The sequence below is a fragment of the Streptomyces sp. A01 genome (genome assembly GCF_059026195.1).
This window is the reverse complement of sequence record NZ_JBWLKN010000016.1, coordinates 1-56,109: the sequence shown is the minus strand read 5'-3', so window position 1 is coordinate 56,109 and position 56,109 is coordinate 1. Positions and strand designations below refer to the sequence as shown.

49 protein-coding genes and 2 pseudogenes (1 of these 51 only partly in view) are annotated in these 56,109 nt (G+C 71.9%); 24 read left to right on the top strand and 27 right to left on the bottom strand.

Translation table 11 applies throughout. From position 1 onward, the window contains the following. The 4 genes from AC5P1B_RS22040 to AC5P1B_RS22025 form a co-directional block, all read right to left on the bottom strand. Positions 1-1,182 carry the 5' portion of an MFS transporter gene (locus tag AC5P1B_RS22040; protein WP_493889069.1) on the bottom strand. Its footprint begins 39 nt before the window's first position, so only the first 1,182 of its 1,221 coding nucleotides appear in the window; its start codon is at positions 1,180-1,182; its stop codon lies beyond the left edge, outside the window. Between the two features lie 342 nt (positions 1,183-1,524). After that, positions 1,525-2,547: an endonuclease/exonuclease/phosphatase family protein gene (locus AC5P1B_RS22035; RefSeq protein ID WP_493889068.1), complete on the bottom strand. Its 1,023-nt coding sequence runs from the start codon at positions 2,545-2,547 to the stop codon at positions 1,525-1,527. 360 nt (positions 2,548-2,907) lie between these two features. Then, the gene (locus AC5P1B_RS22030; protein ID WP_493889067.1) at positions 2,908-3,645 is read right to left on the bottom strand and encodes a TetR/AcrR family transcriptional regulator; all 738 of its coding nucleotides are present in this window, start codon (positions 3,643-3,645) and stop codon (positions 2,908-2,910) included. Continuing rightward, positions 3,645-5,270: an MFS transporter gene (locus AC5P1B_RS22025; RefSeq protein WP_493889066.1), complete on the bottom strand. Its 1,626-nt coding sequence runs from the start codon at positions 5,268-5,270 to the stop codon at positions 3,645-3,647. Before AC5P1B_RS22025 ends, AC5P1B_RS22030 begins: the two co-directional genes overlap by 1 nt. Positions 5,271-5,503: 233 nt before the next feature. Here AC5P1B_RS22025 and panB point away from each other — a divergent pair, with 233 nt between their 5' ends. The 3 genes from panB to AC5P1B_RS22010 all read left to right on the top strand — a co-directional run bounded on the left by panB (position 5,504) and on the right by AC5P1B_RS22010 (position 8,444). Next, positions 5,504-6,412, top strand: coding sequence for a 3-methyl-2-oxobutanoate hydroxymethyltransferase (gene panB, locus AC5P1B_RS22020; RefSeq protein WP_493889065.1), 909 nt, complete (start codon positions 5,504-5,506; stop codon positions 6,410-6,412). A gap of 134 nt (positions 6,413-6,546) precedes the next feature. Continuing rightward, a complete protein-coding gene (locus AC5P1B_RS22015) occupies positions 6,547-7,581 on the top strand; it encodes an ATP-binding cassette domain-containing protein (protein ID WP_493889064.1) in 1,035 nt (344 codons plus the stop codon). Then, positions 7,578-8,444, top strand: a complete 867-nt coding sequence (locus tag AC5P1B_RS22010; RefSeq protein WP_493889063.1) for an ABC transporter permease — start codon at positions 7,578-7,580, stop codon at positions 8,442-8,444. Before AC5P1B_RS22015 ends, AC5P1B_RS22010 begins: the two co-directional genes overlap by 4 nt. Positions 8,445-8,589: 145 nt before the next feature. Here AC5P1B_RS22010 and AC5P1B_RS22005 read toward each other — a convergent pair. Continuing rightward, positions 8,590-13,026, bottom strand: a pseudogene (locus AC5P1B_RS22005) (AfsR/SARP family transcriptional regulator). A gap of 26 nt (positions 13,027-13,052) precedes the next feature. Beyond that, the gene (locus tag AC5P1B_RS22000) at positions 13,053-13,487 is read right to left on the bottom strand and encodes a DUF6578 domain-containing protein (RefSeq protein WP_493889061.1); all 435 of its coding nucleotides are present in this window, start codon (positions 13,485-13,487) and stop codon (positions 13,053-13,055) included. Positions 13,488-13,629: 142 nt separating this feature from the next. Here AC5P1B_RS22000 and AC5P1B_RS21995 point away from each other — a divergent pair, with 142 nt between their 5' ends. Then, positions 13,630-14,436: a site-2 protease family protein gene (locus AC5P1B_RS21995; protein ID WP_493889060.1), complete on the top strand. Its 807-nt coding sequence runs from the start codon at positions 13,630-13,632 to the stop codon at positions 14,434-14,436. Here the strand turns inward: AC5P1B_RS21995 and AC5P1B_RS21990 are convergent. From AC5P1B_RS21990 to AC5P1B_RS21965, 6 genes are all read right to left on the bottom strand, one after another. After that, on the bottom strand, positions 14,423-14,644 hold the full coding sequence (locus AC5P1B_RS21990) for a hypothetical protein (protein WP_493889058.1): 222 nt from the start codon (positions 14,642-14,644) through the stop codon (positions 14,423-14,425). The two genes, AC5P1B_RS21995 and AC5P1B_RS21990, sit on opposite strands and share 14 nt — an antisense overlap. A gap of 140 nt (positions 14,645-14,784) precedes the next feature. After that, positions 14,785-15,525: an NADPH-dependent F420 reductase gene (gene npdG, locus AC5P1B_RS21985; protein ID WP_493889056.1), complete on the bottom strand. Its 741-nt coding sequence runs from the start codon at positions 15,523-15,525 to the stop codon at positions 14,785-14,787. Positions 15,526-15,582: 57 nt separating this feature from the next. Continuing rightward, complete coding sequence (locus AC5P1B_RS21980; RefSeq protein WP_493889055.1) at positions 15,583-16,431, bottom strand: carbohydrate ABC transporter permease; 849 nt, start codon at positions 16,429-16,431, stop codon at positions 15,583-15,585. After that, the gene (locus tag AC5P1B_RS21975) at positions 16,428-17,351 is read right to left on the bottom strand and encodes a carbohydrate ABC transporter permease (RefSeq protein ID WP_493889054.1); all 924 of its coding nucleotides are present in this window, start codon (positions 17,349-17,351) and stop codon (positions 16,428-16,430) included. The genes AC5P1B_RS21980 and AC5P1B_RS21975 overlap by 4 nt, the downstream gene beginning before the upstream one ends. Before the next feature lie 72 nt (positions 17,352-17,423). After that, entirely contained in the window at positions 17,424-18,773 is a 1,350-nt protein-coding gene (locus tag AC5P1B_RS21970; RefSeq protein ID WP_493889053.1) for an ABC transporter substrate-binding protein, read from the bottom strand. After that, on the bottom strand, positions 18,770-19,888 hold the full coding sequence (locus tag AC5P1B_RS21965; RefSeq protein ID WP_493889052.1) for a sialidase family protein: 1,119 nt from the start codon (positions 19,886-19,888) through the stop codon (positions 18,770-18,772). The genes AC5P1B_RS21970 and AC5P1B_RS21965 overlap by 4 nt, the downstream gene beginning before the upstream one ends. Positions 19,889-20,259: 371 nt before the next feature. On the opposite strand from AC5P1B_RS21965, the gene AC5P1B_RS21960 reads away from it, so the two are divergent. From AC5P1B_RS21960 to AC5P1B_RS21945, 4 genes are all read left to right on the top strand, one after another. Then, positions 20,260-20,454 carry a DUF5708 family protein gene (locus tag AC5P1B_RS21960; RefSeq protein WP_493889051.1) on the top strand — a complete coding sequence of 65 codons (195 nt, stop codon included), beginning with the start codon at positions 20,260-20,262 and terminating at the stop codon, positions 20,452-20,454. 176 nt (positions 20,455-20,630) lie between these two features. Next, positions 20,631-21,440 carry a hypothetical protein gene (locus AC5P1B_RS21955; protein ID WP_493889050.1) on the top strand — a complete coding sequence of 270 codons (810 nt, stop codon included), beginning with the start codon at positions 20,631-20,633 and terminating at the stop codon, positions 21,438-21,440. 73 nt (positions 21,441-21,513) lie between these two features. Then, positions 21,514-22,869 (top strand): MFS transporter, encoded by a 1,356-nt coding sequence (locus tag AC5P1B_RS21950; protein ID WP_493889049.1) that lies wholly within the window; start codon positions 21,514-21,516, stop codon positions 22,867-22,869. Between the two features lie 207 nt (positions 22,870-23,076). Then, positions 23,077-23,367, top strand: a complete 291-nt coding sequence (locus AC5P1B_RS21945; protein WP_493889048.1) for a hypothetical protein — start codon at positions 23,077-23,079, stop codon at positions 23,365-23,367. Positions 23,368-23,561: 194 nt separating this feature from the next. Here the strand turns inward: AC5P1B_RS21945 and AC5P1B_RS21940 are convergent, their stop codons facing one another. After that, the gene (locus AC5P1B_RS21940) at positions 23,562-23,804 is read right to left on the bottom strand and encodes a hypothetical protein (RefSeq protein ID WP_493889207.1); all 243 of its coding nucleotides are present in this window, start codon (positions 23,802-23,804) and stop codon (positions 23,562-23,564) included. 82 nt (positions 23,805-23,886) lie between these two features. Here AC5P1B_RS21940 and map point away from each other — a divergent pair, with 82 nt between their 5' ends. Together map and AC5P1B_RS21930 are read left to right on the top strand one after the other, a co-directional pair. Beyond that, the gene (map, locus tag AC5P1B_RS21935) at positions 23,887-24,744 is read left to right on the top strand and encodes a type I methionyl aminopeptidase (RefSeq protein WP_493889046.1); all 858 of its coding nucleotides are present in this window, start codon (positions 23,887-23,889) and stop codon (positions 24,742-24,744) included. Positions 24,745-25,020: 276 nt separating this feature from the next. Next, a complete protein-coding gene (locus AC5P1B_RS21930) occupies positions 25,021-25,704 on the top strand; it encodes a biliverdin-producing heme oxygenase (RefSeq protein ID WP_493889044.1) in 684 nt (227 codons plus the stop codon). Between the two features lie 167 nt (positions 25,705-25,871). Here AC5P1B_RS21930 and AC5P1B_RS21925 read toward each other — a convergent pair whose 3' ends face one another. The 3 genes from AC5P1B_RS21925 to AC5P1B_RS21915 all read right to left on the bottom strand — a co-directional run bounded on the left by AC5P1B_RS21925 (position 25,872) and on the right by AC5P1B_RS21915 (position 30,002). After that, complete coding sequence (locus AC5P1B_RS21925; protein WP_493889043.1) at positions 25,872-26,291, bottom strand: DUF6924 domain-containing protein; 420 nt, start codon at positions 26,289-26,291, stop codon at positions 25,872-25,874. Positions 26,292-26,631: 340 nt separating this feature from the next. After that, entirely contained in the window at positions 26,632-28,263 is a 1,632-nt protein-coding gene (locus AC5P1B_RS21920) for an HtaA domain-containing protein (RefSeq protein ID WP_493889042.1), read from the bottom strand. Between the two features lie 206 nt (positions 28,264-28,469). Then, the gene (locus tag AC5P1B_RS21915) at positions 28,470-30,002 is read right to left on the bottom strand and encodes an HtaA domain-containing protein (protein WP_493889040.1); all 1,533 of its coding nucleotides are present in this window, start codon (positions 30,000-30,002) and stop codon (positions 28,470-28,472) included. Positions 30,003-30,272: 270 nt separating this feature from the next. Between AC5P1B_RS21915 and AC5P1B_RS21910 the strand changes: the two genes are divergently transcribed. The 4 genes from AC5P1B_RS21910 (at position 30,273) to AC5P1B_RS21895 (ending at position 34,539) form a co-directional block, all read left to right on the top strand. Then, complete coding sequence (locus AC5P1B_RS21910; RefSeq protein WP_493889039.1) at positions 30,273-31,316, top strand: heme/hemin ABC transporter substrate-binding protein; 1,044 nt, start codon at positions 30,273-30,275, stop codon at positions 31,314-31,316. Then, positions 31,313-32,458 carry a FecCD family ABC transporter permease gene (locus tag AC5P1B_RS21905; RefSeq protein ID WP_493889037.1) on the top strand — a complete coding sequence of 382 codons (1,146 nt, stop codon included), beginning with the start codon at positions 31,313-31,315 and terminating at the stop codon, positions 32,456-32,458. The genes AC5P1B_RS21910 and AC5P1B_RS21905 overlap by 4 nt, the downstream gene beginning before the upstream one ends. Then, the gene (locus AC5P1B_RS21900) at positions 32,455-33,315 is read left to right on the top strand and encodes a heme ABC transporter ATP-binding protein (RefSeq protein ID WP_493889035.1); all 861 of its coding nucleotides are present in this window, start codon (positions 32,455-32,457) and stop codon (positions 33,313-33,315) included. The genes AC5P1B_RS21905 and AC5P1B_RS21900 overlap by 4 nt, the downstream gene beginning before the upstream one ends. Positions 33,316-33,564: 249 nt before the next feature. Beyond that, positions 33,565-34,539: an SCO2278 family lipoprotein gene (locus AC5P1B_RS21895; protein ID WP_493889033.1), complete on the top strand. Its 975-nt coding sequence runs from the start codon at positions 33,565-33,567 to the stop codon at positions 34,537-34,539. A gap of 86 nt (positions 34,540-34,625) precedes the next feature. Here AC5P1B_RS21895 and AC5P1B_RS21890 read toward each other — a convergent pair whose 3' ends face one another. Beyond that, entirely contained in the window at positions 34,626-35,348 is a 723-nt protein-coding gene (locus AC5P1B_RS21890; RefSeq protein WP_493889031.1) for a bifunctional DNA primase/polymerase, read from the bottom strand. A 152-nt stretch (positions 35,349-35,500) separates the two neighbouring features. Between AC5P1B_RS21890 and AC5P1B_RS21885 the strand changes: the two genes are divergently transcribed. Further along, positions 35,501-36,391 (top strand): glycerophosphodiester phosphodiesterase, encoded by an 891-nt coding sequence (locus tag AC5P1B_RS21885; protein ID WP_493889029.1) that lies wholly within the window; start codon positions 35,501-35,503, stop codon positions 36,389-36,391. On the opposite strand, the gene AC5P1B_RS21880 is transcribed toward AC5P1B_RS21885, so the two are convergent. Beyond that, the gene (locus tag AC5P1B_RS21880; protein WP_493889206.1) at positions 36,342-36,974 is read right to left on the bottom strand and encodes a TetR/AcrR family transcriptional regulator; all 633 of its coding nucleotides are present in this window, start codon (positions 36,972-36,974) and stop codon (positions 36,342-36,344) included. The genes AC5P1B_RS21885 and AC5P1B_RS21880 overlap by 50 nt on opposite strands. Positions 36,975-37,189: 215 nt before the next feature. On the opposite strand from AC5P1B_RS21880, the gene AC5P1B_RS21875 reads away from it, so the two are divergent. Continuing rightward, on the top strand, positions 37,190-37,378 hold the full coding sequence (locus AC5P1B_RS21875; protein WP_493889028.1) for a DUF6243 family protein: 189 nt from the start codon (positions 37,190-37,192) through the stop codon (positions 37,376-37,378). A gap of 147 nt (positions 37,379-37,525) precedes the next feature. Here the strand turns inward: AC5P1B_RS21875 and AC5P1B_RS21870 are convergent, their stop codons facing one another. Further along, positions 37,526-38,215, bottom strand: a complete 690-nt coding sequence (locus AC5P1B_RS21870; RefSeq protein ID WP_493889026.1) for a TetR/AcrR family transcriptional regulator — start codon at positions 38,213-38,215, stop codon at positions 37,526-37,528. Between the two features lie 142 nt (positions 38,216-38,357). On the opposite strand from AC5P1B_RS21870, the gene AC5P1B_RS21865 reads away from it, so the two are divergent. The 4 genes from AC5P1B_RS21865 (at position 38,358) to ddaH (ending at position 43,421) form a co-directional block, all read left to right on the top strand. Beyond that, positions 38,358-38,507 carry a hypothetical protein gene (locus tag AC5P1B_RS21865; protein WP_493889024.1) on the top strand — a complete coding sequence of 50 codons (150 nt, stop codon included), beginning with the start codon at positions 38,358-38,360 and terminating at the stop codon, positions 38,505-38,507. Positions 38,508-38,851: 344 nt separating this feature from the next. Beyond that, positions 38,852-40,690, top strand: a complete 1,839-nt coding sequence (locus AC5P1B_RS21860; protein ID WP_493889023.1) for an ABC transporter ATP-binding protein — start codon at positions 38,852-38,854, stop codon at positions 40,688-40,690. After that, entirely contained in the window at positions 40,687-42,405 is a 1,719-nt protein-coding gene (locus tag AC5P1B_RS21855; RefSeq protein ID WP_493889021.1) for an ABC transporter ATP-binding protein, read from the top strand. The genes AC5P1B_RS21860 and AC5P1B_RS21855 overlap by 4 nt, the downstream gene beginning before the upstream one ends. A gap of 191 nt (positions 42,406-42,596) precedes the next feature. Then, complete coding sequence (gene ddaH, locus AC5P1B_RS21850; RefSeq protein WP_493889020.1) at positions 42,597-43,421, top strand: dimethylargininase; 825 nt, start codon at positions 42,597-42,599, stop codon at positions 43,419-43,421. A 155-nt stretch (positions 43,422-43,576) separates the two neighbouring features. Here the strand turns inward: ddaH and AC5P1B_RS21845 are convergent, their stop codons facing one another. The 6 genes from AC5P1B_RS21845 to AC5P1B_RS21820 all read right to left on the bottom strand — a co-directional run bounded on the left by AC5P1B_RS21845 (position 43,577) and on the right by AC5P1B_RS21820 (position 50,029). Next, positions 43,577-43,999, bottom strand: coding sequence for a tautomerase family protein (locus AC5P1B_RS21845; protein ID WP_493889019.1), 423 nt, complete (start codon positions 43,997-43,999; stop codon positions 43,577-43,579). Positions 44,000-44,170: 171 nt separating this feature from the next. Continuing rightward, a complete protein-coding gene (locus AC5P1B_RS21840; protein ID WP_493889018.1) occupies positions 44,171-45,202 on the bottom strand; it encodes a small ribosomal subunit Rsm22 family protein in 1,032 nt (343 codons plus the stop codon). A 10-nt stretch (positions 45,203-45,212) separates the two neighbouring features. Then, on the bottom strand, positions 45,213-46,301 hold the full coding sequence (locus AC5P1B_RS21835; RefSeq protein ID WP_493889205.1) for a serine hydrolase domain-containing protein: 1,089 nt from the start codon (positions 46,299-46,301) through the stop codon (positions 45,213-45,215). A gap of 17 nt (positions 46,302-46,318) precedes the next feature. Next, positions 46,319-47,719 (bottom strand): Bcr/CflA family multidrug efflux MFS transporter, encoded by a 1,401-nt coding sequence (locus tag AC5P1B_RS21830; protein ID WP_493889017.1) that lies wholly within the window; start codon positions 47,717-47,719, stop codon positions 46,319-46,321. Positions 47,720-48,089: 370 nt separating this feature from the next. Then, positions 48,090-48,278 (bottom strand): DUF2795 domain-containing protein, encoded by a 189-nt coding sequence (locus AC5P1B_RS21825; RefSeq protein ID WP_493889016.1) that lies wholly within the window; start codon positions 48,276-48,278, stop codon positions 48,090-48,092. Between the two features lie 116 nt (positions 48,279-48,394). Continuing rightward, complete coding sequence (locus tag AC5P1B_RS21820) at positions 48,395-50,029, bottom strand: alkaline phosphatase D family protein (RefSeq protein ID WP_493889015.1); 1,635 nt, start codon at positions 50,027-50,029, stop codon at positions 48,395-48,397. A 391-nt stretch (positions 50,030-50,420) separates the two neighbouring features. On the opposite strand from AC5P1B_RS21820, the gene AC5P1B_RS21815 reads away from it, so the two are divergent. The 3 genes and pseudogenes from AC5P1B_RS21815 (at position 50,421) to AC5P1B_RS21805 (ending at position 54,220) form a co-directional block, all read left to right on the top strand. After that, a complete protein-coding gene (locus AC5P1B_RS21815; protein WP_493889014.1) occupies positions 50,421-51,257 on the top strand; it encodes an SDR family oxidoreductase in 837 nt (278 codons plus the stop codon). Between the two features lie 178 nt (positions 51,258-51,435). Continuing rightward, positions 51,436-52,197 carry an SDR family oxidoreductase gene (locus AC5P1B_RS21810; protein WP_493889013.1) on the top strand — a complete coding sequence of 254 codons (762 nt, stop codon included), beginning with the start codon at positions 51,436-51,438 and terminating at the stop codon, positions 52,195-52,197. An 813-nt stretch (positions 52,198-53,010) separates the two neighbouring features. Continuing rightward, positions 53,011-54,220: pseudogene (locus tag AC5P1B_RS21805) on the top strand (IS110 family RNA-guided transposase). 166 nt (positions 54,221-54,386) lie between these two features. On the opposite strand, the gene AC5P1B_RS21800 reads toward AC5P1B_RS21805, so the two are convergent. Next, a complete protein-coding gene (locus AC5P1B_RS21800; protein WP_493889204.1) occupies positions 54,387-54,710 on the bottom strand; it encodes a DUF6087 family protein in 324 nt (107 codons plus the stop codon). Positions 54,711-54,864: 154 nt separating this feature from the next. Further along, positions 54,865-55,518, bottom strand: a complete 654-nt coding sequence (locus tag AC5P1B_RS21795; RefSeq protein ID WP_493889012.1) for a 2'-5' RNA ligase family protein — start codon at positions 55,516-55,518, stop codon at positions 54,865-54,867. 281 nt (positions 55,519-55,799) lie between these two features. On the opposite strand from AC5P1B_RS21795, the gene AC5P1B_RS21790 reads away from it, so the two are divergent. Beyond that, positions 55,800-55,997, top strand: a complete 198-nt coding sequence (locus AC5P1B_RS21790; protein ID WP_493889011.1) for a hypothetical protein — start codon at positions 55,800-55,802, stop codon at positions 55,995-55,997. Positions 55,998-56,109: the final 112 nt, after the last annotated feature.

Here is a 56,109-nt window from a genome sequence, read left to right as displayed (position 1 = left end):
GGAGGCGACGACTCGGGACGGCGTGTCCCGCGTGTCCGGTCGGCGCCGGTCGAGCGCGCCCGCCGTCAGGGCGAGGGCCAGGCCGATCACGGCGAGCACCGCGCCCACCAGGGTGGGTGAGGTCCAGCCCCAGCCCGCCGCGATGGCCACGCCGCCGAGCCAGGCGCCGCCCGCGTTGGCGAGGTTGAAGGCGGAGTGGTTGGAGGCGGAGGCGAGGGTGGGGGCGTGCTTGGCCTTGTTCATGACGAGCATCTGGAGCGGGGTGGTCGTCATGAAGCCGACGGCGCCGAGCACCACGACCGTCACGAGGGCGGCCCACTTCACGTGCACGGTGTAGTCGAAGAGCAGCAGGACGACGGCCAGGGCGCCGAGCGCCCCGTAGAGGGTGGGCCGGAGCGCGCGGTCGGTCAGCGGCCCGGCGGCCAGCGCACCGAGGGTCATGCCGATGCCGAACAGGGCGAGGACGAGGGTGACCGACGTGTCCGAGAACCCGGTGACCTCGGTCATCATCGAGGCGAGGTAGCTGTAGACGGCGAAGACACCGGCGAAGCCGAAGACGGCGGTGAGCAGGCCGAGCAGGACCTGGCGGTCGCCCATGGCGCGGATCTCCTGGCGCAGGCCGCCGTGCTGTTCGCGCGGGAGCCGCGGCACGAGGGCGGCGAGCGCGGCCATCGCGACGATGCCGATGGCGGCGACCACGAGGAACGTGGCGCGCCAGCCGAGGTGCTGGCCGAGGAGGGTGGCGGCCGGGACGCCGACGATGTTGGCGACGGTGAGGCCGAGGAACATGGTGGCGACCGCGCGGGCCTGCCGTCCCTCGGTGACCAGCCGCGCGGCGACGACAGCGCCGACGCCGAAGAACGCCCCGTGCGGCAGCCCGGCGAGCACCCGGCCCGCGATCAGCAGGCCGAAGGTCGGGGCGAGCGCCGAGGCGAGGTTGCCGACCGTGAAAAGGCCCATGAGCAGGACGAGCATCCGCCTGCGCGGGATGCGGGAGCCGAGGGCGGTCAGCAGCGGGGCGCCGATGACGACGCCGATGGCGTAGGCGGAGACGAGATATCCGGCGGTGGGGACGGAAGTGTGCAGGTCATCGGCGACATTGGGCAGCAGGCCCATCATCACGAATTCTGTCGTTCCGATGCCGAAGGCCGAGATCGCCAGAGCGAGCAGGGCGAGGGGCATGGGGGACCTTTCCGGGCTGGGAGCGGGAGCGGAGAGGTTCTCCGGACGCACGGCATTGCATAAGTTCTCTTACGGAACAAAGTCTCGCACGGGCATTGTTCCGGCAGATGGACGGCACGCAAGAGACGTATGACACCTTCGCGCCGGGCCGCATTGCGGAGCGCCCCCAGCCGGGCCGCCGACCACCGTCGCCACGGAGTCCTCGTGGCAGCGCATCGCCGCCCGCCACCACCCCGAGGGCGCTGTCCCGCCGCGCCGCCCGCCACCGCTGTCCCGCCGCGCCGGACACCGCCTGCGGCCGCCCGCGGCGCGCTCGCACCGGTCTCGGGCGGCGGCGGGCGGTCACAGGTTGACTGAGGCCGCCACCGGGAGGTGGTCGCTGCCGGTGTCCGGCAGGGTCCACGCCGAGACCGGGTCCACGCCGCGCACCATGATCTGGTCGATGCGGGCCATCGGGAACGACGCGGGCCAGCTGAAGCCGAAGCCGTCGCCCGCCGCGCCCTGGGCGGAGCGGAGCTGGCTGGTCACCGGGGCCAGCGCACGGTCGTTCATCGTGCCGTTCAGGTCGCCGAGCAGCAGCACCCTGTCGAGCCGTTCGTCGGCGATGGCCTCCCCGAGCGCTTCGGCGCTGTCGTCGCGCTGGCCCGCGGTGAAGCCCGCGTTGAACTTCACGCGAACGGAGGGCAGGTGAGCGACGTAGACGGCGACATCACCCTTCGGCGCGGCGACGGTGGCCCGCAGGGCGCGGCTCCAGCCCATCTTGATGTCGACGGTCTCCGCGCCCGACAGCGGGTACTTGCTCCACAGCCCGACCGTGCCCTTGACCGCGTGATACGGGTAGGCCGACTTCAACTCCCGCTCGTACGTCGGCAGCGCGTCGCCCGTCAGCTCCTCCAGGGCCACGACCTGAGCGCCCGAGTCGGCGACGTCCTTCGCCGTCCCGGCGGGATCGGCGTTGTCCGCGTTGACGTTGTGGGTCACCACCGTCAGATCGCCGCCGGAGCCGGACTTGTCCGTCAGCAGACCACCGAACAGATTCAGCCATACGATCGCAGGCAAGAGCAGCGCGATCAGCGCCGTCGCCGACCGGCGTACCAGGGCGAGTACGAAGATCACCGGAATGCAGACCATGCCCACCCACGGCAGGAAGGTCTCCAGCAGACTGCCGAGGTTGCCCACGGTGTTGGGAAGCTGCGCGTGCAAGATCATCAGCAGCGCCACGAACACCGCGCATCCCGCGAGGACCAGCCCGCGGCGCCAGATGCCGCCGTCCCGCCAGCCGTTGACGAGGCGCTGAACCCGGGAGCCGGTCCGCCCGGGGTCGTCCCGGTCGTGGCCGGTCTCTTCCGTGTACGCCTGCGCCATGCGTCGTCCTCACTAGCTCCCGGCCCTGTCACCAACCATGACGATAGGTGATGATCAAGGCTTTTCCCGACGCTCCGGGCGAGCGTCTCAGACAGGAGGACGACTGATGGACGGGGCTGGGTTCCTGATCATGTGACGCGGGCGGCGGCTGTGACAGAACGGGCACAAACCGGCGTACAAGTGGCACGGCGGCTACGAACCGTCCATGGCCGAAAGACCCCTGCCCATTCCGCCCGCTGTCCGAGCGCGCCGCCGCGCGGGGCCCGTGGCCCACCGGACCCGCGTTCGCTCCTGCGACTCCTGTGACCCTGCGACTCCTGCGACTCCTGCGAGGGGGAGCCGGGGCGCCGCCCGGCCGCGTTACGCGCGGGGGCGCACTCCATCGAGCACCATGTCGACGATGCGTTCGGCGAGCCCTTCGGGCAGTTCCATCCACTCGTGGAGCAGCACCCGGGACAGCATGGGGCCGACGAACAGCTCGCTGATGAGGTCGATGTCCTCGTCCGCGCGGATCTCGCCCCGTGCGACACCGCGCCGCAGCACCGCGCGCATGGCGTCGCGCCGGGCCTCCACCACCGTCTCGTGGTATTCGTTCCAGAGTTCGGGGTGCGCCTTGACCTGGGCGAGGACGGTGCGCAGAAGCGCTGAGTGCCGCTTGGCCAGGCCGCGCCGCCGCAGGAACTCCAGCATCAGCACCAGGTCGTCGCGCACCGATTCACCGGCGGGCTCCGGGGTCTGCACGTCGAGCGCGCGCATGACGTCGAGCATCAGCGCGGGCTTGCCCGGCCAGCGCCGGTAGACGGTGGCCTTGCCGACGCCCGCCTCGCGGGCGATGCGCTCCATGGACAGCTCGCCGACCGTGGCGCCCTCCTCCAGCAGCCGCAGCACGGTCTCGATGATCGCGCTGTCCACGGCGGCGCTGCGCGGACGCCCGCGCCGCTCGCCCGAGGGGGGCGGCGCCGCCGCCGGGTGGGGACGACGCGCCGCCGAGGGCTTGCCGCCACCCGGCGCGGGCAGCTCGCCGTACGGCAGGGTCGCCGCCCCCGTGGGGGGCTTCTCCCTGTCGGATGCCTGGCCCGCGTCGGGTGGCGTGGACATCACCGGTGTGCCTCCTGCGTGGTCTTCTCGCGGTCCGTGTCACCGCGCGTCGCGGTCGGCTTGGCCACCGTCTTCCCCTTGCCGGGCAGGAAGAAGGCGACCACGGCCGCGCCGAGCAGCGCGACGCCCGCGGCGCTGATGGCGGTGACGTGCATGGCGTGGACGAACGCCTCGTGGGCAGGCCCGACGAGTGCCTTGCCGTGCGTGCCCATGCGTTCGGCCGCGCCGAGCGTGGCTTCGATGGACTCGCCCGCGGTGTGACGCTGGGCGTCGGACAAGCCCGGAACGGCCGCGAGTTCGTCGTCGATCCCGTTACGGTACGTGGTCGACAGCAGCGAGCCCAGCACGGCCACCCCGAGAGCGCCGCCGACCTGCCGGAAGGTGTTGTTGAGTGCCGATCCGGCGCCCGCCTTGTCGCGCGGCAGCGCCTGCATGATCGCCACGGTGACGGGCGGCATGATGTGCGCCATCCCGGCGCCCTGGAAGAAGAACAGCACCTCAAGCACCCAGATCGGGGTGTCGGCCCCCAGCAGCAGGAAGCCCGACAGCGTCACCGCCACCACGACCATGCCGCCGGCGCACACGACGCGGGCTCCGAAGCGGTCCACGACGAGGCGGGCACGCGGCGCGAAGATCAGTTGGGCGGCGGCCAGCGGCAGCAACAGCAGGCCGGACTGGAGCGGGGTGTAGCCGCGCACGCTCTGGGTGTAGAAGACGATGAAGAACGTGACACCCATCAGCGCGAAGAAGACCAGCGCGATGGCGGCGATGGCGGCCGAGAAGGCGGGTTCGCGGAAGTAGCTGACGTCCATGGACGGGTGGTCGCTGCGCTTCTCGTGCCAGACGAAGACCGCGAGCACGGCGAGGCCGCCACCGACCGTGGCCAGCACCTCGGGGTCGGTGAAGTCGGCGAGCTGGCCGCCCTTGATGATGCCGTAGACGAGCAGGACCAGGCCGATGACCGACAGCAGCACGCCGATCGGGTCGAGACGGTCCGGTGCGGGGTCACGGGAGTCGGGGATGAGCAGCACCATGGCGATCAGGCCGATGATGACGACGGGGACGTTGATGAGGAAGACCGAGCCCCACCAGAAGTGATCGAGCAGGATGCCGCCGGTGATGGGGCCGATGGCGATGGCGAGACCGACGGCGGCGACCCATATGCCGATCGCCTTGGGCTGCTCATCGCGCTCGAAGACGTTCATCAGGATGGCGAGGGTGGCGGGCATCACCAGCGCGCCGCCGAGTCCCATGACGGCCCGGTAGGTGATCAGTTCGCCGGGCGATCCGGCCATGGCGGCCAGCACCGAGCCGATGCCGAACACCACTGTGCCGGCGAGCAGGACCTTCTTGCGGCCGATCCGGTCGCCGAGGAGCCCGGCGCTGAACAGCAGTCCGGCGAAGACGAGGGTGTAGGAGTTGATCGCCCATTCCAGCTCGCTCTGGGTGGCGCCCAGGCCGGTGGGCTCCGGTGACGAGATGGTCTTCATGGCGACGTTGAGGATCGAGTTGTCGAGCACCACGATCAACACGCTCAGCATCAGGACGACGAGGATCGCCCACCGCCTGCGGTGGATCGCCTCGGGAACGGTGCGGGCCGTGGCCGCGTCGGGAGGGTTTGCCATGCCGATCACGCTAAGTCCTTTACGATACGAGACGGTCTCGTATTGGAAAGTTTTTACGAAGGCAAGGTCATCACCTGACCCGCGCGGCGCCGGGACCGCCCAGATCGTGGAGCGAGTGTGGGATGTACGACGCCCCGGCGGCCCTTCCGCATCCGGCGCGGGGCGTGCCAGCATGGGTGGTGGTCCAGGGACGCCGTAAGGGCGCCTTGAGATGACGAAATCGGAGCCATGTCATGACGACGCATGCCTCAAAACAGGCCACACAGACCGGCGAATCCGGGCAGTCGACGCACACCGGGAAGCAGTCCGACAGCAGCAAGGCGCTGTACGGAGGAAAGAGTTCCCGGCGGATCACTGTCCGTGACATCGCCGCCGCCAAGGAGCGCGGCGAGAAGTGGCCCATGCTCACCGCCTACGACGCGATGACCGCCTCCGTCTTCGACGAGTCGGGCATCCCCGTCATGCTCGTCGGCGACTCGATGGGCAACTGCCACCTCGGCTACGAGACCACCGTGCCCGTCACGATGGACGAGATCACCCTCCTCTCCGCCGCCGTGGTGCGCGGCACGAAGCGCGCCCTGATCGTCGGCGACCTGCCCTTCGGCTCGTACCAGGAAGGCCCGGTACAGGCCCTGCGCAGCGCCACCCGCCTGGTCAAGGAGGCGGGCGTGCACGCGGTGAAGCTGGAGGGCGGCGAACGGTCCGCCGACCAGATCGACCTGCTCGTACGGTCCGGCATCCCGGTCATGGCGCACATCGGCCTCACCCCGCAGTCGGTCAACGCCTTCGGCGGCTATCCGGTCCAGGGTCGCGGAGAGGAAGCCGCCCAGCAACTGCTGCGGGACGCCAAGGCCACCCAGGACGCGGGCGCCTTCGCCGTCGTACTCGAAGTGGTCCCGGCCGAGCTGGCCGCCGAGGTCACCCGCTCGCTGCACATCCCGACCGTCGGCATCGGCGCGGGCCCCGACTGCGACGCCCAGGTGCTGGTGTGGACCGACATGGCGGGGCTGACGCCCGGGCGGATGCCGCGCTTCGTCAAGCAGTACGCGCGGCTGCGCGAGACCCTCGGGGACGCGGCACGCGCCTTCGCCGAGGACGTGGTCGGCGGGGCGTACCCGGCGGAGGAGCACTCCTTCCACTGACCCGGCCGGGGCGGGCCCGCAGCCGCCCCGTGTAACACGTGAACGGTCCGCCGACAACACCGCGTCGGCGGGCCGTACCCGTTCTGTCGGTGGCTTGTCGGTCGATTGTCAGTGGTCTCTGAGACCGTTACGGCATGACGCGTTCGCAGAACTCACCACACCAAGCAAGTCCCGGCCGCGGCAACGCGGTCGAGGTTCGGGGGCTGGTCAAGCACTACGGCACGACCAAGGCTCTCGACGGAGTCGACCTCGATGTGAAAGAAGGCACCGTCCTCGGTGTCCTCGGACCCAACGGAGCGGGCAAGACCACGCTCGTCCGGGTCCTGTCCACGCTGATCCAGCCGGACGCGGGCAGCGCCCGGGTCGCGGGCTACGACGTCCTGCGCGAACCCCGGCAGCTGCGCCGCGCGATCGGCCTGACCGGCCAGTACGCCTCGGTGGACGAGAAGCTGTCCGGCTGGGAGAACCTCTACATGATCGGGCGGCTGCTCGACCTGTCGCGGTCGGCCGCGCGCCAGCGCGCGGACGGCATGCTGGAGCGGTTCTCGCTGACCGAGGCCGCCAAGCGCCCCGCCGCGCAGTACTCGGGCGGCATGCGCCGCCGCCTCGACCTCGCCGCGTCCATGATCGGCAGCCCGCAGGTGCTGTATCTGGACGAGCCGACCACAGGTCTCGACCCCCGCACCCGTAACGAGGTGTGGGCCGAGGTCCGCAGGATGGTCGCCGACGGGGCGACCGTGCTGCTCACCACGCAGTACATGGAGGAGGCCGAGCAGCTCGCCGACGAGCTGACGGTCATCGACCGCGGCAAGGTCATAGCCGGCGGCCAGGTCGCCGAGCTGAAGGCGAAGGTCGGCGGGCGCACGCTGCAGATCCGCCCGTCGGACCCCGGCGAGCTCCACCGGATGGTCGGCGCCGTGGCCCAGGCCGGTCTCGAAGGTGTCGCGGGCGCGACAGCCGACGTGACCGAGGGCCTGGTCAACGTGCCGATCGTCAGCGACGAGCAGCTGACGGCCCTGATCGGCCTGCTCAGCGAGCGTGGCTTCGCCATCTCCAGTATCGACACCCACCTGCCCAGCCTGGACGAGGTGTTCCTGGCCATCACCGGCCGCAAGACCTCCGACACCGAGCAGGGCGACGACAACCAGCTTGAGGAGGTCGCGGCATGAGCGCGGCAACCATCACCACCCCCGACCAGAAGCGGGACGACGTCCCCCGCCCGGTCGACAAGGTGGTCCCGTCCGAGGGGCGGATCGGCCTGCGGGCCAATCTGCGCCACATCGGCGCGCTCGTGCGGCGCAACGCACTCCAGATCAAGCAGGACCCGGAGTCGATGTTCGACGCCCTGCTGATGCCGATCATCTTCACCCTGCTGTTCGTGTACGTCTTCGGCGGCGCCGTCGGCGGCAGCCTCGGCGGCGACCGCGACGTCTACGTGAACTACGTCGTCCCCGGCCTGATGGCGATGGGCGGTCTGAACATCGCGATGTCGGTCGGCACCGGGGTCAACGACGACTTCAACAAGGGAGTGATGGACCGCTTCCGCACGATGCCGATAGCCCGCTCCTCGGTGCTGATCGCCAAGCTGATCGTGGAGACCGGCCGGATGCTGGTCTCGTCCCTCATCCTGCTGTCGGTGGCCTTCATCATCGGCTTCGACCTCAAGACCGGGCCGCTGGAGCTGATCGCGGCCGTGGGCCTGGCGCTGCTCTTCGGTGCCTCGCTCACCTGGATCTTCATGCTGCTGGGGCTGTCGATGAAGACCCCGCAGGCGGTGCAGGGGGTCGGCTTCCTCGCGATCATGCCGTTGCAGTTCGGTTCCTCGATCTTCGCCCCGACGATGACGATGCCGGGCTGGCTGCAGAGCTTCACCGATTACAACCCGCTGTCCAACCTCGCGGACGCCGCCCGTGCCCTGATGAACGGCGAAGGCGCGGTGGCGCATCCGGCGCTGATCACCCTGGCCTGGTCCGTGGGCATCACGGTGGTGACCGCGCCGCTGGCCGTCCGCAAGTTCCGTACGAAGACGTGACGCCATGGCACGGCCGGTCAGCACCCCGCGTTCCGCAGGCGACCACGACGGCCGTGCCCGGCGCGCCCCTCGCCAACGGCGCCCAGTGCCGGATGAGTCCGGGGCACGCGCGTTCAGTTCGCTTGAGTTCAGCGTCAGCGTCGCGTCAGACGAGAGCTGCGGCCTCCGCGAGGGAGAGGCCGCGGCCCTCGGCGTATTCCCGCTCGTAGACCGCCTCCGCCAGCACGCGGCGCGTGCTGCTCTCGGCCGCCTCGCGCACGGCTCGCTGGACCCGGGTGGGGAGCAAGGCGGGCGGCAGCAGCGCGTCATGCGCCCCGACCAGCCGCGCGGCGACGCGCGCGTTGTCCGTCCCGCCCAGGTCGGCCAGCGCTCGGGCGGCGGTCACGAGCTGGGCGACCGGCACCTGCGGTGCGACCATCCAGGCGACCGGGGACCGCGTCTTGCTGAGCGCGGAGTGCAGCCGGACCAGCGCGTCGGCGGGCCGGTCCTCCAGCGTGTCCAGCCAGCCGAGCAGCCCCTCCACCAGCCCCTCGAACAGCTCCAGCGTGCGCGTCGCGAACTCCGCCAGCTGCTCTTCGAGGTGGGCGCGCGCCTCGGCGTAACGGCCCTGCGAGCCGCACCAGACGGCGAGTTGCAGTCGCGCGTACGACGCCGCCTCGGCGCTCGCACGCCGCCCCTCATCGAGGATGCCGACGAGCACGCGCGCGGCCGCCTCCGCCTCCTCGGGCGTGCCCGCGGACTCCATCGTGACGCCCGCCAACCGGGCCTGGAGCAGCCACACCTGCGACACCGCGCCCAGCTGCTCCGCGTAGCCGATCGCCTCGCGGTAGTCCTCGGCCGCCGCCGCGTACTCGCCGCGCGCCTCCCGTGCCTCGCCCCGGCCGGACAGCGCCTCAGCGGCGCCCCACGCGTCGCCGAGCCGGGCGAAGATCTCCAGGCTCTCGCCGATGGCCTGATCCACCTCGTGGGAGTCACCGGTCCGGTCGGCGATCACCTTCGCGCGCATCTGCAGCGTGAAGGCCAGCTCCCACTCGTAGCCCATCTCCCTGCACGTGCTGACGGCGATCTCGACGACCTCTCTGAGCCGCTGGTACTCGCCGGTGACCAGCACCGCGTAGAACCACATGGCGCCCGGCAGCCGGCAGGTCTGCGGCATTCCCGGCCGGTAGGCGGCAACGATGCCGCGCAGCACCGCCTGCGTCTGCGGCCCTTGGATCTGCTGGAGATCACCCTCCAGGCTGGCCAACCCGAGCAGCCGCACACCGCGCCGTGCCTCGCCCAGCATGTCGGGCGGCATCGGCGGCGGCGTGTCGGTGGGCCGGGCGGAGAGCGGCGGAGCGGGCTCGACGGGCGGCAGAAAGGGGTTGGGGCCGAGGTCCGCCGCTGCCGCCGTCCAGGTGAGCAGGTCACCGCGGTGGTCCCGCAAGTGCCAGAACCAGCTCAGCGAGAGCACCAGGCACAGCGCTTCGTGTTCGTCCCCGGCGGCGACGGCGCGGCGCAGCGCGGTGCGCATATTCTCGTGCTCCAGCTCAAGCCGCCACAGCCAGTCGCCCTGCGCGGGGCCACGCAGCAACGGGTCGGCGGTGCGGGCCAGTTCACGGTAGGCGACGAGATGCCCGCGCTCCACGGCCTCCCGCTCCCCCGCCTCGTCCAGCCGCTCAGCGGCGTATTCGGCGACGGTCTCCAGCAGCCGGTAGCGCATTCCGTCGAGGGAGCCGGAGCCGGGCACGCGGGGCGCGTCCGCGAGAGCGGCCGCCGCCAGGGCTCCGCCGCCCGCCGCGTTCACACTGCCCGCGCCGTTCACACTGCCCGCGCCGGCGGCCGGCCCGAAGCCGGTGGCCGCGGCTGTCCCGGTGGCCGCGGCTGTCCCGGCGGCTTGCCAGGCCGTCGCGCCGACGGCTCCGCGCGTGCCGAAGGCGTTCCGCGTCCCGCCGGTGGGCGCCCCGTCGGTGCGCGGCGCGTACGCGGAGCGGTCCGGTCCTTGGCCCGAGCGGGCATCGCTGCCGCGGCCGCTGCCAGAGGCCGCCCCACTGCCGCTCGCGCTGGGCGTGACCGGAGCGGCGTTCCCCCGGTCCACGGGCCGCTGCGGGCCGGGGACGAAGCCCGCGGCGCACACGGCGCTCACGGCGACCTCGGTCGGCGCCGCGACGACCAGGGACTTGTCGACCAGCGAGCCGAGCAGCGCGGCGACATCACGGGGATCGACAGCGCCGCCCGGCGCATCGGCGCAGACCGCCTCGGCGGACGCCAGGTCGCAGCCGCCCGCGAAGACCGACAGGCGGCGCAGCACGGCCCGTTCCCGCTCGTCCAGCAGATCCCAGGACCAGTCCACGACGGCCCGCAGGGTCTGCTGCCGGGGCAGCACGGTCCGGCTGCCGGTGGTCAGCAGCCGGAAGCGGTCGTCAAGCCGGTCGGCCAGCTGCCGAGGGGAGAGGACCCGCAGGCGGGCGGCGGCGAGTTCGATGGCGAGTGGCAGGCCGTCGAGACGGCGGCAGATCTCGGCGCAGGCTTCCGGGTCCTCCGCCGTGCGGAACCCCGGCCTGGCCGAAGCTCCCCGGTCGGCGAACAGGCGCAGCGCGACCGGCTCCGGCAACGGCTCTACGGGGCGCACCAGTTCCCCGGGGACGGCGAGAGGCTCCCTGCTGGTGGCGAGGACGGTGACGCCGGGGCAGCGCGTCAGCAGCGACTCGGCGAGCCGGGCCGCCGCGTCGATGACGTGCTCGCAGTTGTCGAGGACGAGCAGCATGCGGCGCGGCCCGCAGTGCTCGGTGAGCCGGGCCATCGGGTCCAGGGCGGTGCGGTCGGCCGCCGCGCGCAGCCCCTCGGCCGCGGTGCCCCTGATGACCGTCTCGCGCGCGCCCAGCGTGGTGAGGACCGCTTCGGCGACGGTCTCCGGGTCGTCGACGGGCGCGAGTTCCGCGAGCCAGACGCCGTCAGGCCACGCCCCGGCCATGGCTGCGGCGGCGACCTGCGACAGCCGCGTCTTCCCCGAGCCGCCGGGGCCGAGCAGGGTGACCAGGCGGTGGGCGGAGAGGTCGGTGCGCAGTGTGTGCAGGTCGCGCTCGCGGCCGACGAAGCTGGTCAGCGGTGTCCGCAGGTTCCCGGACGAGTGAGCGGAGTCCGCGCTCCGCCCCTGGTTGGCGTCCGGCTGACGCGGAGAGCCCGGGGACGCACCGGTGCCGGACCCCGGGCCATCGCTCGTCGCCGAGCCCTCGCCGGGCGCCGGGCCCGCACCGGGCGCCAGCCCGGCACTGGACGCCAGCCCGGCACTGTACGCCGAGTTCTGTCCGGAGGTCAGGCTCTCACCAGAGACTGGGCGCTCACCGCTGGCCGGGGATGTGACAGCGGATGCTCCCGGCGCTGGGCCCTCGCCGGTAGCCGGTATCCCGGCGCGCGACAGGCCCCAGCCGGGCGCCGAGCCCCCACTGGGCGCCAGGTCCTGGCCCGGCGCCGAGCCCTCACCGGGCGCCAGAACCTCACCGAGGGCTGGGTCCTTGACAGGCGCCGGGCCCTCGCCGGACCCCACGCCGTCACTGGACGCCGGGCCCTCGCCGGGCGCCAGGGTCTCGCCGCGACTCAGGCCGTCACCGGAGGCCGGGCCCTCGCCGGAGGCCGGGGGCGCCGAAGCAGCCCGTCCCGGCGCCGGGCTCGCGCCGGTGGCGGGGTGCGTGGCCGGGGACCCGGCGGGGCCGTGGGCGCGCCGCCCGCCCGTCGGCACACCCAGGCCCGGGGAGCGGCCAAGGACCGGCGAGTGCCGCCTGTCCTGTGCCGTACGCGGAGCCGGGGCGCGGGGGTCCGCCGGGGGCTCGGGCGAGTCGGGGAGCGGGGCGGGGGTCAGCAGCTGGGCGTGCAGGGCGCGCAGTTCGGGGCCCGGGTCGACGCCGAGGCGTTCGGCGAGTTCGACGCGCAGCCGCTCGTAGCCGTCCAGTGCCTCCGCCGTGCGGCCGGTGTCCCGCAGCGCCCGGATGCGCAGCGCGTGCAGGGACTCGTCCAGCGGGTGGGCGCCGCACAGCTCGGTGAGCGCGGGGAGGGCCTGAGCCGCGCGGCCCAGGGCGAGGTCGGCCCTGGCCCGGTCGCGGCGCACGTCCAGCCGTCTGGCCTCGGCGCGCGCCGCCACGGCCGTACGGCTGGGGAGATCGGCCAGTGCGGGGCCCCGCCACAGGGCGAGGGCGCCATCGAGCAGGGCGGCCGCCTTGTCCGGATCGCCCGTGTCGAGGGCCCGCGCCCCGTCCCCGGCGAGGCGTTCGAAACGGTGCAGGTCGACGGACTCGGGGTCGGCCTCCAGCAGATAGCCGCCGGCGGCCGAGACGACCGCCGCGTGGCCTATCGCCCGCCGCAGCCGCCCTATCAGGGCCTGGAGCGCGCCGTTGGCATCCCTCGGGACGGTGACGCCGTCGCCCGCGACGGCCGGCCCTTCGTCCCATATGTCGGCGATCAGCGCGTCGACGGTGCGCGCGCGGCCGGGGCGCAGCGCGAGTGCGGCGAGCAGCGCGCGCAGGCGCGCGCCGCCGAGCGCGACGACAGTTCCGTCGTCGCGCTGTGCCTGCGTCGTGCCGAGGATGCTGTACCGCACAGCGCCCATTGTCGTTGACGGCCACCTGCGGTGATTCACGGGTCCTGCGTCTCCAGTTCGACGAGCACGCCGGTTTCGGAGCGCCGGTAGTCGCGGCCCGCGCGCGACGCGCGTGTGCCGTGGATCTCTTGCGCGAACCACTTCGGGCACTTCGGCACCTGCCGGGTCCACAGCTCCCCGGGCACCGGCTCGTACGTACGGGACCCCGGTCGGTCAGCCAGCCAGCCCCGGACCACCACGTGGATGGCCCGTACCCGCGCGGTGACCGTCCGCGCCGGTCCAGCCGCCATGCCGTGGTTCGACACGGACACCATGCGGCCGCCATCCGTGCTGAGGTCGGCCCAGTCGGCCAGTGCCGCCTCGGGCAGTTCGGCGAGGCCCCCGGACCACTCGACCTCGTCGCCGACGGAGAACGGGGTGCCGCAGCACTCCATCTCCCAGTCCGCGTAGAACACCGTCCGCGTCGCCATGCCCCCACTCTGCCTGGAACTGTTCGCCGCTCGCGCCCCGTTTTCCATGCGTGTGCCGTGCCTGGGCCGCCGCCGCGCCGCTAACGTCACCAGTGGAGCGAGCCGTCCTGCCTCGTCCTCGTACGTCTGGAGCCCTCTCGCGATGACCACCGCAGCCACCAGCCGTGACCGGCGGATCAGCCCCGTCTTCCTGGGGCTGGTCGTGATCATGGGCGGGTCCGGGTGGGCGGTGTGGGCGGACGCGGCGGGGAGCACGGGCTTCGCGGTGTTCCTGTTCGTCGTGTCCGGCTGGGTCGTCTCCTTGTGCCTGCACGAGTACGCGCACGCGCGTGCGGCGCTCCACAGCGGGGACCTGACGATCGGGGCGAAGGGCTATCTGACCCTCAACCCGCTGAAGTACACGCATGCGTTGCTGAGCGTCGTGCTGCCACTGCTGTTCGTGATCATGGGCGGGATCGGTCTGCCGGGCGGCGCGGTGTTCATCGAGCGGCACCGCATCCAGGGCCGCTGGAAGCACAGCCTGATCTCGGCGGCGGGCCCGCTGACGAACGTGCTGTTCGCCGTGGTGCTCACCGCGCCGTTCTGGCTCGGGCTGCTGGACGACGCGCCGCTGGCGTTCCGCTGCGCGCTGGCCTTCCTCGCCCTGCTCCAGGTGACCGCTGCGATCTTGAACTCGCTGCCCGTGCCGGGGCTCGACGGCTACGGGATGATCGAGCCGTGGCTGTCCCACGAGACGCGGCGCCAAGTGGAGCCGTTCGCGCCGTTCGGGCTGCTCGCCGTGTTCGGCCTGCTGTGGGTTCCCGAGGTCAACCACGTGTTCTTCGACGCGGTGGACGCGATCCTGCGGGCGCTCGACGTCTCCGAGTTCGAGACGCACTTCGGGCTTGAGTACTTCCGCTTCTGGCAGGGCGAGCCGGAGTTCCCCTTCGGCGTCGTCAGCTCTGGCTGAGCCCGCGCGCGGCGTCCCGCTCCAGCTTGGTCTTCCGGAAGGAGAACCAGGCCAGATTGCTGGTGAGCCCGGCGAGCATGATCCACACGACGCCGAGCCAGCTGCCGTTCGCGAAGGACACGACGGCCGCGGCGACGGCGAGGGCGCACACGACGAGCGCGAAGATGGCGAGTCGCCGGGCGGGGTCGGGCTTGGGCGAGGCGGACATGGGGGTCGGCTCCTGTTCAGCGGGTGTACGTCCCCGCCATTGTCCCCCACGTCCGGCCGCGCCCGGCAGCATCCCCGGGCATCCCCGGGCATCCCCCGGCAGCCGCGGCCCCGGGTTTATACGTCGGTGACCCGCGGCGTCTAGACGTCGGTGACCCGCAGCCCCGCGTGGGCCTTGTAGCGGCGGTTGACCGAGATCAGGTTGGCGACCAGCGACTCCACCTGGTGGGCGTTGCGCAGCCGCCCGGCGAAGACGCCGCGCATGCCGGGGATGCGCCCGGCGAGCGCCTGGACGAGATCGGTGTCGGCGCGCTGCTCGCCGAGTACGAGCACGTCGGTGTCGATCTCGTCGATCTCCAGGTCCTGGAGCAGCACGGCGGAGAGGTGGTGGAAGGCGGCGGTGACCCGCGATTCGGGCAGCAGGGCGGCGGCCTGCTCGGCGGCGCTGCCCTCCTCCGGCTTGAGCGCGTAGGCGCCCTTCTTGTCGAAGCCGAGCGGGTTGACGCAGTCGATGACGAGCTTGCCCGCCAGCTCCTCGCGCAGCGCTTCCAGCGTCTTGGCGTGGCCGTCCCACGGCACGGCGATGATCACGATGTCGCTGCGCCGCGCGCACTCGCTGTTGTCGGCGCCCTCGACGCCCAGGCCGAGCTCGTCGGCGGCGGTCCGCGCGCGTTCGGCGGCGCGCGAGCCGATGATCACGCGCTGGCCCGCCTTGGCCAGCCGGTAGGCGAGGCCGCGCCCCTGGTCGCCGGTGCCGCCGAGGACGCCGACCACCAGGCCGGACACGTCGGGCAGCTCCCACGGGTCCTTGGCAGGAGCCTTCGCCGCAGCCGGTGCCACGGCCGGTGTCGTGGCCTTGCTCGCATCGTCAGAAGTAGTCATGCGGCGATCCTGCCAGCCCTCACGTGGCCGCACTGTGCCGGGCGGCAGTGGCGCGGCTCACGCTTTGACGCTGCCTTCGGCGAGGCCGGTGCGCCAGTACCGCTGGAGTACGCCCATCAGGATCATCAGCGGGACGACGGACAGGAAGGCGCCGCCGACGGTGTACTGGTACAGCTCCGGCGCCCGGTCGGCGTACCCCTGCCAGCCGACCAGCCCCAGCTGGATCGGGTAGAGGTCGGAGTCGTTGAGCATCACCAGAGGCAGGAAGAAGTTATTCCAGATGTGGACGAACTGGAACAGGAACACGGTGACGAGGGCGGGGCTCATCAGCCGCAGCCCGAGCGTCCCGAAGACGCGTGCCTCGCTCGCCCCGTCGATGCGGGCGGCCTCCAGCAGGGAGTCGGGCACGGCGGCCGCCGCGTAGATCCGGCAGAGGTAGACGCCGAAGGGGCTGACGACGCTGGGGATCAGCACGGCCCAGTAGGTGTTGGACAGGCCGAGCTCGCTGAAGAGCAGATAGAGCGGCAGGGCCAGGGCCGTGCCCGGGATCAGCACCCCGGCGAGGATCACGTTGAAGATCGACTCCCGCCCCGGGAAGGGGAACTTGGCCAGCGCGTATCCGGCCGCCGCCGACAGCAGGGTCGCCAGCAGGGCGCCGACGCCCGCGTACAGCAGGCTGTTCAGCAGCCAGGTGACGTAGATGCCGTCGTCGTACGTGAGCACATCGCCCAGGTGGCCGATGGGGTCCGGGTCGGCGAACCAGAAGCCGAAGGTGCCGAAGAGGTCCCCGGTGTTCTTGGTCGCGGAGACGGCGAGCCAGTAGACGGGGACCAGGAAGTAGAGGGCGGCGACGCAGAGCAGGGAGAGGGTGATGACACGGTGCCGCAGCGGCGGTCGCTGGCTCACTTGCCGTCCCTCCCGTCCCGGGCGCCCCGGCCGACGAGTCTGAGGAATCCGAAGGACAGCACGCAGGCGACGAGCGCGAGGAGGACGGCCTCCGCGGCGGCGATGTGCTGGTTGTTGCTGGTGAACGCCTCGTTGTAGGCGTGCAGGTTGGGGGTGTAGCCGGAGTCGATGGAGGTGCCGAGGGGCCGCAGGACCATGGGTTCGGCGAACAGCTGGAGGGTGCCGATGATGCTGAAGACGGTGGTGAGCACGAGCGCGGGCCGGATCAGCGGCAGCTTCACGTGCCGCGCGACCTGCCAGGCGGTCGCCCCGTCGATCCGCGCGGCCTCGTACAGCTCCTCGGGGATCGCCTTGAGCTGGGCGATCAGCACGAGCATGTTGTAGCCGGTGAACTGCCAGGTGACGATGTTGGCGATGGACCACAGGACGGCGTCCCTGGACAGGAAGTCGATGTTCCAGCCGACGGAGTCGGCCATCTCCACCAGCGGGCTGATGCCGGGTACGTAGAGGAAGCCCCACAAGATGGAGGCGATGACGCCGGGAATGCCGTACGGCAGGAAGAACGCGGTCCTGAAGAAGCCGACCCAGCGGGCGGACGCCGCCTCAAGCAGCAGGGCGAGCGCCGTGGCGAACACGATCATCACCGGGATCTGCACGGCCCCGAACAGCAGCACGCGGCCGAAGCCCGCCAGGAAGCGGTCGTCCTCCAGCGCGTGTGTGTAGTTGGCGAAGCCCGCCCAGACCTCACGCGTCTCACCGCCGAGGCCGAGCGGCCCGGTCCGTTCGACCTTCAGCAGGCTCTCGTAGACGGCGTAGCCGATGGGCGCGATGAAGCAGAGCAGGAACAGCGCGAGGAACGGCAGCAGGAAGACGGCGGCCGCACGCGCGTTGCGTGCCTCGGTCCGGGTGTAGCGCTTCACGGTTCGGTGTGCTCCTCTCGCCTGGCGGGTCCGGCTGGGGTCGGTGGGCGGCCACCCGCCCGGCGGCCCGCGTCACCCGCTGGCGGAACCCGGGCCCGGCTCCGCCTTGAGCCCCTTGTCCTTGAGGTCGCTGATGGTCTGGCCCTGCACCTTCTTCAGCACCGAGCGGAAGGAGTCCCCGGAGGAGACGGCCTCCGTGAACGCGTCGCCGAGCCGCTGGTAGAGGGTGTCCACGGCGGGACCCCACTTCCAGCTGGTGTCCACGGCCTTGCCCGCCGCGCTGAACACCTCGCTGTAGTGCTGGCCGCCGAAGAACTCCTTGCGGCCCTCCAGGTCGGCCGTGGAGTAGCCGGTCTTCGCACTCGGGAAGCCATAGCCGCCCTTGATCAGGAGCTTTATGGCCTCGGGGTCGGAGTTGAGCCAGACCGCGAAGGCGAGGGCGTCCTTGGGGTACTTGGTGTCCCTGAACACGGCGGTGGTGGAACCGCCCCAGTTGGCGTGCGCGTTCTCGCCCTTCTTCCACTGCGGCAGCGGTGCGACCCGCCACTTGCCCGACGTCTTGGGCGCGTTGCCGACCAGCAGCGCGTCGCCCCAGCTCGCGCCGAGCCAGGCGGCCATGTCCCCGGTCTGGATGTCCTTGTACCAGGCGTTCTGCCGGTCCGGGATGGTCTTGATCAGCTTCTCGTCGACCAGCCTGCCCCAGTAGTCGGCGACCTTCAGCGACGGGCCGTCGTCGATGGCGACGGTCCAGGTGTCACCGCTGGTGCCGAACCAGCGCGCGCCCGCCTGCCAGGCCAGACCGGCGAAGCGGTTGCCGTTCGTCGTGGAGAACGTCTCGATCCAGGCGCCCTTCTTACGGATCACCTCGGCGGCCTCCGCGTACTCGTCCCAGGTCCGCGGCGTCTCGATGTCCCACTCGCCGAACAGGTCCTGCCGCAGGAACAGCCCCATCGGACCGGAGTCCTGCGGGACGGCGTACACCGACTTCCCGAAGACGGACTGCTGCCACTGCCAGCCGGTGAACTTGGTCTTGTACCGGTCGGCGTCGTACTTCGACAGGTCGGCGAGGCCGTTGTCCAGAAGGAAGCTGGGCACCACCGAGTACTCGATCTGGCCGAGGTCGGGGGCGTCGCCCGCCTTGATCGCGGCGTGCATCTTGGCGTACTGCGCGCCGTTGACGGCCGAGACCTTCTCCAGGTTGATCCGCACTTCGGGGTTCTCGCTGTTCCACAGCGCGACGGGCTTCTCGATGCCGGGCACCCAGGACCAGAAGTTCAGGGTGATCTTCTGGCCCTTCTCGCGCTCGTTGGCCTCGCCGCCGTCGTCGTCATCGTCGCTGCCGCAGCCCGCCAGGGCGAACCCGGCCGCCGCTGCGGCCGCCGTGCCCAAGAGGGTGCGTCGGTCGGGTCCGTACGGGGTCATGTCAGCTCCTCTACGGGAACGCGCCGGAAGGTGATGGTCGAGTAGGCGCTGAAGTCGCCGGTCTCGTAGAGCAGCCCGACGGTGTCGTCGTCCAGCCGGACGAGATCGGAGTACGCGGCGGGCAGCCCGTTCACGGTGTGCGCGAGGCGCCAGGTGACCCCGCCGTCGCGGCTGGCCCGGACCGTCATCAGGGCGCGGAAAGCCGGATCGGCGGGACCGGAGAAGAGCAGGGCCTCCCCGTCCCCTGACGCCCCGGCCTCCAGACACAGCACGCTGCACTCGACGACGGGCGTCACGAGACCGGCCTGCGGGCGGAAAGGCTTGACCAGGGAAGCGCCGCCATCGGCCGAGTAGGCGTCGGCACGGTTGCCGGGCGAGGTGGCGTCGTTGCGGGTGTTGAAGTAGATCCGGCCGTCGGGGAGTTCGGCGGCGGTCGTCTCGTTGACGTTGACGTAACCATTCGGGTTGTCGTCCACGTAGCCGATCCGCCAGGTCCGCCCGCCGTCGTCGCTGAGCAGGTCGTGGCCGCCGTTGTACGCGCCCTCGGTGCCGTTGTCGGACCCGGTCGGCGGCAGCGAGTGGTTGGCCGGGACCACGATCCGCCCGGCGTGCGGGCCGTGCCGCAGCTGGATCGCGTGCCCGGGGGTCGTGGCGTACCAGCGCCACTCAGGGCGCTTGGCGCTCTTGGTGATCTCACGCGGCGGGGACCAGGCCGCGCCGTCGTCGTCGCTGTGCTGCACCCACACCCGCCGTCCTTCGACGGCGGGAACCAGGCCGCGCCGGATGCGGTCCTCGGTGGCGGTGGCGGCGTTCCGTACGTGGACGAGGAGGACGCGGCCGCTGTCGGTGACCACGGGGGCCGGGTTGCCCGCCGTGCCGGAGCCGTTCTGCCCGACGACCCGCAGCGGCCCCCAGGTCCGCCCGCCGTCGGCCGAACGTCTGAGGACCAGGTCGATATCGCCCGCGTCGGAGGACGAGCCCACCCGCCCCTCGGCGAAGGCGAGCACCGTGCCGTTCTCGGTGACGACCACCGCCGGAATCCGGTAACTGGCGTATCCGCCGGTGCCCGCCCGGAAGGGAACGGACACCTCGTACGCCGCCATGCCACTTGCCATCAGACCCTCCCGATGCCCCATTGCAATCGAGCGCCAACGACAGGACGTAGGACGTCCCTTGTGTGCGGTGACCATAGGGATCACCTAACAGAGCGTCAAGACACGGCACATGAACAGTTGGCGACGCGGCCCCGGGGACTCCGTCGAACGATGCAGTCGGCAGGCCGCCGGTCTCCTGCCACGGGGCGAGGAATCGGGCCCGTGGCGCGCCTACCGTGAACAGTGCGACGGCCGAGACCCACTCCGGCCCCGGGCGCCTCGCCACCCCCTCACAACCCACGTGGGCGGCCGCGTGGCCAGAGCCCGGGACGGGTGGCTCACGGCGCCGACGCGACGGACGCGGCGCACCCCCCACGGAAAGGACGGTCGCAGTGGCGGCAGCCCGGAAGCAGTACCTCGAAGGAACCGCGACCGCAGTGGTCGGACTCGGCTTGTGGCTGTTCGCGGGGGACGTGGACATCTCCGTCTTCACGCTGACGAAGATCGGCTCGGTGATGATGTGCTTCGGTGCGGTGCAGATACTCTTCGGCACTTATCTGGTGGTGGCGGGGCGCCAGCGGCGGTGAGCGCGCCCGCGGGGCGGGCACCCCGGCCCGCCCAGGCGCGCCCACGCGCCCGCCCGGAGAAGCCCTCCCGAAGGGCGGCCAGGTGTGTACGGGCAGAGCCCGCCCTCGGAGCCCACTTGGGTGAGCCGCTCCGGACTCGCCCCCATCCGGCGCGGGGCCACGGCAGGATGCCGCCCATGGACGCCGTCAGGGTCGCGCTGCTCCGCGAAGTGCTCGCCGGAACCGAGTGGTCGCGGACCACCCGCAGCTTCGCGCAGTCGCTGCGCGCGTCGGTGACACCGCACGGCGGCGGACTGCTGCTGGTGGGGACGGAGGAGTACGAGCCCTGGCACCTGGCGGCGCACCTGGACGACGAGGCGGCCTGGTCGGCGCTGCCCGAGCTGTCCCCCACGCTGCTGCGCCACCGGCTGCCCGGCACGGCCGGGGACGGAGCGACCGGGCAGGGAGCGGCCGGGCACGGGGCGGCCGGGCACGGGGCGGACAGCGGCCCTCCCGGGGCGGCGGACGGGGCGCGGGCGCCCCGTCGGCCTCCGCCGCATCTGTCGGTGGGGCTCGGCAGGCTGGCGGCGGCGCGGCGCGGCGAGACGCTGCTGGTCGTCGCCCCCGGCCGGCCGGGGGAAGGGCTGCTGGAGCGGGTGCACGACGCGCGCCGTGGCGGGGTGGCGGTGTTCGCCCTCGACGGCGCCCCCGAGGGCACGAACACGGAGCTGCGCGCCCTCGCGCACGACATGCTCGCCGCGCCCCCAGGCGCCGGGGCGGCGGAGCCGGGCCGGGCTGTGAACCCGGCGGCGGACCAGGGGCTCGCCGTCCCCCCGCCCTCCGGCCTCGGTGCCGACCCGGGTCCGGGCCTCGATATCGTCCAGCATCTGGTCAGCGCGGCGGCCGGGGAGAACAGCGAGCCCGCGCGGCGCGGCCGCCGCACGTTCAGGGACCGACTGGCCAGGCTGGCCGAAGACCTCACGGCGCCACCGCCTCCACGCTGGTGACCGGGCGGAAGGCGACCGGGCCCGCACGATATTCGGTTGCTCCCCTCCGACGGGCGACCGACGATGACTTTTTGTGACCGACCGAGAACCCCCCGCTGCGGGAGAACCCGAGGCGCCCCACTCCCCCGGGGCCGCACCCGCGAAAGGGCGCGGTGCGCGGGCCTTCCTGCCCGACCTCTCCCCCTGGCACTCCTCACCCGACTTCCGGCGGCTGTGGGTCGCCGGGCTTGTGACCTCCTTCGGCAGCTTCCTGACGCTCGTGGCGCTGCCGCTGCAGATCAAGGAGCTGACAGGGTCGGCGTTCGCCGTCGGTGCGATCGGCGCGGTGGAACTGGTGCCGCTGATCGTGTTCGGGCTGTACGGCGGGGCCCTCGCCGACGCCGTGGACCGCCGCAAGCTGATCCTCCTGACGGAGCTCGGCCTGGGCGTGCTGGCCGCCCTGCTGCTGATCAACAGCATGCTGCCCGATCCCCTGCTGTGGCCGCTGTACGTGGTCGCCGCGCTGACCAGCGCGCTGACCGGGTTGCAGCGGCCCGCCATCGACGCGGTGGTGGCCCGCATCGTGCCGCACGACCAGCTCACGGCGGCCGCCGCGCTGAACTCGATGCGCTGGCAGCTGTCGGCCATCGCCGGCCCCTCGCTGGCGGGCGTCATCGTCGCGTACGCCGGGCTCCCCGTCGCCTACGGGCTCGACCTGCTGACCTTCGCCGCCTCCGTGCTGCTGGCGCTGGGGCTGACCCCGGCCCCGGCCGCCCATGACGCCGAGCGCCCTTCGCTGGCCGCCATCATGGAGGGCGCGCGCTACGCGTGGCGGCGCAAGGAGCTGCTGGGGACGTACGCGGTGGACATGGCCGCGATGTTCTTCGCCTTCCCGAACGCGATCTTCCCCTTCCTCGCCGACGACCTGGACGCGCCGTGGGCGCTGGGCCTGATGTACGCGGCGGGCTCGGTCGGGTCGATCGTCGTCAGCGCGACCAGCGGCTGGACATCGCGCGTCCACCGGCACGGCCGGATGGTGGTCCTCGGCGCGGCGCTGTGGGGGCTGGCGATGGCGGCGGCCGGGTGGCTGCCGAACATCTGGCTGGTACTGCTGTGCCTGGCGGTCGCCGGGGGCGCCGACATGGTCAGCGGGCTGTTCCGCTCCACGCTGTGGAACCAGACCATCCCCGACGAGCTGCGGGGACGGCTGGCGGGCATAGAGCTCCTGTCGTACGCGACGGGGCCGCAGCTGGGACAGGTACGGGCGGGAACGATGGCGGGGATGACCAGCGTCCGCGCCTCGGTGTGGTCGGGCGGCCTGGCCTGCGTCGCGTCGGTGGGGCTGCTGGCCATCGCGCTGCCCAAGCTCATGGCGTACGACGCCAGGACCGACGCCAACGCGCGTGACATGCGGGCCAGACGCGAGGCACGGGCGGGCCAGGCGAGCTGACCTCGCGGGGGACCTGAAGGTGACGGGCGGGCGGAGCCGCCGAGGCCGGAGGACGGCGGCACGGCCACTCGTCCGGGGACCGGCCATATGGGTCATATGGGTGACGCGTGCCCCCATCGGTCCATTCCCCGCAACCGCTCGCCGCCACGGGAGTTAGTCGCAGTGCCGACATCCGCGCGGCAATCCCCGTTGTGAAAGGTCAATCGCATGAACGCCAAGAAGGCCCTCGTCGGCTCGCTCCTGACAATCGCCGCCACCGGCTTGGCCGCCTCCCCCGCGGTCGCCGTGGACAACGGCGCGCCGGACTTCCACACGAACATCGCTCCCATCGATGACATCTGCCTGACCGCGCAGGACATCGACGTCATCGTCATCGTGGAGCTGCTGGACGAGGCCCGCACCAACCAGTGCAACGACGTCAAGGACCAGGCCGCACAGGTGGACAACTCGGAAGCTCCCTCGCTGCCCCTGGCAGTCGCCGGCACCAGTGACTCCTGATCACAGCCGTCGCGGTACCGGGCGTCCCTGACGCGGCAGCCCCGCCGGGGAGGGCCGGCGGTGCCCTCCCCGGCGGGGCTGCCACCGGGGAGCCGGGGCCCGGCCACCGCGCCCCGGTCCTCGGCCCACGCACAGCACGCGCCGGGGCCGCTCACGTCCGGCGCGCACCGGCTCTGCCCGGTGCGCGCCGGGCGCTACGCCTCGTCCCCGGCGCTGCCGGACGGGGCGCCGCCGGTGTCCTTCCAGCGCGCGTCCTCGCGCCATTCCCGGTTCCGCTCAGCCGCCCGCTCCATCGCGTGCCCGGCCTCCTCGCGGGAGGCGTAAGGCCCCATGCGGTCGGCCGCGCGGCACTCGGGCCCTTCCTCCACCCGCTGGTGCTGGAGGCAGTAGAACCACTCACCGGGCTTGCCCGTCGTACGCCTCTTGAACAGCGCCATCCCGGCCTCTCCTGTCGTCGCTGACGTGTGCTGGCTCACTTGCCGCCATCGTGCCCGATGTGTCGTGGATACACTCGCTGGCATGTCTGGCCAGTCACTTCTTGTCCCGGGGCAGCTCTCCCCCGCCCGCAACGTCCCCGCTTCCATCCCGCGGCCCGAGTATGTCGGCAAGGACGCTCCGACGCCGTACACGGGGCCGGAGGTCCAGGACGCCGACACGATCGAGCGCATGCGGATCGCCGGGCGCGTCGCCGCGCAGGCCATGGAGGAAGCGGCGCGGCACATCGCCCCCGGCGTGACGACCGACGAACTCGACCGGGTCGCCCACGAGTTCATGTGCGACCACGGCGCCTACCCCTCGACGCTCGGCTACCGGCGCTACCCCAAGTCGCTGTGCTCCTCGGTCAACGAGGTGATCTGCCACGGCATCCCCGACTCGACCGTGCTCCGCGACGGCGACATCGTCAACCTCGACGTCACCGCGTTCATCGGCGGCGTACACGGCGACAACAACGCCACCTACCTGTGCGGCGAGGTGGACGAGGAGTCCCGGCTGCTGGTGGAGCGCACCCGCGAGTCGCTGAACCGCGCCATCAAGGCGGTCAAGCCCGGCCGTCAGATCAACATCATCGGCAGGGTCATCGAGTCGTACGCGAAGCGGTTCGGCTACGGGGTCGTCCGCGACTTCACCGGGCACGGCATCAGCACGGCGTTCCACTCGGGCCTGATCGTCCCGCACTACGACAGCCCGCACCACACGACCGAGATCAAGACGGGCATGACGTTCACGATCGAGCCGATGCTGACGCTGGGGACCTACGAGTACGACATGTGGGAGGACGGCTGGACCGTCGTCACCAAGGACCGCAAGCGCACGGCGCAGTTCGAGCACACGCTCGTGGTGACCGACACCGGGGCGGAGATCCTCACCCTGCCGTAGCCCGTGTCCGGCGGATCACGCTGAGTCCCTTACCGCCGCACCCGCCGCACCCCTTTTCCTGCCGAACACCCACCCAGCACCACCCAGCGCTGCCCGGTGCCGCTGAAAGTCGCCGGGTACGGGCCGTCGCGGTAAGGTTTTACCGACAGTACGTCGGGAACTAATTGACTTAGGTAAGCCTAAGTAGACAGAATTGAGGGGCAGTGGCGCCGACCTCGGGCGCCGCCTCCGCTCGTCCCTGCCCGTTCCCGTCCCCTCGGTCCCCGGAGGTCCGCCTTGGACGCCGCATCCGCCCCCGTCCCGTTCTCCACGCTGATCCGCACCGCCTCCCACGCGCAGCACGTGGAGGCCGAGACCTCAGCCTTCATGAGCGCGATGCTGGGCGGAAAGCTCGGTGTCGGCGCCTATCAGCGCTACACCGAACAGCTGTGGTTCGTCTACCGGAGCCTGGAGGCCGCCTCCGAGCGGCTCACCGGGGACCCGGTCGCCGGCCCCTTCATCCAGCCCGAGCTGGCCCGCACCGCCGAGCTGGAGCGCGACCTGGCCCACCTGGGCGGCCCGTCCTGGCGCACCGGCCTGGAGCCGCTGCCCGCCACGGCGGCGTACGCGGCGCGCGTCGAGGAGTGCGCACGGGACTGGCCCGCCGGTTTCGTCGCCCACCACTACACCCGCTACCTCGGCGACCTCTCCGGCGGTCAGATCATCCGCGACACGGCGGAGAAGACGTGGGGCTTCGCGCGCAAGGGCGACGGCGTCCGGTTCTACGTGTTCACCGGCATCGGCAACCCCGCCACGTTCAAGCGGGAGTACCGCGCGCTGCTCGACGCCCTGCCGGTGGACGACCTGGAGAAGCAGCGCGTGGTCGACGAGTGCAAGCAGGCGTTCGCGCTGAACACGGCCGTGTTCCAGGAACTCGGCGAGCACTTCGGCACCGACCACAGGGGTCCACTGAGCGCCTGAGCCGCTGGTCCGCGCCCCGGGGGCCACTGAGCCGCCTCCGGGGCGGAGGGAGCCCCTGTCCGTGTGACGCGGACTGCGGGTGCGTCATAGCTGATCGCGCAGTTCCGCGCGCCCCTGACGGGGCACACCTCTTTCGCTGTGCCAAGGCCGCTTCCCCCGGACGCCCGCTAGGCGCTTCGAAAGCCCCGGAAGACGCCGTCGGCCGAGGCGGAGTCGGCGAACTCGAAGAAGTCCATGTTGGCGATCGAGAGGTTGCACTCCAGGTCGCAGAGCATGGTCGCGATGATGCGCGTCTCGCGACCGCGATCGTGCCACAGGTCGATGGCGAGCAGCGGCATCTCCGCCGAGGCCATGGCGGTCTTGTCGACCACGACGAGCAGCGAGTGATCGTGCCCCTCGGGCAGCAGGTCCAGGATCTGCGCGGGCGTCAGACCGTCATAGGCCGAGTCGTCGATGAACTCCAGGTCGGGTATGTAGTCTTCACCGCCGCCTGAGGAGATCGCCGCGCGGACCGCCTCCCAGGCCTCTTGCTGGGAGTAGTCGGTGCGCACCAGGAACGGAGCGGCGGCATCCGGCAGTTTGTTCATCGACGAGCCTTTCCTCACAGCGACAGTCGCGCCCTTGTCCGGACCGTGTGGCCGCCAAGCCGCACGGTCCCACTGGCGACTTCACCGTAGACGCCACCTCTGACAACGGCCCGCAGACGGGGTGGAAAAGCGCCCGCGCCCACCGGTGGACGGACCGGTGAACGCGGGCGCGGCGTGGGGGTGGTGCGGCAACGCCCTTGCGACGGACGGGCGTTGGTCTCGCGCCGGAACCAGAGGTGGAACCGGAACCGGAACCGGAACGGAGCTGGAGCCCGGACCGGAGCGCGCGGAGCGGTCAGGACCGGGCGCGCTCCGGCCGGAGTCGTGCGGGGCGCCTGCCCTACGCGCCGGACACGCCGGTCACACCGGCCGCGCGGCGGCGTACGGCGTACGTGGCGGCGGCACCTCCGACGACGAGCGCGCCCGCCGCGCCCAGCAGGGCGCCGACGGGGGTGCCGGAACCCGTGGCGGCCAGCGAGCCGCCGCCGGTCGTGTCGCCCCCGGTGACCCCGCCGCTGCCGCCGTACGCGCTGGAGTCGCTGTCCGTGCCCGCTCCCGCCTCCGGTCCTGAACCGGTGGAACCGGAACCCGAACCGGAGGGCAGTATCGCGTTCTTGTCGAGCGATACGGCCAGGGTGACCGGGTCGAGCGCGTCACCCGGCTCGTAGAAGCCGCCGAACGCCTTCGCGCCGCCCTTGGTCAGCTTGGCGGGGACGGCCTTGAGCGAGACCACCTTGTTCTTCGCGGTGAGCGCGCCCGCGGACAGCTTCAGGTCGGCGACGGCCTGATCGCCCGTCGTGGTGACCTTGCCGCTGTCCTTGTCCTTGGAGGAGACGTCAGCGACCAGCGTGCCCGCGGTGCCCTTCGCCTTCACCTTGAGGTCGCTGAACTTCAGGTCGAGCTTGCCCTGGTGGCCGGTGAACCGGACCGCTCCGGCGAACTTCGCGTCGAGGGACTTCTGGGCGCCGTCGTAGGAGCCCGTGCCCCGGGGGAAGCGATAGGCGTCGGCGCGCTGCGTGGCACCACCGGAGAGCGTGACCTTGCCGTTCGCGATCGGGCCGGTGACGTACTTCCGGAACTTCGCCTTCACGCCCCAGTCGAGGGTGCCGGTGACGATCCCGCCCTTCCCGGCGGGCGGCGTTGAGGGCTTGGCGGTCGGCTTGGCCGTCGGCTTGGTGGTGGGCTTGGCAGTCGGCTTGTCTGTCGGCTTGCCGGTGGGCTTGCTCGTGGGCTTGGTGGTCGGCTTGCCCGTGGGGTCGGTCGGAGGCGGGGTGGTCGGGTCGGGCTTGACCGGGCCGCCCGGCGTCACGGCCAGGGTGGCCGGGTCGAGCGCCTGGCCCTCCTCGTACATGCCGCTGAACGCCTTCGATCCGTCGGCCGTCAGCTTCGTGGGGATGTCGGCGAAGGTCATCGCGCCGCCCTCGCCCCTGCCCGGCTCGATGCCGGTCAGGTCGAGGGTGGCGAGGGCGACATCGTCGCGGTCGGTGACCTTGCCGGTGTCCTTGTCCTTCGCCGAGACGTCGGCGGTGATGGAGCCCTTGGTCTTCTCGGTACTGACCTTCAGGTCGCTCAGCTTGAGGTCGAGTGCCCCGTGGTGGCCGGTGAAGCGCACGCTGCCCTTGAAGGCGGTGGCTACGGCGTGGGTGCCGGTGTCGTAGCTGCCCTTGCCGTCGGTGAACGTGAACGGGCCGTTGCCGGGCGCCTGCTTGGCCCCGTCGGCGACGGTGATCTCACCACCGGCTATCGGCCCCTTGACGTACTTGCGGAACCCCTCCTTCACGCCCCAGTCGAGGGTGCCGTTCTTCAGCTCCAGCTTCGGCGGCGGCCCGTCCGCCCTCGCCGCGCCATCGGTGGCGGCGGTGGCGGGCAGGCTCAGCGCGGCGGCGCTGAACGCGGCGGCGGTGGCGATGGCGGCGACGCGGGCGACGGTGGTACGCCGCGCTCTGCGGGGCACGGACGGGGTGACGGACATCGGCAGGACTCTCCTTGCTGGTCGACGCGTTGAGGCTCACCACTGGTGGCGCGGTCAGACTCGACGCTTGGCGTGCGGTGCGGTGCGGTGCGGCTGGCGTAGTGCGGCGTGGGTGGCGGAGTGCGGTGTGGGTGCGCGGCGTTCCGCGCCTGGCGGCCCTTGCCCGCCGCTGTACGGCGCGGGCTCGGTGGCGTGCGGGGGGGCGGTCAGTCGTCGGGAGACGCCTCGCCGGGCGCCGTCCCGCCTGAGGCGGCGCCCGGGGTCGAGGCGGTGGCGGTGCCGGTGCGGCGCTTCCGGAGGGCGAGGAAGACGGCGGCGCCCGCCACGAGCACTCCAACCCCGGCGGCCATCCACGGCATCGCCGACGAGGAGCTGGTGGAATCGCCGGAGTCATCGGACCGGGCGGAGTCAGCGGCATCGGCGGCAGGCGCGGCGGAACGCCCGTCCCCCGCCTTCGCGTTCGGCTCGCTGCCCAGGTCGGGCAGCGGCGGCAGCGCGGCCTGTTCGTCTACGGCGACGGCGAGCGAGACCGGGTCCATGGCGGTCCCCGCCCGATACATCCCGTTGAACGCCGTGGCGCCTTCCTTCGTCAGCTTCGTCGGCGCCTCCGGCACGGAGACCAGACCCTTCTTGGGGCGCGGGTCCTTCAGCCCCTTCGCCGCGAAGGTGGCGAGTGGCACCTCCCTGCTGGTGGTCTTCCCGGTCGTCACGTCCGCCGAGAGGGTGCCCTTGCCGTCGGCGACCCGGACGGAGACGCCGCTCAGCGCGAGGTCGAGATCCTTGCCGGTGAAGCGCGTCTGCCCGGCGAAGGTCGCCTCAAGGCGGCCCGTGCGCTGGTCGTAGCCGCCCTTGCCGCGCGGGAAGCGGAAGAGCGCGCCACCGTCCTCGGCGCCATCGGAGAGCTTCCAGCGGCCGTCCGCGATGGGCCCGGTGACGTACTCCCGGAAGGTGCGGCGCACGCCCCAGTCGACGGCGGCGTCCTCGATCGCCCCGTTGGACTTCGTCCGCCGCTTCTCCGCGTCCTCTCCGCGACCGCCGTCCTCGCCGTCCTGCCGCGAGCCCGAGCCCGGCTCGTTCTTCTCTCCGCTGTTCTCGCCGCTGTTCTCGCCGCCGCGCTTGATGTCGGCGGACAGGCTCACCGGGTCCAGGGCGGTCCCGGCCGTGTAGTAGCCGGCGAACGCCTGGGCGCCGCGTTCGGTGAGCTTCGCGGGGACGGAGTCGAGGACGACGGCGGTGCCGCCGCCCCGCATGTTCACCCGGGACAGGTCGAGGGAGGCGAGCGGTACCTGGCTGGTCGTGGTGACCTTTCCGCTTCCCTTGGCCTTGCTGACCATGTCGGCGTAGAGGGTGCCGCTGCCGCCGCCCGGCGTGCGGACGGTCAACCGGCTCAAGGTGAGGTCGAGTTCGTACGCGCCGTTCGTCTTGCGGTGGCCGGCGAAGCGCACCCCGCCGGAGAACGCGGCGCTGAACGCGCCGCTGCCCGGATCGTAGGAGCCCTGCGCGGAGTGGAAGCGGAACTGGCTCTCCCCCACCGTCGCCGCACCGCCGCGCAGGCTCCAACCGCCCTGGGCGATCGGCCCGGTCACATAGCTCTGAAAGGAGGACTTGACGCCCCAGTCGAGCCGCCCGCCGGAGACCGTACGGTCCGCCGCGTGCGCGACGGTGCCGGGCGACAGCGCCGCGAGCAGCCCGGCGAGCAGCGCGAGCGCGCAGGCACGGGTTGGTCTGACTGGCAGCATCGGTGCCCCTCCCGGTACATAGCAATGAAGGTAAGGCTAACCTAAGCTATAGCTCGGTCGGGCGGAACCCCGGGCCGACAGGGCGACCCGGCGCCACAGCGGCCGGCCGCCGGGACAGCGGAACAGCGGAACAGCCAAGCCCCGGGGCTCCAAGGCCCTGAAGCAGCACGGCTCCAGAGCAGCAGGACAGCACGACATCAGGACAGCAGGACAGCAGGACAGCAGGACAGCAGGACTCCGGAACGGCAAGGACGGCAGAGAGGCAAGCACGTGCATCAACGGCAGTCGGCGGGTGCGCCGACAGGCGTCCCGCGCTATGTCGGCGTTCTCATCGCCGTGTTCGCCCTGGCGGCCGGGCTCACCGGGTGCGGCGGCACGGCGGCCGGTGGCAGCACCGGCGACGGCGCGGCGAAGAAGCACAGCGCGGGCGAGCGGCTGGAGCCGCTGGCCGCGAAGCCCACACCGCGTCTTCCGGCCACCGTCCGGTCCGCCGACGGACACCGGGTGACCGTGCGCAGCACCGACCGGATCGTGCCGCTGACCGGCTCGCTGTCCGAGACCGTGTTCACGCTCGGCCTGGGCGACAAGGTCGTGGGCCGGGACATCACCGCCAACTTCGCGCAGGCGAAGGGGCTTCCCGTGGTGACGCGCGCCCACGACGTCTCGGCCGAGAACGTGCTGTCCCTCAAGCCCACCGTCGTCCTGGCCGACACCACCACCGGTCCTTCGGAGGCCATTGGCCAGATACGGGACGCGGGCGTTCCGCTCATCGTGCTCGAACCGGCCAAGCAGCTCTCCGACGTCGCCACCCGCATCGACGCCGTCGCCGCCGCGCTCGGCGTCAGCAAGGCCGGGGACCAGCTGCGCGAGCGCACGGAGCGGCGGATCGACGCCGTACGGTCCGGCATCAAGCCGTCGCCGGACGGCAAGCGGCCGCGTGTCGCCTTCCTCTATCTGCGCGGCTCGGCCTCCGTCTATCTGCTGGGCGGACGCGATTCGGGGGCCGGTTCGCTGCTCGAAGCGGCGGGCGCCGTCGACGCGGGCGAGGAGTCGGGGCTGAACAAGGACTTCACGCCGATCACCAGCGAGGCCCTGGCGAAGGCCGCACCCGACGCGCTTCTCGTGATGACGAAGGGACTTGACTCGGTCGGCGGCGTGGACGGGCTGCTCAAGCTGCCGGGCGTCGCCGAGACCCCGGCCGGGATGGACCGCCGCGTGGTCTCCATCGAGGACGGCACCCTGCTCAACTACGGCCCCCGCACCGACGAGGTGCTGCGCTCGCTGGTGGACCAGCTGTACAAGGATGACCAGTGACGGTGTCCACCCGGCCGGGAAGTGGCGCCCCACAGACCCCGGGGCCCGCGCGGAAGTCCGCGCTCCCCGAGTCCCCCGGGCCCGTTCCCGCTCTCCCCGCGTCCGGGGCCCGGCGGCGCGGCCGCGCGTCGGCGCTGACCGCCGGGCTCGCCGTCGCGCTGCTCGCGCTGGCCCTGTTGTCCGCCGCCACCGGCGCGTACGGGATTCCCGTGAGCGATGTGGTCGCTTCGGCCCTGCACCGGGTGGGCCTGGGCGGCTCCCCCCTCGACCGGGTCGGCGAGAGCGTGCTCTGGAACGTCCGGCTGCCGCGCGTCGTCCTCGGCCTGCTCGTCGGTGCCTCGCTCGGCTGCGCGGGTGCGCTGATGCAGGGCGGGTTCGGCAATCCGCTCGCCGAGCCAGGGGTGATCGGCATCTCGGCGGGCGCCGCGGTCGGCGCCGTCGGCTCGATCGCGCTGGGCCTGACCTTCCTCGGCGAGTGGACGGTCACCGGGTGCGCCTTCGTCGCCGGACTGCTGACCGTGCTGCTCGTCTACGGACTGTCGCGGTCGGACGGCCGTACGGAGGTGGTCACGCTCATCCTCACCGGCATCGCGGTCAACGCGTTCGCCGGGGCGCTCATCGGCCTGTCCGTCTTCTACGCCGACAACGCGCAGATCACCGAGATCACCTTCTGGCAACTCGGCTCGCTGGCCCAGGCGACCTGGCCGAAGGTCCTCGCCGTACTGCCCTGCGCGGCGGCGGGCCTGCTCGCCGCTCCGCTGTGCGCCCGGAAACTGGACCTGCTCGCACTCGGCGAGCGCCCGGCCCGGCACCTGGGGGTCGATGTGGAGCGGCTGCGGGTGCGGGTGGTGCTGCTCGTCGCGCTGCTGACGGCGGCGGCGGTCGCCGTCGCGGGCATCATCACCTTCGTCGGGCTGCTCGTGCCGCACCTGCTGCGCATGGCGGCCGGGCCCGGACACCGCTTCCTGGTGCCCGGCAGCGCGCTCGGCGGCGCGGTGGTGGTGGTCGCCGCCGACCTGGCGGCCCGCACGTTGGCGCAGCCCGCCGAACTCCCGCTGGGCGTACTGACCGCGCTCTTCGGCAGCCCGTTCTTCTTCTGGCTGCTGCGCGGGACCCGTCGCGGGCAAGGGGGCTGGGCATGAGGGCGCGCGCGTTCGCCGGTCTGCTCACCGGTCGCCCCCGGCAGGTTCCCGCGCCGCCCGCGCGAGGCGGCCTTGTTGCCGAGACCCGGCAGTTGGGCGTCACCCTCGCCGCGCGAGCGGTGCTGACCGAGGTGGATCTCACCGTCACGGCGGGCGAGGTGCTCGCTCTGGTGGGCCCGAACGGAGCGGGCAAGTCCACGCTGCTGGCCGCGCTCGCCGCCGACCTGCCCGCCCGGTCCGGCACCGTACGGATCGACGGCCGCCCCGTCGCCGAATGGTCGGCCGCCGAACTCGCGCTGCGCCGCGCCGTGCTGCCGCAGTCCGCGTCGCTGTCCTTCCCCTTCACCGTGGAAGAGGTGGTGCGGATGGGCCGCGCCCCGTGGGCGGGCACCCGCGCCGAGGACGAGGATGACCCGGCGGTCGCCTCGGCCATGGCGGCGACCGAGGTCACCGACTTCGCCGACCGGCCCTTCGGCGCGCTGTCCGGCGGTGAGCGCGCGCGGGTGGCGCTCGCCAGGGTGCTCGCCCAGCGCGCGCCCCTGCTGCTGCTCGACGAGCCGACCGCGGCGCTGGACCTGCGCCACCAGGAGCTGGTGCTGCGGGTGTGCCGGGAACGGGCGGCCGCCGGGGACGCGGTGGTCGTCGTGCTGCACGACCTGGGCCTGGCGGCGGCGTACGCGGACCGTGTGGCCGTTCTCCAGGGGGGCCGGATCGCGGCCGAGGGGCCGCCGCCGGTGGTCCTCGACGCGGAGCTGCTGTCCCGCGTCTACCAGCAGCCCGTGGAGGTGCTGGCCCATCCGCGTACGGGTGAGCCCCTGGTGCTGCCGCGCCGCGAGCCACGGGATGCCGCCCCTTGACGACACGTCGCCTACGCCCGTCCCTGACGGGAGGCGAGCGACCCGGACCGGCCACCCGGGCACCGGTCTCGGGCACCGGTCCCGGCCACCGCTCGCGATCACGCAGGCGCCCGCGCGCGTGCCGGTCGCGGCAGCCGTACCGGTCACGGACCGCCGTGCGGCCGCCGTACCCGGTCCCCACGCGGCCGGTGTTCCCCGCCCCGTATAAGGTTGCGCCGTCCGAGGCGACCCCGAAGGAGCAGGAGCCCCATGACACGCAGGTTGCCCCGCCGGGAGTTGACCGCTCTGGCAGCCGCGGCGCTGCTGACGCTGACGGGGTGCATGACCGTGCACGGCGAGCGGGAGGTCATCCCGTCGGTGAGCGAGGACGAGGCCCCGAAGGTACTCAAGCGGTTCACCGACACGTACAACAAGGCGTACCGTGCGGCCGATCCGGAGATCATCCGTCAGGTGGAGACCGGCCCGCTGCGGGAGATCGGCGAGGCCGACCTGACGGCGGAGCAGGCCGCGCACCCGGACGGCAACCCGGGGGCGTCCGCGCTGGAGCTGAAGGACGCGCGGTACACCATCCCGAAACAGGCCGGCTGGCCGAAGTTCTTCCTCGCCGACGCGGGCAGCAACCGCGGCCCCGGCCGCTGGCTGCTGCTGTTCACGCGGGACGGGGCGGAAGCACCGTGGAAGGCCGCGTATCTGTCGCTCCTCAGCGACGACGAGGTGCCCGACTTCAAGCTGGACAAGGACGGTTACGCGCAGCCGGTGCCGGTCGGCGCCGACTCGGGCCTCGCGGTGCGTCCTGACGCGCTCAGCTCCGCGTACGCCAGTTACCTGATGTCCGGCGAGGGCGACAGGTTCGCCGACGGGTCGGCGACCTCCGGGCTGAGGGACGCGCGCAAGAAGCACCTGCGCACCCCGAAGTACTGGACGGAGTACATCGACACGGCGGCGCGGGGCGCGGAGTTCGCTCCAGCGGGACTGCGCACCAAGGACGGCGGCGGCATGGTCTTCTTCGCCTCGCATCACCGGCAGAAGCAGACGATGGCCAAGGGCTTCAAGCCCGCGCCCGACGACCGGGTCAAGGCGGTGATGACGGGCGACGCCCGCAAGTCGATCACGCTGACCAGGGTGTACGAGTCGGTGGTGCGGGTGCCGGTCAAGGACGCGGCCGATCAGCAGGCGGTCTTTCTCAACCGGCTTGAGGGGCTGACGGCGGCCAAGGGAGAGTAGTTCGCCACTCCCACCGGCCCCCGGTTTCCCCGTTCCCCCCTGTTCCCGGTGTACCGCCCGTCGCCTGCGCGGCGGGCGGCCCCCCTTCAGCGTCCGCTCGGCCAGGCCGCGGTCTCGTGCTCCGGGTCGCCCGCGAACAGCGCACAGGCGTCGGTCAGCGTCTCCAGCAGGCTCAGCGGGTCGGGCAGCGGCCGCTCCGGGCCGAGCAACCATGCGACGTGGCCGTCGCCGGGCACCCGCGCCGGAGGCATCAGCACATAGCTGCCCCGGCAGTGCCAGCGCAGTCCGGGATGCTCATCCATCGTCTCGGGGTGGCAGTCCAACTCGCAGGGCCACCACTCGTCCTCGTCCTCGGGAGTGCCCCGGGTCGCGGTGAAGAACAGCATCCGGTCCGGGCTACAGGTCGCGACGGGGCCGACCTCGACGCCCGCGGCGCCCAGCCGCTCCAGGGCGTGCCGCCCCGCGGCGGCGGGGACGTCGAGCACGTCGTGGTCCATGCCGGTCGCGGTGATGAAGTTGGCCTGCGGCTGACCGCGCAGCCACTGGGTGATCTGCTCGGGATCGACGGTCGCCTGCGTCTGCCAGGCGAAGGAGACGGGGTGCCTGGCGGGAGTCGGACAGCCGACGCGCTCACACGAACATCGATAGCCGGAGGGATACGCCGCCGGCGCCAGGGGGAAGCCCGCGGCCGCCGCCGCCAGGAGCAGATCCTCGCGACCGCCACCCGCGCCCGCGCCCGTGTCTCTCTCCTCGCCCGAACCGTTCCTCGGTCGGCGCAGCCACTGGGAGAACCTGCCCTTGCGTTCCATCTATCCCCTCGCTTCACCGCTGGTCTGCGATCAATGCTGCCACCATCCTGCGCCCGAGGTGACCGCACTCCGGACTCGGGGCCGCGGAGACTCTCCCCTTGCCGGGTGATAACACCGGGCATATCCGGAAACTTCCCTCTAGCGTTCTCCTTATGATCACTCGGTATGTTGTGACGTCGGTCATCGCGCTGGTTCTGGCCGCCCCCGCGGCCGCCCCGGCCCTCGCACACTCGCACATCGCGAGCCCCGCGGACGCGCGCGCGGACTCGCATACCGGCTTACGCGCACAGGGGCGTCCCCGGCCGCCGACCGTGGACACGCTGCCGGAGATCACCTATACCGCGCACCGGGGCGGCGGCATGAGCAGCCCCGAGAACAGCATGTCCGCGCTGACCGCGGCCTTCCAGAGCGGTATCACGCAGGTCCTGGACTTCGACACCAGGATGCTGCGGGACGGCACGCTCGTCGTCATGCACGACGCGACGCTGGACCGCACGACGACCACGAAGGGCCCCGTGCGCGCGCTCAGTGCCCGGCAGTGGCGCGAGGTGCTGCTGCGGCCGCGCCCCGGCCACCCGGGCGGGCGGCATCTGGAGCGGCCGCCGACGGTGCGCGAGGTGCTCGACCGGTTCGGCGACCGCTCCGTCCTGATGATGGAGGCCAAGGACCCGCGCATGCTGCCGGGACTGGCCCGCCTGATCCACGCCCGCGGCCTGGCGGACTCGGTCTTCGTCAACACCAACCGGCCCGCCGTGGCCCGCAAGGCACACCGGATGGGGCTGCTGGCGCAGCTGTGGCGGTCGGCGGAGCAGTTGCGGCACGACCGGCCGGAGCGCTGGCGCGGCTTCGTGTCACTGCTCGACGTCGATCACAAGGCGCGCGCCAGGGATCTGCGCAGGGCCGTCCGGTCCGGCATCCCGCGCGTGTGGGCGCACACCGTGAACACGCCCGCCGCCCGTGACCGGGTGCTGCGCCTGGGCTGCGACGGCGTCATCACGGACGCTCCGTGGCTCCTGACGGTGACCCCGGCTCAGCGGGGCTGATGCCGCGCAGCACCTGGTCCACGATCGCGTCGGCGTAGTCGTGGGTCATCGGCAGCGTGCGCAGGGTCCAGCGGTGGAAGAGGGGGCCCACGATCATCTCGACGGCGACCCGCAGGTCCGCGTCCTCGGCGACGTCCCCGGCCCGCTGGGCGGCGCGCAGCCGCTCCGTCCACGCGGCGAGCTGCGGTTCGAGCACTCGGGCGTTCAGCTCGGCGCCGAGCGCGGGGTCGCTCTGGCTCTCGGCGACCAGGGCCCGGGTGGCGGGGTCGTACCGAGTGCTGCTCATCTCGTCGATGGTGGCGCGCAGCACGACCTTGAGGTCGGCGGGGAGGTCGCCGGTGTCGGGGAGGGTGATCTCCGGAGCGTCGTCGCTCTGGTCGAGGAAGGAGTCGAAGAGGACCGCGGCCTTCGAGGGCCACCAGCGGTAGATGGTCTGCTTGCCGACGCCCGCGCGGGCGGCGATGGCCTCGATGGTCACCTTGGCGAAGCCGACCTCCCCGACGAGGTCGAGGGCGGCGTCGAGGATCGCGCGGCGGGAGCGCTCGCTGCGGCGGCTTGAGTCGGGAGCTGTCTTACGCGTCATTCTCTCTGTCATGGCTCGCAATCTACCAAGTGGGCGAGGCGAGACGTTTCGTCTTGACAAGACGAGACGTCTCGCTCAAAGTGGACGGCAGATCGAGACGAACCGTCTCGACTCCGCCCCGCACGCACGAAGCGCGTATGAAGCACGCACGAAGCCGTACGGGGCGACCCACCACCACGGCTTCGCCTGAAGTCACCACGAAGGAGATGAAGCCCATGAGCAAGGGCCGTTCCGGAAGCATGCTCGGCGTCGGCGGCACCCGCTCCAACGTCTCCCGCTCCGCCATGCGCGGCGGCAGCGGCGGACGGGGCGCGGGCGGCGCCACCGACCCGCTCGCCCAGAAGCGGGAACTGCTGCGCAAACTCAAGGAGGGCCGGTCCCCCGGCACACGATCCGAGGCGTGACCCGTGCCCGGCCGCCCGGTCCGTGCGGCGCGCGGGGGACCGCGCCGCACGGACCGGGCGGCATAGCGGACGACGGGGGCGGGGGTACGCGAGTACGGGGGAAGGACACGCCGGGCAGCCCGGCCCGACTCGGCCCGGCGCTCGTGCTCAGCCGACGCCACGGGAAGCCGCCGACGCGGCTTGGGCGAGCAGCCCGTCGACGAACACGCGGAGCCCCTCGGGGTAGATGTCCCGTGCGGCCAGCGCGGCCCATCGGACGCCGATGGCGGCCAGGTGGGGTACCTGGGACGGGTCCAGGTCGTCGCGGTAGGCGAAGGGCCGGCCTTCGTCCCGTCGGCGGGCGGAGTGGGCGCGGACGAGGACCTCGCCGACGGTGTAGTACCAGATGCTGCGGAACACATCGACGCTCTGCTCGGGTGTGCATCCGTAGTCGTCGGCGCCCGCCACGATGGCTTCGACCATCCACATCGCCGATTCGTCGAGGAGGCCGACGAAACCGTCGGCCGAGAGGACTTCCGCGGCCCAGGGCCAGGCCGCGAGGGCGTCGCGCATGGCGGTGGCGGCCACGACGACGCGCTCCCGCGGGTCACTGGGCAGCCGGGGGCGCTCGACCTGGCCGACGTGGTGATTGAGCACGAGGATCAGCAGGTCGTCCTTGTTCCGGATGTGGTGGTACAGGGTCGTCGCCCCGATGCCGAGCTCAGCGGCCAGCCGACGGATGGTCAGCTTCTCCCAGCCGTCCCGCTCGATGAGCCGGCGGGCCGCCACCAGGATCTGCGCACGGGAGGTCAGGGGCGGCCGGCCGGTGCGGCCGTGCGGTGCGGGCGCTCGGGACATCGCCCCATCATGCCGCCCCGCCGCCCCCGCCACGAAATGAGTGCGGGTTCAGCCTTTCGTGTTCACATCGGCCCGCCCCCGACTTTCGGGACATGTTCGAAAAGTACGTGACGGCGGCTTGCCCCGATGCTACTTTCGGAACATGTTCGCAAAGTTAGCAGGCGGCGTCGGCCGCAAGCGGGTCCTGCCGCTCGGGCTCGGCCTGTTCACCAACCGCTGGGTCGCCGACGCGAACGCCTTCAACCTCCTGCCGGTGCGGCCACTCTCCACGACGGATACGCGCTCGGGCTGACCCTCAGCGCCGCGCTCCTGGTCGCCGCGGTCCTCGTTCGCCCTCACCGTCCTGCGTCGGACCAGTCCGCCATCACGGGACCAGCGGACCGAAGACCGTGAGCTGCTGCCCGCCGGGACCGACCAGGCGCCAGCTCGCCGAACTCGCCGCAGCCCCGTGCCGTGGCGTGCCCTGGCCTGGCCTGGCCTGGCCTGGCCTGGCCGAACGAGGCCACAGCGGGCCCCGCACCGGCGGCGACGAGCGGTCACCTGCCGACCGACGCAGTCGGTGGCCGACCCGGAAAACACGGCCATCGGCTCGACCACGGGCCTGGTCGCTACGAGATCGACGAAGACGGGAGGACGATGACCATCACCGACCTTGCCCAGGCGAGGGAGCAGTCCACGCCACCACCGGATGCCGATCCCGTGGCGGGACAGAACATCGCGGGGCTGCTGCGCCCTTATGCCTGGAGTTTCGCCGCCGTTGTGTTCCTCCAGGTCATCGGCGCTGTCGCGGGTCTGGCGCCGCTGTTGGCGGTCGTCGAACTGGGCCGTGCTCTGCTGTCGCCCGGCACCATCGATCGCGATCATGTCTGGATCGTCGTGATCGCGGGTGCGGCCGGCTTGTTCGTCCGGCTGCTGTTCACGGCCGCGTCGTCCGGAATCGGGCACATTGTCGACGGTCAGGTGCAACTGGCGTTTCGCCGGCAACTGGCCGCGCGGCTGGGGCGCGTACCGATCGGCTGGTTCTCCCGGCGCCGGACCGGCGAGCTGGCGAAGGTGGTCGGGGAGGACGTGAGTGCCGTGCACCCGTTCATCGCCCACACCCCCGGCGAGCTCGTCTCCGCATTCGTGGTACCGCTGGTGTCGCTGATCTACCTGTTCACCATCGACTGGCGGCTCACACTGATCACGCTGGTACCGGTGGTGCTGGCAGTGGCGCTGGTTCCCCTGATGATGACCCCGACCCGGCTGCGCGAGCAGGAGGAGTTCGACGGGGCCATGGGGCGGATTTCGAGTTCCGTGGTCGAGTTCGTGCAGGGGATCTCGGTGGTCAAGGCGTTCGGCGGGTCCGGGCGCGCCCACCGCGAATTCCTCGAAGCCACTGACGCCTTCGTCGGCACCTTTCACCGGTGGGTGCACGGCATCTCCCGGGTCGCCGCGGGGATGCAGCTCGTGCTCGCGCCGCCGTTCGTGCTGCTGGTCGTGCTGATCGGTGGTGCGTCGCTGATCACGAACGGCGACATGGCCCCGGCCGACCTGCTGCCCTTCCTGCTGCTCGGCCTCGGCCTGACCGCTCCGGTGGCGGCCCTCGGCCACGGCTTCGACGAAACGCAGGCCGCGAGGCGCGCGGTCGGCCGGATACGGGACGTCCTTGAGGTGCGGTCACTACCGGAGCCCGCGCACCCGGTCGCGCCACAGGGGCACCGGGTGGAACTGCGTGACGTCCGATTCGGTTACGAAGCCGACCGCGAGGTGCTGCGCGGGATCGACCTGGTGCTGGAGCCGGGGACGGTCACCGCGCTCGTGGGGCCGTCGGGAAGCGGAAAGTCCACGCTGGTCCAGCTGTTGCCGCGGTTCTTCGACCCGACCCACGGCTCGGTCATGCTTGGCGGTGTCGATCTGCGCGAGCTCGGCAGCCGGGAGCTCTACCAGAGGGTCTCCTTCGTCTTCCAGGACGTCTCCCTGCTGCGCGCGTCGATCGCGGACAATATCGCGCTGGCGGTGCCCCATGCCGACCTCGACGACGTGGTGCGCGCCGCCCGGCTGGCGAATATTCATGATCGGATTCTTGAGCTGCCCCGTGGATACGAGTCCGTGATCGGTGAGGACGCCGGACTGTCGGGTGGCGAGGAACAGCGGATCTCCTTGGCACGCGCACTGCTCGCCGACACACCCGTTCTCGTGCTCGACGAGGCGACCGCCTTCGCCGACCCGCAGACCGAACAGGCGGTGCGCCAGGCCCTGGCGACGCTGGAGGGTGACCGGACCACTCTGGTCATCGCCCATCGTCTGGAGACGATCGCCGACGCCGACACCGTCGTGATGCTGGACAACGGGACGATCGTCGAGCGCGGCAAGCCCGCCGAGCTGCTGGCGCGAAACGGAGAGTTCGCCGCGTTCTGGCGGTCCCACCGATCGGCGGCCGCCGATGAGACCGCAGCCCACGGTGGCGTACCCCGAGGAGATGAGCCCCGGTGATCCGTATGCTGCTGCGCGTGCTGGGACGCGAGTACACCCAGCCGCTGCGACGCACCGTAGCCCTGATGACGACGACCGCGGTGGCCGAGGGGCTGTCCTACGCACTGCTGGTTCCCACGCTGCGGGCACTGCTCGGGAGCACGCCCGAAGACGCCTGGCCCTGGCTGATCGCGTTCGCGACCGCGGTCGCGGTCTACTCGGTGCTGCGCTACGTCAGCGATCTGTCCGGTTTCCACGTCGGGACCGCGCTGTTGCGCGGCATGTACCACCGTCTCGGCGACCATCTGGCCCGACTGCCCATCGGCTGGTACGACGCGGGCCGCCTTGGGGAGATGTCCGTCCTGGCCAGTCGCGGCGTCCTGCAGGCGATGAGTGTGATCGCGCATCTGCTGGCTCCGTTCATCTCCGCCTGTGTGACTCCCCTGACGATCGTTGTCGTGATGCTTGCCTTCAACTGGCAGCTGGGTTCGGCCGCGCTCGTCGCCGTACCGATCGTGGCGGCGATCCAGATCTGGACGGGACGCTCGACGGCCGCGGACGACGCGGAGCGCGCCGAACGCGACCACGAGGCCACCGGGCGGGTCATCGAATATCTCCAGGCCCAACCGGTGCTGCGCGCCGGCGGCCGGACGGTCGAACGCTTCCGGCTGCTCGACAACTCGCTGCGGGAAGTCCAGCACGCGTCGCGCCGTTCCACGCTGTCGGCGCTGCCCGGCGCGGTGGGCTTGTCGCTCACGGTGCAGGCGATGTTCACCGGGTTGCTGGTCCTGGGCGCCCACCTCGCACTCGGCGGGAACATCGGCGCGGCAGAGGTTCTGACGATCCTGGTGCTCGCCGCCCGCTGCGCCGATCCGCTGCTGTCGCTGTCGGACATCGGCGGCAAACTCCGCGGCGCGCGTTCCGTGCTGGCGCGACTCGACACGGTGTTGCGCACCGAGCCGCTGCCGGAGCCCGCCGAACCGGTCCAGCCGGCAGGTCACTCGCTGGAGTTCGAGTCCGTCACCTTCCGGCATGGGGGACGCGCGGTGTTCGACGACGCGTCGTTGTCCGTGCCAGAGGGGCAGCGGCTCGCCGTCGTCGGACCGTCGGGTGCGGGCAAGAGCACCTTGCTGCGGTTGCTCGCGCGGTTCCACGACGTGGACGCGGGCGCGGTGCGCGTGGGAGGTGTGGACGTGCGCGCGATCAGCACCGAGGTGTTGATGGCGCGGATCGCCATCGTCTTCCAGGACGTCTATCTCTTCGACGGCACGATCGAGGAGAACGTACGCCTCGGCCGTCCGGACGCCGACGAGGCCGAGGTCCAGGCGGCGGCCGCCGCAGCGCGGCTGGACGAGGTGATCGAGCGGCTGCCCGGCGGATGGGCGACGCATGTCGGCGAGGGCGGCGCACTGCTGTCAGGGGGCGAGCGTCAGCGTGTCTCGATCGCGCGAGCGCTGCTGAAGAACGCGCCCATCGTGCTGCTGGACGAGGTGACCTCCGCACTGGACCCGGTGAACGAGGCGGCCGTCCACGAGGGCGTCGAGCGCCTGATGGCGGGCCGGACGGTGGTGATGGTCGCGCATCGGATGAGGACCGTCCAGCGCGCCGACCGTGTCGTCTTCCTGGACGGCGGCCGGATCGTGGAGGAAGGCAGCCACGACGAGCTGCTGCGCCGCGGTGGCCGCTACGCCGGCTTCTGGAACATCTCCCTGACACCGGCAGCGAGGGAGGAATGAGCAGAAACGCCGGTCGATCCCTCGTCGCGGGAGAGCAGCGCCGACGCCCCAGGCACGGCCCCCGCCGTACGGGGCCGGTCCGGGTCAGGTGTGAACCACCCGTACGGTCCATGCACAGCGCGGCGCGAGGGTGGACTATTTGGTTGCGCACGTGACCCGTGCGCATCCACCGCCACCGGGAGGAGCTCTCCTTGCGCCCACCCCAGCGCCGCGCGACCCAGCGCCGCTATCTGATGTGCCCACCGGCCCACTTCAGGGTCACCTACTCCATCAACCCCTGGATGGACCCCTCCAAGCCCGTCGACCTGCCGCTCGCCCTCACCCAGTGGGAAGACCTGCGAGACCGCTACCGCGCCCTGGGGCACACCGTCGAAGAGCTGACACCCGACCCGGACCTCCCCGACATGGTCTACGCGGCCAACGGCGCGCTCGTCGTCGACGGCCGCGTCCTGGGTGCCCGCTTCGCCCATCCCGAGCGCACCGCGGAGGCGGTGGCACACGCCGAGTGGTTCCGTACGCACGGCTACACGGATGTCTGCGAACCGCAGCACATCAACGAGGGCGAGGGCGACTTCGCCGTCACCGCCTCCTGGCTGCTGGCCGGGCGCGGCTTCCGCAGCAGCCCGCTCTCGCACGCGGAGGCCCAGGAGTTCTTCGGCCGCCCCGTCATCGGCCTGGACCTGGTGGACCCGCGCTACTACCACCTGGACACCGCGTTGTCCGTGCTCGACGACTCCACCGACAGCGAGATCATGTACTACCCGGGGGCCTTCTCCCCCGGCAGTCAGGCCGTGCTCGCCCGGCTCTTCCCCGACGCCCTGATAGCGACCGAGGAGGACGCCTCCGCGCTGGGCCTCAACGCGGTGAGCGACGGACGCCACGTGCTGCTGCCCCAGGCGGCGGTCGGCCTCCTCGATCCGCTGCGCGAGCGCGGCTACGAACCGATAGGTCTCGACCTGGGCGAGCTGCTGAAGGGGGGCGGCAGCGTCAAGTGCTGCACCCAGGAACTGCGGTGACCGCACGGCGTCCGCCGCGCGCCCGTACCGCGCCGTAGGGGCGCGGAACACCGCCGCGGCAGTGTGCGGCCGGGTGGTGGGTGGCACGACGCCGCCCACCACCCCCGCGCCGCGCCAAGAAGCCGGCGCGCCCAGGACGGCGGCGCCAGAAGTCGCTACGCCAAGGGGCCGGAACCGCTGAGTCCGCCTGGGGGCGGGTCGACTTCGCCGCCTACCCCGGAGCGTCCGGCGGGTACACCGAGGAGGTAGACGACCACGCGCTCGCGGACGGGTTCGCCCATGACAGCGGCGATGGCGCCGGTGATGGACGCGATGAGTCGCGCGGGCGCGTCCTCCACGTCCGGCAAGGTCAGCCCGGCCTCGCGGATGGTCAGCGTGGCGACGGGGGCGTTCACGGTGGCCGGGACTCCGCCCGCCCCCCAGCGGCGGCGCCGGGTGCCGACCAGCTCGACGGACACGGCGGAGCGCACCCGCTCCCCGAACACGGCGACCAGCGCCTCGGTCAGCGCCTTGATCAGTCCGGCCTCGACCTTACGGCCGAGTGCCTCCTCGTGCATGCGTACCTGTAAGTGGGGCATGACGCGTCTCCGTCCCATCGGGTCGCCACATGTCGGCTTGGCTTGCGAGCAAGCTATCCCCACACCGGGCGCACCGACCCCGCCCGGCGGCTCCGATCGGGACCGCTGAGATCAGGACGGCTGGGATCAGGACGGCTGGGATCAGGACGGCTGGGATCAGGACGAGCACGCTCAGGACGGCTGTGACCCGTGGTCCCGCTCCGGGGGCCAGCCGTCGCCCCAGTCGGTGTGGCGCGCGGCCCGGTAGAGCGGCCCGTGCCGCTTCGTGACGGTCTCCCGGCGCAGGCCCTCGTCGGCGGTGCACAGCTCCAGCAGCACCTGGCCCTTGCGGATCTGCGGGCGCCGCACCACGCGGTGGCCCGGCAGCCGGCCCGGCACGTCGGTGGTCACGGCCGCGACGTAGCTGAACTTCTCGTCCTCGTACGGCAGTGAGCCGCCCTTGACCTGCCGGTGCAGCGACGAGCGGCTGACCCGGGCCGCGAAGTGGCACCAGTCGGAGCCCGGCGTGATCGGGCACGCGTCGCTGTGCGGGCACGGCGCCAGCACCCGCAGCCCCGCCCCGGTCAGCTGCTCGCGGGCCCGCCTGACGCGCAGGTAGCCGTCCGGGGTGCCCGGCTCGATCACCACGACGGCGCGCGCGGCGCGGCCCGCCTCGTCGAGGACGGCCCGCCGGTCGGCGTCGGTGAGCTCGCCCAGCACGTACGAGAGGGTGACCAGGTCGCTGGCGCCGGGGAGAGCGAACTGCCCGCCGATCGCCCGGCGCTGCCAGCTCGCCGCGCGCAGCGCGCCGGAGGGGGCGGCCGCCGCCAGTTCGCGGCCGAGGGCGAGCGCGGGTTCGGCCCAGTCGAGCACCGTCGTCACCCGCCGGCCGTCGGCCCACGTCGCGGCCACCGCCCAGCTCGCGGCACCGGTGCCGCCCCCGATGTCGATATGCGACTCCGGGGCCCAGCCGGGCGTCCGCTCCCGGAGGGCGGCGAGGGCCGCGCGTACGGCCTCGAAGGTCGCGGGCATCCGGTACGCGGCGTAGGCGGCGACGTCGGAACGGTCCCTGAGCACCGGGGCCCCGGTCGGGGTCCGCCCCCGGTAGTTGCTGATCAGCCGCTCGACGGCCTGGGCCGCCCGCTTCGGCGGAAGCCCGTCGAGGAGACCGGCTAGCGCGACGCGCAGGCTCTCACCTGTGACGGGGGGTTCGGGGGCGTGCATCCCGTCAAGTTTACCGGCCCCGCGGCAGCGGGGATTCCGCCGCCGCGACCGCCCGCGCCAGCCGGGTCGCCACCGCCGCGCGCGGGCCGTTGTCCGCGGGCCTGCGGCGCGGGTGGACCGTGTTGGCCAGCAGCACCACATAGGCCCCGCTCGCCCGGTCCAGCACGAGGCTGGTGCCCGTGAACCCGGTGTGCCCGGCCGCGCCCCGCCCCGCCAGCTCCCCCATGAACCACGGCTGGTCGACGCCGAAGCCAAGGCCGGGCGGGGCGAGCAGGGCGTCCACCGACTCGGCGGCGAGCACGCGCGCGCCCGCGTACGTACCGCCGCCGAGCAGCGCGCGGCACAGCACCGCCAGATCCCCGGCGGTGGAGAACAGTCCGGCGTGCCCGGCGACGCCGCCCAGCGCGTACGCGTTCTCGTCGTGGACGACGCCGCGCACCATGCCGCGGTCGAGCTTGGCCCACGGCCTGCGCTGGTCCTCGGTGGCCGCGACGCGCGGCAGCCAGTCGGCGGGCGGGCGGAAGCGGGTGCTGGTCATGCCGAGCGGCCCGGTGACGCCGTCCCGTACGAGCTGGTCGAGGGGCTTGCCCGTGCCGCGCTCCAGGACCCGCTGGAGCAGCAGGAGGTTCAGGTCGGAGTAGACGTAGCCGCCGCCGGGGCTGGTGAGGGGACGCTCGGCGGCCAGCGCGGCGAGCCGCGCCCCGGCGTCGGGGCACGCGTACAGGGGGAGCTCGGGGCGCAGCCCCGAGGTGTGGGTCAGCAGCTGCCGTACGGTGATGCCGTGCTCACCGGCGGCGGTCAGCTCCGGGGCGTACTCGGCGGCCTGCCCGTCCAGCGCGAGCGTGCCGCGCTCGACCTGGCGCATCGCCACGATCGCCGTGCACAGCTTGGTGAGCGAGGCCAGGTCGAAGACGGTGTCGGCGCGCATCGGCACTCTGCGCTCCGGGGGCAGCTCCACTCCCTGGTCGCCGGCCTCGTCGTAGGCGGCGTAGCGCACCGCCCAGCCGAACGCCCCCTCGGCCAGGGTCTGGTTCCCGCGCCCGGCGGACACCACGGCGCCCGCGCACCAGGGGCGTTCCCCTTCCGGCAGCGCGGCCACCGTGTCCAGCAGGCGGCTCAGTTCGCGCGCGGCTCGTCCGCCGTCGTGCCGTCCGCCACCGGCGCCTGCGCAGGCTGCCCGTTCGTCGCCTTGCTGTTCCCGTGCCGCCATGGACGGCACAGTCCCACGAAACAGGCGACGGCTGCGAGCGCGCACACGACCTGGACCACGGTCATCGGGACCGCCGTGTCCTCCCCCGCGATGCCCACGAGCGGCGAGGCGATGGCCCCGATGAGGAAGGCGGACGTGCCCAGGAGCGCCGAGGCGGACCCGGCGGCGTGCGGGGTCCGCATGAGGGCCTGCGCGTTGGTGTTGGGCATGACCAGGCCCATCGCCGACATGAGCACGAACAGCCCGGCGGCCATCGGTACGAGCCCGGCCTCGCCGAACACTCCCGACGCCATCAGCAGCAGCGCCACGGCCGCCAGCGTGATGGCGGCCAGGCCGACGCTCAGCGCCTTGTCCATGCTGACCCGGCCCACGAGCACCTTGCCGTTGAGCTGGCCGACGGCGACGAGGCCGATGGAGTTGAGGCCGAAGAGCAGGCTGAAGGTCTGCGGGGACGCGCCGTAGATCTCCTGGACCACGAAGGCGGAGCCGGAGACGTAGGCGAAGAGGGCGGCGAAGGCGAAGCTGCCCGCGAGCATGTAGCCGGTGAAGACCCGGTCGGCGAGCAGTCCGCGCATGGTGTGCAGCGCCTGGCCGAGGCCGCCGGTGTGCCGCCGCTCGGGCGGCAGCGTCTCGTCCAGGCGGCGCCAGACGACGATGGTCAGCGCGACACCGATGACGGTGAGCACGGCGAAGACCCCGCGCCAGTCGGTGAACCGCAGCACCTGCCCGCCGATGACGGGCGCGATGATCGGCGCGACTCCCGAGATGAGCATCAGCGTGGAGAAGAAGCGGGCCATCTCCACGCCGTCATACAGGTCCCGCACGATCGCCCGCGCGATCACGATGCCCGCGGCGCCCGCCAGGCCCTGGAGCAGCCGGAAGCCGATGAGCAGTTCGGTGGTGGGGGCGAACGCGCAGATCGCGGTGGCGATGACGTAGATCACCATGCCGATGAGCAGCGGGCGGCGACGGCCCCAGCGGTCGCTCATGGGCCCGACGAGGAGCTGGCCGAGCGCCATCCCCGCCAGGCAGGCGGTCAGGGTGAGCTGCACGGTCGCCGCGGGGCTGTGCATCGTGTCGGTCACTTCCGGCAGCGCCGGAAGGTACATGTCCATGGAGAGCGGCGGGAGCGCGGTGAGCCCGCCGAGGATCAGGGTGACCAGCAGGCCGGTCCGCCGCTGCGCGGTGACGGCCCGGGAGGACGGACCGGATATGACGGGGTCGTCGGGCGCCGCGAGGGACGCGCGGGCTTCGGCGGGTGCGGGGTCGTCAAGGGGCTCGGCCGTGCGGTGGCCGGGGTCCGTCATGCGTGGCTCCATGGTCGTTTGGTTGCCTAACCATATTGACACGTACGCGACGCGGCCCGACCCCTCATTTTCCGCCGGGAGGGCGGGCTCCGGCACGGCCGGGCGCCACTGGCCGGCCCCGTGGAGGGCCCGTTCCCCAGCGGTGGACCGGCCACCGGGCACCGGCCGTGGCCGACGGCGCGGTCCGGCGCGGTCAGGGCCTAGGACGAAAGACCGAGCGGAGTCGGCCCCCGCCCGGGATCTGGCGGCTCGGTCCGCCCGCGACGGGACCCGCCCCACCGGGCCGCCCCTCGACCCGGCCGCGCCCGGCCGCACGCACGACGAGGGCGCCGGTGCCGCCTCACGGTGGCATCGGCGCCCTCGTCGCCCGCTACTCCTGGCCGACTTCCTTGTTGATCGCCGCAGGGGAGTCGTACTCCTTCTCCGGCAGGGCCTTCAGCGCGCCCATGATGTTCTTGTCGGCTCCGTGCTTCTTGGCTTGGTCGACGATCTCGGCCTTTTTGGCGGGGTAGTGCACACCGCCGAGGCATTTCTGCATTTCGATGGGGTTGACGTCCATGCCTCCAGAAAGCGACCGGCCGCGGCGTCCCACCACCCGGCGCCCGCCAAACGGGTGACAGGACGAACAGGTGACAAGGACGGCGGCGACGGGCCCACGCGGCGCGGCCGGGCCGCTCAGGCGGGGTGCAGGCCCGGGTTGCCCGCCTCGGTGACGAACGAGGCGGCGGTGGTCAGCGGCGCGCCAGGCGTGGTGACGGCGGACAGCGTCTTGTGGTCGGCGCGTGCCTGCTCGTTGTCGAGCGTGACGGTCACATAGCCGCGCCGCCCGTTGTAGAACTTCATGTGCGGATTGGCCGCCATGTACGTGGCCCAGTTGTCGGGCTTCTCGGCGCCGTTCTTGCCGCTGCTGATCGAGGTCGTCACGAACTCGACGCCCACGGTGCGCGAGTCGGGCTTTTCGAAGTCCCGCTTGATGTCGAACGCGTAGTGCACGTGCACGTCGCCGGTGAGCACGACGAGGTTGTCCACACCCGCCGACTCGGCCCCGGCGAGCACCCGTTCCCGCGAGGCCGGGTAGCCGTCCCAGGAGTCCATGCTGAGCTTGTAGTCCGGCTTGGTGGTGCTGCGCCGCCGCGAGAAGGTGACCTGCTGCGGAAGGACGTTCCACAGCGCCTTCGACTGACGCCAGCCATCGGTCAGCCACCGCTCCTGCGTGGCGCCGGTGAGCGTGCGCGCCGGGTTCTCCGACTCGGGTCCCGGGACCTTCCAGCCATCCCCGTACGCCTGGTCCGAGCGGTACTGGCGGGTGTCGAGGATGTCGAACTGGGCGAGGCGGCCGAACTGGAGGCGCCGGTAGAGCCGCATGTCGGGGCCGTTGGGCCGCTGCGGGTTGCGCAGCGGCTGGTTCTCCCAGTACGCGCGGTACGCGGCGGCACGGCGGATCAGGAACTCCTCCGGCGGGACGTCGTTCTCGGGGATGTCGCCCGCGTAGTTGTTCTCCGTCTCGTGGTCGTCCCAGGTGACGACGAACGGGTGCGCGGCGTGCGCGGCCATCAGATCCGGGTCGGACTTGTAGAGCGCGTACCGCAGCCGGTAGTCCTCCAGCGTGGCCACCTCGCGGTTGTAGTGGGCGGGCAGCGTCCGGTCGGTGTACTGGCGGGCGCCGCCGACCGCGTCCACGGCGTACTCGTACAGGTAGTCCCCGAGGTGGAAGACCACGTCCAGGTCCTCGCCCGCCAGGTGACGGTAAGCGGTGAAGTAGCCGTCGTGGTACGCCTGGCAGGAGACGACACCGAGCCGCAGCTCCGATATCCGCGCCGCCGCGGCGGGCGCGGTGCGGGTGCGCGCGACGGGGCTGATCCAGTCGCCGGTCCTGAACCGGTAGTAGTACACGCGGTCGGGCGCGAGGCCGGTGGCCTCGATGTGCAGGGTGTGGTTGAACTCGGGGTGCGCGGTGGCCGTTCCGCGCCGGGCGACGCGGCGGAACCGCTCGTCGTACGCGATCTCCCAGCGCACCTCGACCTTCTTCTGCGGCAGGCCGCCACCGGGCTCGTAGGGGCGTGGGGCGAGCCGCGTCCACAGCACGACGGAGCCGGGGCGCGGGTCACCGGACGCGACCCCGAGGGTGAACGGGTCGTCGCTGATCCGCCGCGCGTCGAGAGTGGCGGCCTGGGCGCTGCCCGGCAGGTTGGTGGCGAAGGCCAGCGCCGCCGCGGCGCCGGTGACGGTGAGAAAGCGGCGACGGCCCAGATGCGCAGCCGCTGCCCGGATGTCCCGATCGGTCTCCTGCTGATGCCATGCCTGCGTCATCTGCTTCTCCCCGGGCTGGTGTTGTCGCTGGCGATTGGAGTGGGCGCGAACGGCGACACGCTGACTCGTGTACGACGCACACATGTCATTCGGATGAGTTCCTGCTCCGCAACGGGCGTTCAGGGCAATCCACGACGGTCCGTACGCCGGGTGCGGGACGGCCGCAATGACGCGGTCCGGGCACCTCGCGCGGCGCGGCGGCGATGCGTACGCGCCGGTCGCGGCGATTCTTCGCGCGCGCGGCGGGGTTTCTTCTCGCGCGCGGGGCTTGCGTACGTGCGCTCCGTAGGGCTTGCGTACGTGCGCTCCGTGAGGCCGGGCGGACGACGGTGGAGCGGCCCGGCGGGCGGGCGCCGCAGGGGCAGGGAAGGGATCACCTACGCTGCCGCCCATGAGTGAGATCAACGAAGTGTTGACGTCGGCGGAGTGGCCGGAACCCGCACAGCGGGAGCCCGGCGCCGCACCGGGGCAACAGCGGGTCGCCGTGGTGACCGGCGCGGGCTCGGGCATCGGCAGGGCTGTGGCGCTCGCGCTGCACGCGGCGGGCTGGTCGGTGGCGCTGGCGGGCCGACGGGAGCAAGCGCTGTGGGAGACGGAGCAGCTGGCTGCCACAGGCACTGACGGGGCGCCCGCGCTGGCGGTCGTCCCGGCCGACGTCACCCGGCCCGATGACGTGGACGCCCTCTTCACCACCACACGGGACCGCCTGGGCCGTATCGACCTGCTGTTCAACAACGCGGGCACCTTCGGCCCCCGGGTCGCCCTCGAAGAACTGTCCTACGAGGACTGGCGGGCGGTGGTGGACGTGAACCTCACCGGGACGTTCCTGTGCGCGCAGGCCGCGTTCCGCGCGATGCGCGCCCAGCGTCCGCAGGGCGGCCGGATCATCAACAACGGCTCCATCTCGGCCCATTCACCCCGCCCGGACAGCATCGCCTACACGGCCACGAAGCACGCGGTGACGGGGCTGACGAAGTCGCTGTCTCTGGACGGCCGTCCGTACGGCGTCGCCTGCGGGCAGATCGACATCGGCAACGCGGCCACCGACATGACCGCGCGCATGCGGACAGGCACCCCGCAGGCGAACGGCGAACTCGCGGTCGAACCGGTGATGGACGCCGCCGACGTGGCACGCACGGTGGTCCATATGGCGTCGCTTCCGCCGGCGGCCAATGTCCAGTTCGCGACGGTGATGGCCACGGCGATGCCGTATATCGGGCGAGGCTGACCCGTACGGCCACGCCCGGCCGGGCGGCCGGAAAAGGCGACCGCGCACACGACATCCCCCACCCCACCGCGATGTCCGTTTCCCGCCAGCAGAAGGGGCCGCCCGGCAGCAGGCTTTACCCCATGACCTGAACATCGCTCGGCGATTCAGGTGCCGTTATGGGATGAGTGGAGTAGTAATGTCAACACGACTGGATTCCAAGGTAATCGTCGTCACCGGTGCCACGTCGGGTATTGGCAAGGCGGTCGCGGAACGGCTCGCTTCCGAAGGCGCCGCTGTTGTTCTGGGGGCGCGTCGCAAGGAACTGGGCGAGGAGGTCGCGGCGGGAATCCGGGCCCAGGGCGGGCGTGCGATCTTCGTCGCCGCCGATGCCACGGTCGAAGACGACGCGGCACAGCTGGTGCGTACCGCGGTGGCGGAATTCGGGCGGCTGGACGGGGCGTTCAACAACGCCGGCAGCCTGAATGCCTTCGGCCCGGTCCAGGATATTTCCACCGCCGCCTGGCACACCGAGCTGGAACAGAATCTGACCAGCGTCTTCTACGGCCTGAAGCACCAACTGCCCGCTATCGCGGCAGCCGGTGGCGGCGCGGTCCTCAACAACGCCTCCAACCTCGGCGTGGTGGGCATGGCGCAGGTGGCACCGTACGTCGCCGCCAAGCACGGCGTGGTCGGCCTGACCCGCGCGGCGGCCCTGGAGAACGCCAAGCAGGGCGTACGGGTCAACGCCCTGGTCACGGGCGCCGTGGACACCCCCGGCTTCCGCGACACGATGGGCACGACCCCGGAGAGCGTGGCACACGTCGAAGGTCTGCACCCGATGGGCCGGATCTCACAGCCCACCGAGATCGCGGCGTTCGCCGCCTTTCTGCTGAGCGACGAATCGGCGTTCGTCACGGGCGCCGCGCTGGCGATCGACGGCGGCTTCACGGCTGGATAACCGGGGGCGGGGGGGCGCGTTCGCCGCGCTGGGAATGCGCCTGAGAAAGGGAGCGGGGGCGTCCCACGGGGCGGTCGGGCCGCACATGGCCAGCACCGGTTACAATTCCCGACCGTGACCGTGACCGTGACCGTGACCGTGGCTTCGGCGGATGCGGCCCTGGCCTCCGAGTGGTTCGGCCAGGCACGGACGTCATCCTCGGTCACGTACTGGCGGGACATCTCACTGGTTTCGTCGTCGACTGCGGGATCGAGGCGAAACCGCTCGTTGGAGTGGTCGGTCCAGGACGAGCGAAGCGCAAGGAGTCGCTGTACGGATATCAGGGCGGGCAGGAGCGTCGGGACCAGGGGAGAGTCCGGGGTGATGCCTGCTGCCAACCCGTATAGGGCGGTGTGCACGGCGAGGCTGTCGTACACGGCCTCCGCGACGAGGCAGTCGACATCACGGCCCATGGGGCTGGTGACGAATGGCGCGCGGGTGCCCACTTCGAGGTGGACAAGCCAGGCCAACTCCCGCTCACGCACAGCGACTCCCGGTCAGACATGCTCTCCCCGTTACCTTCTTCGTGGCCCTGCAATGGGGCTCCTGGCCTCCGGGCCCGGCATGACTGTTGCCCCCTGTCGAAGGCATGACCTGGGGGGTGGTGTCACCGTGGCCCGGAGCACCGTTTGACCGCTGATGAGAGGCCTGACCGTCACCTGGCCGGGCGCAATGCCCGGCCGCTCGCGGGTGACTGGTCTGCGTAACGTGGATGCGCGCGTACGGTGCCGTTGGTCGAGGCCGGGACGGATGCGACCACCCTCGGGGGGTGCGATGCTCGACACCGCTGACATCGCGGTCTTCCTCGGCCTGGACGTCGGCAAAGGCGACCATCACGGCCACGGACTGACCGCCGCTGGGAAGATCGTCTACGACAAGCGGCTGCCCAGCAGCGAACCGAAACTGAGGGCCGTCCTCGACAAACTGACGGCGAAGTTCGGCCGGGTGCTGGTCATCGTGGACCAGCCGGCCTCGATCGGGGCCCTGCCCCTCGCGGTGGCCCGGGACGCCGGCTGCGAGGTCGCCTACCTGCCCGGGCTGGCGATGCGCCGCATCGCCGACCTCTACCCGGGCGAGGCCAAGACCGACGCCCGCGACGCGCACGTGATCGCGGACGCCGCCCGCACCATGCCCCACACCCTGCGGACCCTGGAACTCGCGGACGAGACCGCTGCCCAGCTGACCGTGCTGACCGGCTTCGACCAGGACCTCGCCGCCGAGGCAACCCGCACGAGCAACCGGCTGCGCGGCCTGCTCACCCAGTTCCACCCGTCGCTGGAACGCGTCCTCGGGCCCCGGCTCGACCACCCCGCCGTCACCTACCTGCTGGAGCGATACGGATCGCCGGCCGCCTTGCGCAAGGCCGGACGCCGCCGACTGGTCGGCCTCATGCGGCCCAGGGCACCGCGCATGGCCGAACGCCTGGTGGGCGACATCTTCGATGCACTCGATGAACAGACCGTGGTCGCCCCCGGCACCGGAACACTCGACACGGTGGTCCCTTCGCTGGCCCGCTCGCTGACCGCCGTCCACGAACAACGACGAGTCCTCGAAGCCCAGATCAGCGAGCTTCTGGAGTCGCACCCTCTTTCGAAGGTCCTGACCTCCATGCCCGGAGTCGGGGTCAGGACCGCCGCCGCCCTGCTCGTCACCATCGGCAACGGCACCAGCTTCCCCACCGCCGCCCACCTGGCTTCCTACGCCGGCCTCGCACCCGCGACGAAGTCCTCCGGGTCCTCCATCCACGGCGAACACGCCCCCAGAACCGGGAACCGGCTCCTCAAACGCGCAATGTTCCTCTCCGCGTTCGCCTCCCTGCACGATCCCGCCTCCCGCACCTACTACAACCGGCAACGAGCCCGCGGCAAGACCCATACCCAGGGCCCTCCTCCGCCTCGCCCGCCAACGCATCAGCGTCCTGTTCGCCATGCTCCGAGACGGCACCTTCTACAAAGCCCCCATCCCCGAACCGGTCACCGCATGAGCCCTCCAACCTTGACGAAGGACATAGAGGCACCCCCCGCGCACGGCGCGCGTCACCCGCCTGTTACCGCACCACCGCTCTCGCGACAACGATCGCCCGCGCTTCACCTGCGAGGACCAGCCGGTCAAGGCGCCCTCTCTGGTGAAGCCACGGTAGGGCGCTCGGCCTACTGGTCCCGCTGCTCCGTCGGAGTCGGCTTCCGGTGCCGGCCGCGGCCTTTGCCCAACGCAGGGCGGTCCCACTCGGCGGGCTTCTCCTCGACGGGCTGCGGCGGGTGGAGCAGGGTCTTGGCTGCGGCCAGGTTTTCGACGACGCCGATCGCCACCCACTCCGTGCCGTTCCACTCTTGGATCACCCTGGGGGCGTCCGGCTCGACGTGCGCCCCGCGATGTGGACCGCTCGTGAGCGGCACCGCCCGCAGCTTCCCCTTCGACTGGGCCCGACGCTCATCGCGCCGCCGCGCCCACTCCTCCAACGGCTCCTCGTGCATGGCGTCATCGTGGCGCATCCACGCTCTGTGGCGCCACCCTGGCTCAGCACTTCGCCAGGGGGCCCAAGTCGCGTACAGGAGCTGCGCCCTTGCCGGCAGGGGCAGCACGTCATGACTGACCTGCCTGCGGCGGTCTGGCACAGGCAGGTTTCGGTCATCCGCCCAGAGCGATCTCCGCGACCGGCTCCCACGACATGCGCCAGCCTCCGATGTCGTCGGCGAGGCTCCACTGCACATCGAGTAGATGCACCCGGTCGACATGAAGCGGTGCCCGGCGCGGAACGATCTCGTTGCGCAGACGCCCGTTGAGACGGTCGGAGGACGCAGCGTCGTAGCTGTACCCGAGACTGACGTGCACACGGCCCCCCGAGTGCTGGAGCGCAGCATCGCCGCGGGTTTTGCGGATCGCCGTTCGCACTCGCTCGACGAGGGTGACGGCTTCCGCGTCGGGCCAGACGTCCATCACAATGCCCGCACTGTTCCCAACTGGCGGCCCCACCTGGGTGGTGAACGGCTTCACGTCGGCGAGCTCCTCCCGGATCGCGTCCACGAGCACCGTTCGCGCTGCCTGGTCATACCCGTCCGACGGGGTGTCGGCCAGCATCTCCACGGTGAGGTGCAGGAGCCCAGGGTCGGCGTCAGCATTGGGGTATTGGGGGTCGATCGGGTAGCCGTCCATCAGCGGCCGGCACGCTTGAGCGAGCGCGAGCAGCTCGTCGTCGACTCCGGCCCAGGGTAGGACATATAGGTGGAGTACGCGCTGATTTTCCCACGGCCGCCCCTGATACTTCGGCACGAATTTCTCCATCGGCCATCCCCCTCGGTCGTGTCCGTGGGCTCCGCGGCGGCGCCCACGGACATCCCGGCCGTCCCTCCACACGTGTATCCCCGTTTTCGGTGATCTGAGGCGCTGGACTCGACAGCCTTTACGCCTCTCACGGTTCCTTGTGCATCGCAGCATCGCAGCATCGCAGCATCGCAGCGCAGCCGAGTCCCACAGCGCCCCTGGGCCAGTACTCACCGGGCGACACAAGCACCTCCCAGCAGCCACCGTCCGGCGACTCATCCCCGTACGGAAGAAACCCGACCGTGAGCGCGCCCGCGCCCTCTCGCCGCTCCGTCGGCCTCGTTGTCGGTGCCGTCCTCGTCATCGTCGGCGCCGTGATCGCCTCGTTCGCCGTCTTCGGCGGCAGCACCGCCCCCGACCCCGCGCCGTCCCGCCCACCGACGTCCCAGCCCTCCGAAACCACCCCCGACCCGACTACTGAGGTTTTCGGGTTGGGGTGACGTCATGGCGGTGTCGTGATCAGGCCCGTTCCGGTGATGAATCCGTCGAGCAGGCTGCGTCGGTACTGCATCCGCTTGAGGCGGGTGCGGGCCAGCTCGGCGAGATCATCGA

Coding starts and splice junctions, on each gene's coding strand:
- map (WP_493889046.1), top strand. CDS start 23,887: ATGTCTGGCCAGTCACTTCTTGTCCCGGGGCAGCTCTCCCCCGCCCGC.
- AC5P1B_RS21820 (WP_493889015.1), bottom strand. CDS start 50,029: ATGACGCAGGCATGGCATCAGCAGGAGACCGATCGGGACATCCGGGCA.
- AC5P1B_RS21915 (WP_493889040.1), bottom strand. CDS start 30,002: ATGCTGCCAGTCAGACCAACCCGTGCCTGCGCGCTCGCGCTGCTCGCC.
- AC5P1B_RS22035 (WP_493889068.1), bottom strand. CDS start 2,547: ATGGCGCAGGCGTACACGGAAGAGACCGGCCACGACCGGGACGACCCC.
- AC5P1B_RS21940 (WP_493889207.1), bottom strand. CDS start 23,804: ATGGCGCTGTTCAAGAGGCGTACGACGGGCAAGCCCGGTGAGTGGTTC.
- AC5P1B_RS22010 (WP_493889063.1), top strand. CDS start 7,578: ATGAGCGCGGCAACCATCACCACCCCCGACCAGAAGCGGGACGACGTC.
- AC5P1B_RS22025 (WP_493889066.1), bottom strand. CDS start 5,270: ATGGCAAACCCTCCCGACGCGGCCACGGCCCGCACCGTTCCCGAGGCG.
- AC5P1B_RS21880 (WP_493889206.1), bottom strand. CDS start 36,974: ATGACGCGTAAGACAGCTCCCGACTCAAGCCGCCGCAGCGAGCGCTCC.
- AC5P1B_RS21875 (WP_493889028.1), top strand. CDS start 37,190: ATGAGCAAGGGCCGTTCCGGAAGCATGCTCGGCGTCGGCGGCACCCGC.
- npdG (WP_493889056.1), bottom strand. CDS start 15,525: ATGACTACTTCTGACGATGCGAGCAAGGCCACGACACCGGCCGTGGCA.
- panB (WP_493889065.1), top strand. CDS start 5,504: ATGACGACGCATGCCTCAAAACAGGCCACACAGACCGGCGAATCCGGG.
- AC5P1B_RS21795 (WP_493889012.1), bottom strand. CDS start 55,518: ATGGAGAAATTCGTGCCGAAGTATCAGGGGCGGCCGTGGGAAAATCAG.
- AC5P1B_RS22015 (WP_493889064.1), top strand. CDS start 6,547: ATGACGCGTTCGCAGAACTCACCACACCAAGCAAGTCCCGGCCGCGGC.
- AC5P1B_RS21860 (WP_493889023.1), top strand. CDS start 38,852: ATGACCATCACCGACCTTGCCCAGGCGAGGGAGCAGTCCACGCCACCA.
- AC5P1B_RS21885 (WP_493889029.1), top strand. CDS start 35,501: ATGATCACTCGGTATGTTGTGACGTCGGTCATCGCGCTGGTTCTGGCC.
- AC5P1B_RS21825 (WP_493889016.1), bottom strand. CDS start 48,278: ATGGACGTCAACCCCATCGAAATGCAGAAATGCCTCGGCGGTGTGCAC.
- AC5P1B_RS21945 (WP_493889048.1), top strand. CDS start 23,077: ATGAACGCCAAGAAGGCCCTCGTCGGCTCGCTCCTGACAATCGCCGCC.
- AC5P1B_RS21895 (WP_493889033.1), top strand. CDS start 33,565: ATGACACGCAGGTTGCCCCGCCGGGAGTTGACCGCTCTGGCAGCCGCG.
- AC5P1B_RS21955 (WP_493889050.1), top strand. CDS start 20,631: ATGGACGCCGTCAGGGTCGCGCTGCTCCGCGAAGTGCTCGCCGGAACC.
- AC5P1B_RS21900 (WP_493889035.1), top strand. CDS start 32,455: ATGAGGGCGCGCGCGTTCGCCGGTCTGCTCACCGGTCGCCCCCGGCAG.
- AC5P1B_RS21920 (WP_493889042.1), bottom strand. CDS start 28,263: ATGTCCGTCACCCCGTCCGTGCCCCGCAGAGCGCGGCGTACCACCGTC.
- AC5P1B_RS21840 (WP_493889018.1), bottom strand. CDS start 45,202: ATGCACGCCCCCGAACCCCCCGTCACAGGTGAGAGCCTGCGCGTCGCG.
- AC5P1B_RS21990 (WP_493889058.1), bottom strand. CDS start 14,644: ATGTCCGCCTCGCCCAAGCCCGACCCCGCCCGGCGACTCGCCATCTTC.
- AC5P1B_RS21865 (WP_493889024.1), top strand. CDS start 38,358: ATGTTCGCAAAGTTAGCAGGCGGCGTCGGCCGCAAGCGGGTCCTGCCG.
- AC5P1B_RS21830 (WP_493889017.1), bottom strand. CDS start 47,719: ATGACGGACCCCGGCCACCGCACGGCCGAGCCCCTTGACGACCCCGCA.
- AC5P1B_RS21810 (WP_493889013.1), top strand. CDS start 51,436: ATGTCAACACGACTGGATTCCAAGGTAATCGTCGTCACCGGTGCCACG.
- AC5P1B_RS21815 (WP_493889014.1), top strand. CDS start 50,421: ATGAGTGAGATCAACGAAGTGTTGACGTCGGCGGAGTGGCCGGAACCC.
- AC5P1B_RS21890 (WP_493889031.1), bottom strand. CDS start 35,348: ATGGAACGCAAGGGCAGGTTCTCCCAGTGGCTGCGCCGACCGAGGAAC.
- AC5P1B_RS21870 (WP_493889026.1), bottom strand. CDS start 38,215: ATGTCCCGAGCGCCCGCACCGCACGGCCGCACCGGCCGGCCGCCCCTG.
- AC5P1B_RS21800 (WP_493889204.1), bottom strand. CDS start 54,710: ATGCACGAGGAGCCGTTGGAGGAGTGGGCGCGGCGGCGCGATGAGCGT.
- AC5P1B_RS21970 (WP_493889053.1), bottom strand. CDS start 18,773: ATGACCCCGTACGGACCCGACCGACGCACCCTCTTGGGCACGGCGGCC.
- AC5P1B_RS21995 (WP_493889060.1), top strand. CDS start 13,630: ATGACCACCGCAGCCACCAGCCGTGACCGGCGGATCAGCCCCGTCTTC.
- AC5P1B_RS21965 (WP_493889052.1), bottom strand. CDS start 19,888: ATGGCAAGTGGCATGGCGGCGTACGAGGTGTCCGTTCCCTTCCGGGCG.
- AC5P1B_RS22030 (WP_493889067.1), bottom strand. CDS start 3,645: ATGTCCACGCCACCCGACGCGGGCCAGGCATCCGACAGGGAGAAGCCC.
- AC5P1B_RS21845 (WP_493889019.1), bottom strand. CDS start 43,999: ATGCCCCACTTACAGGTACGCATGCACGAGGAGGCACTCGGCCGTAAG.
- AC5P1B_RS21925 (WP_493889043.1), bottom strand. CDS start 26,291: ATGAACAAACTGCCGGATGCCGCCGCTCCGTTCCTGGTGCGCACCGAC.
- AC5P1B_RS22000 (WP_493889061.1), bottom strand. CDS start 13,487: ATGGCGACGCGGACGGTGTTCTACGCGGACTGGGAGATGGAGTGCTGC.